Here is a 57,671-nt window from a genome sequence, read left to right as displayed (position 1 = left end):
TCGTCATCGCGCGGGACTACATTTCCTCTGGCCTGCGCGAGCGCGCAGCCGAACTGGTTAGCCTCGACCTTGGCCCGCGCACCGACCGCGAGATCGAGCAGCGCTTGCGCCAGGAGATGGAGCAGGAACGCTTCACCAGCATCGACCGGCAGCTGATGCGCATGCGCGACGATGAGGGGCATGTCTCACAAGCCAGCCGAGACACCTTTCGCCAGACGCTGCACCAGGGCCGCCTGCGCAAGCTCGAGCGGATGGGCCTCGCCGAGGAGATGCCTTCGGGTCGCTGGCGCCTGGAGGATGAGCTCGAAGCCACGCTACGCCGCATCGGCGAGCGCGGTGACATTATCAAGACCATCCATCGCGAGCTGACCGGCAAGGGGCTCGTCCGCAGTGCCGCCGACTATCTTATCCACGATCGATCCGACGGGTCGGCCCAAACCGTGGTCGGACGTGTCGTCGGGCGCGGGCTGGCCGACGAAATCACTGACCGCCATTACCTCGTCGTCGACGGCGTGGACGGCAAAAGCCACTATGTTGATATCGGCAAAGGCGAGGCTACCCAACCCACGCTAGAGGGCTGCATAGTGCGGGTCAGGCCGAGGGACGCCGGGCCCAGGCAAGTCGACCGCACAATTGCCGGCATCGCCACGGTCAACGACGGGCGCTACAGCATCGATATCCATCTCAAGCATGACCCCTCGGCCACCGAACGCTTTGCCGAAACGCACGTGCGGCGACTGGAGGCGATCCGCCGTGCGACCGGTGGCGTCGAGCGCGAGCCGGACGGCACATGGACAGTCGCGCCCGACCATCTCAACCGCGTCGCGGATTACGAGCGTCAACGAGCGAGGGCCCAGCCTGTTGTCGTCGACAAGCTCTCATCAATGCCGCTGGAGAGCCAAGTAGGCTTCGACGGCGCCACCTGGATCGACCAGGAGCTGGTATCAGCCCACCCTGAGCCCTTGTGCGACTCTGGCTTCGGTCGCGAAGTACGTCAGGTCCAGGCCCGCCGACAGCAGTGGCTGATCGCGCAAGGTCTTGCCCATGATGCGCAGGATCGGGTCATCTATCGCGCCAACATGCTTTCAATGCTGCGCCAACGAGAGCTGAACCGTGTTGCCAGTCAGCTCTCGGACGAACTCGGGCTCTCGTATTCTGAAGCACAGCATGGCAATCGAATAAACGGTACGCTCCGCCGCTGCGTCGAGCTCGCCGGCGGAAAATACGCTGTCATCGAGAAATCGCGCGAGTTCACGCTGGTGCCCTGGCGGCCGGTGCTTGAGCATCATATCGGCAAGGAGGTGTCTGGCGTGGTGCGAGCCGAGGGGATTTCCTGGACGATCGGACGGCAAAGGAGCGGGCCTGGCGTTTCGTGATCTGGCTAAGAACCTTCTTGTTCGCGCTGAAACTGGTACTCAGTCCAGACGGAGTTCCTCCGCCTGCTAGTTGTCCGGACCATTCATTTGGCGGAGAATTCAGTGTCTGCCAAAAAAGCGACTATGCATCAGGATCCATGATCCTGTGTCCCAAAAGCGTGCCGCCCTGGTTGCGCATCGGCGCCGCTCCCAAATCGGCCACCAGCTAGACTAGAAAGGTGGGCTGGCGCCTCGTGTCAGGGCCAGGGGCTTTTGGCAGCCGCGGTACGGCGAAGCCGGCTATTGTTATTCTGCTCCCGAGATCAGCAGAAGCGGCGGTCGCCCCTGCGGGCAAGCATGCTGTTAGCTCGCGTGAACTGGCAGCCCGTCCCGCTGAGGATCTTGTAACGGGAAAAAGCTCGCTGCGATGCTGAAGATTTCGGTCGTCGGGCGACGACGCGTTCAGCGACCATGCCAGACGAGCTCGGCAGCCTTCTGCCGCGGCATGGTGCCGGCGCGATCAGGCCCCCGAAGGACATCGGGTCGCGCGCTGGGCACCAAGGCAGCTTTGGGCATGAGACCCGATCAATCGCGCCGTGCCGCACGGTCATTGCAGCATGAGGGGTCGAGGTCGGATCAGACCGGGGGAAAACCTGCTTGTCGCGGCAGGAGCCCCGCGCCCCAGCAAGCCGCCTTGCGGATTCCTCCTCTGCCCGCTGCGCAGACGGGGGAGATCCCTCCGCCCCGTTGCACTTCGTTGCTCGCCGCTATGCAGAGGACAGGCGACCTGAATCCGTGCTCAAGCCGATCTGGCGGCAGAGGCGGTCGGGCTGAACATGGGACCCGTGATGGACATAATTGCCACGCGAATCCTCATGCTCGCCTAACCGGCCGGAACGATTTGCAATCCGGGCAGGCTCAACAAATTAAGGAGTAGCTCGTTCCGTGTCCAAGCCCAGACAAGTCTTCGTTTTCTCACGGGCGCGATACAAAAGGCACAGGCTGGACTTGGCTGCCGGGGGCGGGGCTTGTCGACCGCTCGATTGAAAGTGAGATACGAGGCGGAGAATCACCGATCTGCAGAGCGGAAAGGCGCTCGCCTAACTACCTGTCAGTCACCGTTAGCCGATGGTTTAGACGAAGATAGTCCGTCCATGTCGGCGTGCGGAATGTCTCGGTCCAAAGAGTCGACTTCTGAAGGTCGCGCTGGAGGGTCCAGTTCCGCGCACCGGCGCGGCTCTGAACGCGCCGCCTTTCGCGCATGCAGCTCAGAAATTCCTCGATACTCTCCTCGGGTATCGAGTACTCCACCTTGATCACGATCGGGCCGCTCCTGGGCTTCAAAGGGAGGGCCAGTTCTGGTGGCCTGAAATCGAAGGCCGCTTGATCCGATTCCTCCCATAGCCGCACCGGCAATAGCTTTCCCGCAGCTGCAACCAGCAACATTGCCGCTGCAGCACCTTCCAAAGCCCACGTTAGGGAATAGTACTGTGCGACAGCACCCCAGATATAGCTGCCCGCTGCCATGCCGCCGTAGGTCAGGGCGTAATAGATGGACAGGGTGCGACCAACGACCCACCTTGGGCTTGCCAACTGCACACACACGTCAGTTCCGGTCCAGGTGACAACCCAGCCTGCGCCACCGATTGCAAGCGCGATCGCCGCCACAGCCACCGACGATGTGAGAGCCATCAAAAGGCAGCACGTTGCGCAAGCAACCGATGCGAGCGTGATCAAACGGTTCTGGGACGTGATGCGTCTCAAGTGGCTGTTGCCAATGCCGGCGATGAAGGCCCCTGTGCCGAAGCCGGCCAACAGGACGCCGTAAACAATGGGCCCTCCCGCCAGCTGGTCGCGAACCAGGAGGGGGAGCAGAGCAAGGATCGAGATGCTTGACAGCCCGAACAGGGTTGCACGCACAATCGCCACTCTGATCTCCGAGGATATTGCCGTGAATCGCATGCCATCATGAATGGCCGTCGTCATCCGCTCGCGCGGAAGAGGCGAAGAGCGAACTTGCCACTTCGAGCGCAGGACAGCGCCCAACGGGACCAGGTCGCTCAGCGCAGCGAAAGCGAAAGCCGTAAGGGGGCCCAGCAAAGCCAAGATTACACCGCCCAGCGCCGGTCCTATGCTCCGAACCACGTTGTACCCCACCGACATCAGCGTCACTGCAGCGGGTATGTGGCGCCTTTCCAGGATATCGCCGACCGACGCGTGCCAGGCTGGATCGTTCAAGGCAAAGCCGCATCCGGCCAAGAAACTCAGTCCCAAGATCAGCCATGGACTGACAAAGCCCAGTCCAACAGAGAGTGGCAGCGCCGTGGATGCCAGTGCAATCAGGCAATGTCCGGCAAGCATCACGCCGCGGCGGCTGAAGCTGTCTGCAATGGCTCCAGCAAGGATCGACAAGAAGAAAGCGGGCAGGGTCGATGCAGCCTGTACGAGCGCGACCATCAGATCGGAGGCTGAAATCGTGGCCATGAGCCAGCTTATAGCCACGCTCTGCACCAGCCAGCCAAGGCTGGATATCTGCGTGGCTGTCCAGATAGAACGAAAGACCGGGTTTTGAAGAGGGATCAGTGTGTTTGCCGCAAAGCGCGGAGGATCTTGACGCCGCATCACTTCTCACCTCCACTGGGTGTCGTTCTTCCGCTCATTTGCTTACAGCGGTGCGCTCTGTGCACAGACTGCGTCACAACGAAGTTCCGAGATCGCGCTCGCAACAAGGACAATGTGACATCCATGGTGCTGATGCGTTGAGGTACCAACCTGGCCGTTAGCTGATGGGTCCCGCAGCCCGCTGGGTGCGGTCAGTTCTGCCCTGCGACTCTTGGCTTTGGACGGTGCTAGCGCCCCGATGGCCGGCTTGTCAAACTGCCGTAGTGCCAGCACATCCATCCCATCTGTTGACCGCGATCTCCGACGAGGTCGAGCAGCAGTAGGTCAACGGCAAATCTGGGTATTTCCGCTATCCGGTCGAGCGCGTGGCCCTCGTCCGGAAACCCGAAGACGTTCATCACCCAGGCGACCACACGCCCGAGACGATGCGACACGGCGGTAGCGGTTCACCAGAGGACGTGCGTTCTACTCAGCAGGAACATTGTTCTGCCGATCGTCGGCTGCGCCAGCCGTCACGTAAAGCGGCGCCAGAGTTCTTGCACCCGTCATTGGACTCCCGCTTTGTAGGTTTCGCCTAGGGCCTGCATCAGGTCATCGATAATGTCCTGAGGATGTTCAAGCCCTACAGAAATTCGCAGCAATCCGCCTGGCGCTTTGGACTTCGCACCTTCAACGGATGCGCGATGCTCTATCAGAGAATGCGTCCCGCCAAGGCTTGTCGCCCGGACAACAATCTTCAGGCGGCCGGCCACGGCCATTGCAGCATCGGCTCCGCCCTCGACGATAAAGGATAGCATCGCTCCGTAATGGCTCATTTGCCGCGTAGCAAGATCGTGTCCCGGATCAGTTTGCAAACCAGGAAAGAGGACTTTTTCGACGCGCGGATGAGACGCCAGGGCCTCGGCCACTTTCTGGGCGCCTTCGCAATGGGCGCGCATGCGGACCGGCAATGTCTGCAGGCCCCGCAACGCCAGCCACAGTCGAAGGGCGCTGCGACGCTGCCCTTGTGTTTCTGGACCATCCGCAATGGGCGACCGAGGGGTGACGCGTTTGGGACAATGACGACACCGGCCATCAGATCCGAGTGGCCGCCAATGTACTTTGTCGCCGAGTGCATCACCGCGTCTGCTCCGATTTCGAGTGGCAGTTGAAGCACTGGGGTGGCCCACGTATTGTCCACCACCGCCAAGGCGTCTGCCTCGTGCGCGATTGCGCAGATGGCCGCAATGTCGACAACGCGGATCATCGGGTTTGACGGCGTCTCGACCCAGACGAGGCCAGTCCGCTTCGATGTCACCGCGGCGCGCAAAGCGTCCAAATCGCGCATGTCGACGGGGGCAAAGTCGAAGCGAGACCCAATGTCGGTCTCTTCGATCAGCGAACGAATGCCGAAATACATGTCATCCGGCAGAACGATCCGACCCGCCGACGGATGGCTCTCGAAAACTGCAGCGATTGCGGCCATGCCCGAAGCGAAGGCGATGCCGTCTTCCCCTCCCTCAAGCGTCGCCATGGCCGCCTCGAACGCATTGCGTGTCGGATTTCCATCCCTTGTGTATTCGAAGCCGGACGGAAATGACCCGTCGGCGCCTCGTTCGAACGTCGTGCTGGTGTGCAGCGGCATGGATACGGCCCCCGTGGACGCGTCGACACCTCGGCCGCAGTGGATCGCCTTCGTCTCAAAACGCATCGGTTATTTCCTTCCTAACGGGCAGTTGCAATTTCGCGCCGGTCATTATACTGACCGCAATACGTGAGCCGAGGACCCAAGTCAATATAATGACCGATGTTACAACAGCGTTTGATGCCGAGCAGGCGCTTGGGCAAGCGATAGCGGCCCGGATCCGAGACCTGAGGCGTGACCAAAACCTGACCCTGGATCGCCTGGCTAAACTAAGTGGCCTATCGAAGGGAACTGTGGTCGCGCTGGAGCAGGGTAGGGCGAACCCCACTATCGGCATACTGTGTCGGCTGGCGGCGGCGTTTTCGCTCTCGGTGGCCGATTTGTTGAACGAGCACCCTTCCACGGTGCGCCTTCCCATCGAGCGGACAGAGACCAGGAGGCTTTGGACGAGCGCCAAGGGAAGCTCTGCGCAACTGCATTCGTCGACCTCGGGACGCACGATGTTCGAACTGTGGAGCTGGGTCATGATGCCGGGCGACGCGTTTTCCGCGGATGCTCATAGTCCGGATACGCGCGAGCTGATCTCGGTCAGTCAGGGTGCCCTGAGCGTTGTGGTAGGTGCCCATGTGGTAATTTTAAGCGAAGGCGAGAGTGCGCGGCTTGTCACTGACCAACCGCACTCATATGCGGCGGCATCTGATGTGCCCGCCCACTTCACGATGGCGGTGCTTGAGCGTGGTGGACACCGAGATCCGGGGCACTCGTCGACGGCAGCGAAGATTCAGGGGCCCGTTCCGTAAGATTTCGCCGATCACTAACAGCCGCCATTCACGACAGGAGATTTAGCGTTGTACGTTCCGCCCCATTTTGCCGTCCCCGATCAGAACGCCCTGTTCGAGCTTATCGAGAGACACCCGCTCGGTATCCTGGTCACCCACAGCAAAGGCATCCTCGACGCGAACCACGTCCCCTTTGAGCTCGACCGCTCGAAGGGAGACAAGGGCGTCCTCAATTGCCATGTTGCCCGCAAGAATCCAGTCTGGGAGGAAGTCGCCAATGGCGATGAGGTTCTCGTAATCTTCCGTGCGGCCGACGCTTACATCTCGCCGAACTGGTATCCAAGCAAGCATGAATTCCACAAGCAGGTGCCGACGTGGAACTATCTCGTCGTCCATGCCCACGGACGCATCACTGTCCGGGATGATGAGCGGTATGTGCGCCGCAACGTGGCGAAGCTCACTCATATGCAAGAAACCTCGCAGCCGGTCCCATGGAAGATGGGCGACGCGCCGAGGGACTTCATCGACACGATGGTCAAGGCAATCGTCGCCCTGGAGATCGAGATCACCGGCCTGGTTGGAAAATCAAAACTCAGCCAGAACAAAGAGGTGCGCGACATTCAGAACCCTGGTGAAATGCTGCGTGCCCAAGGGGCCATTGCGATGGGAGAAGCGATGCTCGCGGCTGCGGCGGCCAAATCCCAATAGCATGTGTCTTGTCCCGACAAAGCCGCTGGTGCCGGCTTCCGACGGGTCACCTAGCCCGCCTTGAAGCACGGCAATAGCTTTTGACGGCCTGAAGCGACGCTGTGGCCACCGTTGTGATACTTTTCCACGCGCCTGGTCAGCGGCAGGATTGCTCCGTCGTGACCGACGGGTTCGTTTCAGGCGCCTGCGCCCCCTCGTATGTCGGCGACCAGCCGCGCAGCGGTTTTGAATGAGGCGCAATCGCACGCGTTTCGAAGCCACGTACCTGGGGCGGCAAGCTCGACCATGCGCTCGACGCAGCTCCAAGTGCGGCGCCGTCAACGATCTTCTTGAACCTGCGGAACTTGCCCGAAAGCACTTCTCTTACGGGAGATGATTGGCTTTGTCGCCGAACCGACTGATGGAGATGGTGGCGGCGCCGCCGTAGCGATCAGACCCGCCTTGCAGCGCAATGGCTACCCAGGCGCGACTGGGAGATCCGGGCGGGACTGTGGAGCTGCGGAGACGGAGCGGATCGGCATGGAGCCGTGACCGCTTGCGATCTGGCTCTGGAACGAGTTAAGGAAGCGCGGACTTCCGATCGTGTCAAGCGCCGCCCTCTCGATGATGCCGGACAAATCGGGCCGCCACGAGCGGCGGGCCTTGCTCAGATCGGACGGACCGGATGGTTTAAGCAGGTTCGCATCAAGAGCCACGGCACCTGTGTCGTGCGGGTGCTGCTGTCGGCACGTGACCTTCTCGTCAGCCTAGTAGGCAAAATCGAGTAGAGAACGCTAGCACACGACCCATTCAATAGCATTCCTAAGCATACTGACCAGGGCGACCTCGACCCCCCTAATCACAGCGGTGAGCTCGCAGGCGGGGTCGATGAACACTATTGATTGGCCGAGCTTGAGCGGCATCTCTATCACATTGATAGCCTATTAGGCTGGTCCGGCGTTTGATCGGACCCATGATCCATCCGAGCAGCTTGGGAGGGATGCAGCCGAACCAGGCGCTGCTCCCACAGTCTTCGCAGGTCCTCCATCGGAGCTTCATGCTCAGCCTGATCCGGCGCAATTATATTGAGGTGTTCGCTTAACACGGCTTCGCCCTCAATCCGCATCAGCAGATTAAACAGGTCGTTTGAAATTCGCACACTGTCAATGCCGAAGTGGTTCGGAATAATCTCGCAGACAGTCTCCTGATGATCTCGCGCTGTGTAAGCACGGGTTTGATGGAGGGAGACTGAGGGAGGCAATGAAATCGCAAGCGCAGTCCAATCCTGCAGCGTTGCAGCCCGTTTTTTTACCAGGAAGGGCCCGACCACAAGTCCATCCAGCTCTGTCGTCAAAAATGTGGCAATCGCGTCTGCAACCGTATCCACGATCGGTTCAGCATTGTTGTTAAAGGACGTATTGAGCAGAATTGGAGTGCCTGTCCGCTTCTTGAACGCATCGATGACCTCCCAGTAAGCGGGGTTGGCATCGCGCGATACTGTTTGCAGCCGAGCCGTACCGTCGACGTGCGTAATGGCACCCAACAAGGCGCGCTTTGAGTCACGCACGCGAACGACGAAATTCATGAATGGAAATTCGTGCTTACCGTCCGGGAGGTCGAAAAATTCGCTCGCATCCTCTTCCAGCACAGATGGTGCGAAAGGCCTATAGCCTTCGCGCTTCTTGACCATGGCATTGATCCGGTCCTTGTTTGCAGCGGGCCGAGGGTCGGCAAGAATGCTGCGGTTGCCCAGCGCACGTGGCCCAAACTCCGAACGACCCTGCACCCAGCCGATCACGGCGCCGTTGGCGATCCAGTCGGCTGCACTGCTCGCTACGTCGTCAGAGCGTTCAACCTCGAGATGTCCGGCCCATGCATTCAGTTCCTGTTCCACGGCGCGGTCGCTCCCGAGATCAGGACCCCAATAGACCTCCTGCAGTCGCTCACGCGGCGCGGGGCGGCCCATCTCGTTAGAGACTATCAGCGCAGCTCCCAATGCGCAGCCAGCGTCGTGAGACGCGGGTTGCACGAAGATGTCTTCGAAAAGCCCTGAATACAGCAGCTTGCCGTTCATCGTGCAGTTGTGGGCTACCCCTCCCGCCAGACACAACCGCTTCATGCCGGTGGCCTCACGGTGGTGCCGGAGAATGTGGAACACGATCCGCTCAAGCGCTTCCTGCAGTGACGCACTCACATCTCGATGCTGCTGGGTGAAAGGCATTCCCTTTCGCCTGATCTCGATGTTGCGGAGCAACGCCGGACCGATGCGGTCGAGGTGAACACGGTAGCCACCGTTGGCGGAGAGCTCGTAGAACTGCTCGAAGAGCTCGCGATAGGGAGCGGGGTCGCCATAGGGCGCGAGTCCCATTACCTTATACTCGTCGAACAGGCCGTAGCCGAGACAGCGGATCGTCTCGAGATAAAACAGCCCAAGAGAATTGTCCTCCGGGAAAGCCTCGATTTGCGTAATTTCTGTGCCAGACCCTACCGCCACAAGGCCCGACAGGAAATCACCACAGCCATCAATCGCTAGAATGAGACTTTGTTCGAAGCCCGACATTGCAAAGGCGCTCACGGCGTGCGCCTGATGATGACCTACGAATGAAATACGTGAACTGTCCAACTTAGTGTCGAACTCACGCGCTAACAGGTTCTGCACCAACATTTTAGCATCCAACGGAATGGAGAGAATGTCCGGTTGGGAAGCGGACATACCTTCAAGCATGGCGTTGGCGTAGGTCTCGCTGGCGTAGACCGCGACACGATCAATGTCGCTGAGCTGAACCCCGGCCGTCGAAAGACAGTATTGAATCGAACCACTTGGCAGCTTGTTCGAGTGCTTGATTCGATTGAGGCGTTCCTCTTCTACGGCGGCTATCACCTTTCCGTCTCGGACGAGCACCGCGGCGCCATCGTGCATAAAGGCGTTCGGACGCTCGAATCGGTTTTCATGGACTTGGTCAAGTCCGCCGCTGATTCCTAGACACAGCATTTCTTTCTCCAAATAGTAACGGGGAAGCCAAATTGGCCTACCTCGACTGTTTCCAACTAAATAGGCCATGTTGTCGCCTGCAGCTGCGACAGCCCGTCAGGCATCAGCGGCATCGAAGAAAGCCTCATAAACGATCAATGAGATGTTTCGACTGTGACACCTACGGTGCCATCACGCCGAGAGCTTGGCTGGATCATCCAATCCTGAGCGGCTGCTGACATGTATCCGGCGCTGTCGTTTTCATCGGCAGAACCAACTTGCGATGCCGCCTGTTCTTGGGAAGGGCGGCCGTCGACGAATAACAGTACCGCCCCCTTGAACTGGCCCGATTTCATTCTCCGAAGCGACCATGGTCGCACCGCCCGACATTGTCGGCCAGTTGCAACTCACTTTCTCGGCACGACCTCCACTGCACGTCAGGGCGCATCGAAGATTTTCTCCTTTGGCTTATTCCTAAGGCAGCTTTCGTCACGCGATAGAGCAGCGTGTGATTGGTGCGTGAGGCTCTTTTTTTGTCCATGCACGATTCCGGAAGAGTGATGAAATCGATTGTTTTGATCAAAGTCATCCACGCTATGAATAACAGCCGCAGCACATGCGTTTCAAAGCGCTTCAGGCTTCCCGGATGGCTACTCCGATGTGAAGCGCATGGCATTCCAAGCGCTCTGTCAACTAAACGATGAGTATCGGCGTCGACCCTCATTGCCTTCGTCTTCGCGACTCCGTGACAGCGGCTGGCATTGTGTTTGTAGGGCATCGGGCGAAGATCATGTCGATCGGCCATCTCGCCTGCCTATCGGCAAACCCTTGAACAATGATCCACGCCCAGCGCGATTGTGATCACGAGCGCCTCTGAGCTCGGGAGGTTCGGTTTTCTGAGGGTTCCTGGGTCTCCGAAGCGATGGAGGTAGCTAGCCTTCCTGGTGCTATACGGTTGTGCTCTTCATGGAGTGGACGCATTTGCGTCTCGAAAGCGGTTCTTCAGTGGAACCGGCGCCAAGGCCCGTCTGTGGTCGTTCAGAACACGGGGTGCCGTCTCCAAACCGGATATTGGAGCGGGCAGCCGCCGGAATTTGACCCATGGAGATGAGCGCCTGTCAGGAGGCGTTCGAAAACGGCGCGATCTTCATCGCGGCTGTTTCATGGTGTCATTCCTGACATGTTCTTTATAATCGGCAGCTTGCGGATAGTCTTGCCCGTCGCCGCCCGTAGCGCGTTGGCGACGGCCGGGCCGATCGGCGGCACACCTGGCTCACCAACTCCCGTGGGCGGCTCCTCGGACGGCACAATGTGCACCTCGACTCGCGGCATCTGCTCGATCCTGAGCGGTGTATAGGTATCGTAGTTCTCTTGGCCTACGACACCGCCCTTCAGGGTCAGCTCCTCCTGGAGGATCGCGCCTAGCCCGAAGCCGGTACCGCCCTCCATCTGAGCGCGAATCTGGTCAGGATTTATCGCGGTGCCGCAATCTACCGCGCAGACGACGCGGTCGACCTTGAAACCATTTTCATCGTTGAGGGTGATCTCCACCACATCGGCGACATAGGTCGAGAGGCTTTCATGCAGGGCCACGCCGCGGAAACGGCCTTCCGGCAGAGGCTTGTCCCAGCCTGCCTTCTCAGCAGCCACTTTAAGCACGGCGGCATGCCGTGGATGGTGACCGAGCATTGACAAGCGGAAGTCGACCGGATCACGGTTCGCAGCGGCGGCGAGCTCATCGATCAGGGTTTCCACCGCGTAAGCGGTGTGGGTGGAGCCTACCGAACGCCACCACAGCACCGGGATGTTCACGTCCGTGGTGGTCAGCTCGACCTTCAGGTTCGGGATCGCATAGGGCAGGTTGGTGGCGCCCTCTACGGAGGTTGGATCGATGCCGTTCTTCATCATCGCCGCAGAGGTCGAACCGCCCAAGACCGATTGGCCCACGATGTGGTCATGGAGAGCGACGACATTGCCCTTCTTGTCGAGCCCCGCCTTGACTGCGTGCACATAGGCCGGCCGGTACCGCCCACCCCGCATGTCATTCTCGCGGGTCCACTGCACCTTCACTGGCTTGCCGCGTCCCAGTGCACGCGCTGTGGAAACAGCTTCGATAATGACATCTGCATCCAAGACCGCGCGGCGGCCGAAACTGCCGCCGGTCTTCATCACGTGCAGCCTCACCTTGTCCGGCGTGGTGCCGCCTACCTGAGCGGCAGCCGCCTGATAAAGGTCGGGCATCTGGTGTCCGCCCCAGACGTCGATGGTGCCGTCTTCGTTGATTCGGGCGGCCGCGTTGAGTGGCTCGATGGAAGCATGGACAAGATAGGGGAATTCGTAGTGCCCCTCGATGATTTTCTCAGCACTGGCGAACGCTGCGGGAGTGTTACCGTCGTCGCGCGCGGTGGCCGCGCCCAGATCGTCTGCTGCCTTGTTGTATTCGGCCATGATCTCGGCCGTGCCGCGCCCTTCGGCCTTCTCCTCGTTCCAGGTCACCTCCACGAGGTCGCGGCCCTTGAGCGCCGTCCAGGTGTCCCTGCCAACCACGGCAATGCCTCGCGGCGTCTGGACGACATCGACAATGCCGTCGAGTGCCTTGGCCTTGGTTGCGTCGAAGCTCTCGATCTCGGCGCCGAACTTCGGCGGATGGATCATAACGGCCGTCTGGAGTCCCTCCATCATGAGGTCGATCGTGTAGGTCTGCGCGCCGTTGGTCTTGCCGGCGGAATCGTAGCGCTTGAGGCTGTCCGATCCGATCTGGGCCCACTTGTCGCGCGGCTTTAGCGGCACGTCGTCGGGAACCGGCATTCCCGCTGCGGCTTCAGCCAGGTCACCGTAGCGCGCCTGCATCCCTGAGGCGTGCGACACGACCCCGGAAGCGACTTTGATCTCGCCGGCTGGCACATCCCACCGCTGCGCCGCGGCCGCCACCAGCAAGGCCCGTGCGGCAGCACCCGCCTTGCGGTAGCGTTCCCACGACGAACTCATCGACGTGGAGCCACCAGTTGCCTGTGCGGCCCCGCCCCAGGCGAGATTGCCGTAGAGCGCGGTATTGCCATATCCGCCGACCACGTCCACCTGCGCCCAGTCGCCGTCGAGCTCTTCCATAACCAGGGTGGCGATGCCGAAATAGGAGCCTTGTCCCATCTCGAACTGCGAGGAGTAGATGATGATTCGGTTCTCCTTTGTGATCTCGACATAGGTCTGGAAGGGGTTCGCCTGAACCTTTGCAGTAGTCGTTTGTGCGATGTCGGACGCCGCCAGCACTAGCCGGTAGCCCACGGCGAGGCCAGCGGTGGTGACGCCCGCGCCGACGAGGAACCGGCGGCGCGTGGGCCGCACGGAGTTATGCTTCGAGAGAAACTGCGACATGCCTCAAGTCTCCAGCCGGTTGGCGGTCTCGTGGATGGCCGCGCGGATGCGATGATAGGTGGCGCAGCGGCAGAGATTGCCGCTCATCGCCGAATCAATATCATCGTCCGACGGCTTAGGCGTCTCTGTAAGGAGGGCCACGGCCGACATGATCTGGCCAGACTGGCAATAGCCGCATTGAGGTACGTCGAACTCGGCCCACACGGCCTGGACCGTTTCGCTTATCTTGCCCGACACACCCTCAATGGTGGTGATCGAGGCTCCTTCGATGTCGCCGACTGCGGTCTGGCACGAGCGCGTCGGCATGCCGTTAACGTGAACCGTGCAAGCGCCGCACTGGGCAAGCCCGCAACCGAATTTCGTTCCCGTGAGTCCGATGACGTCACGGACCGCCCAGAGCAGCGGCATCTCTGGATCGACGTCGAGTGTTCGCACCTCGCCATTGAGGGTAAAAGCGACCATTGCTTGCTCTCCTTGTCCTGAGCTGGCTATCTCGTTGAGCCTCCGCCCGCCTGGCAACCGAGCTCTTGTTGCTGAGGCCTAGCCGACCACACCCTAGGAACGCGCAGCTCAAGCAACAAGCCGCTAGGTTGGCGAGTTACGAGATCGTGAAGTGGGTCGTGTCGAAAGGCTGGAGGCAACTGAATGTCATTTTTTGGGCGGACAGGCCGCTTTAGACTGGGTTACACGAGACTGGACATTCGGGTCGTCGCGAACATCGACCGCTGGTCGGCCGCGTCCGGCAGGGCCCTGATTGGCTACACGAAATGAAATGGGACGACTATCGATGGGGGCCTACCTCGACCCGCAACCTCCACGACTGGACCCTCAGGTTTCCGGCTATCGTCCCGGGCGGTGGCCGAGCTCGGCGCCTCGGACGCGATAATAGACGGTGATGCGTTCGTCGTTGACCAGAAGGCTTGTCGCGCATTCCCAGTCTTCAGCGGGCTCTTGGGCGCGGCGGGAGACGTCAGGACCATGCTTGCCGGCTTCGACCTGCTCAAGATCGATGGCGAGGGTCTTCGCGATCGGCCACTCGTCGATCGGCGCAAACCGCTAGTTAACCTGCTGAGACGCCGCCAAACGGCATCGTTCTGAGCGACGAGATCAGCGGCGGCAGCGACATTCTCGCGCAAGTCTCCCAGTTCGGCCTCGACGGCATCGTCTCCAAGCTGCGTGTCAGTCCATATCGATCCGGCCGGCGCCAAGAATGGGTGAGACAAAATGCGTGCTGAGTGATGAGTTCATCGTCATCGGCTGCGAACCCGGCAACAGTTACGGCGGTCGGGAAGCGTGCTCTGGCGAATGTCGAGGACGGAAATCTGGTGTTCGCCGGCGGCATTGGCACCGGCTTCAATGCGCGCACCGGGCCGGAAGTAAAGCGCCGGCTCGATGCCATTCAAATGGATAAACCACCGATTCCTAGTTTGAAGGCGAACGGTGCGGCATGGGCGGAGTGCCCTGCGCAGTCTGTACCTCCGCAGTCGATTGTCGAGTTCGAAGGGGTGTGATTGGCGTCGAGACCGCTCCAGCCATGGCTATCAGCACGCCGAGTGCGTTGTTTTCGATCAGTTCTCGAAATGAGCGGGTAAATACATGCACTTCCTTTCACTTGCCGAACGGGGTTTGCTGTTCACCGGCTGGCATCCGATGGCAAACCTTTCAACGCGGCGGCGATCTGGCGCTTCGCTGCTGGGGGCAGAGGCAGGATGGGACGCGGGGGTTCGGCACTGCAAATGTCGAGTAATTCAGCGAGTGCATAGACGACGCGAAGGCTCGAGAACTCCTTGAAGAGGCTCCAGATCGGGACCAGCGCGGCATTGATCCGTCGCGCTTCGGCCGCATCGCCCTGTTGCGCCGCTGTGACGATCGTCATGCAGACCTCGGGCAGGATGCCCGCGAGGACGCTGTACCATGTGTCGGCGCCGGCGATCATGGCCTCGGCGGCGTTCCAGTCGCCGCTGTAGCCAATCGAGAACCCTTCCGGCAGTGTGCGCCTCTGGGCGGTCAGATGGTTCTTGATCGCATCGCTTTTGTCTGTCGGATTCTTGATGGCGACAATCCCAGCCACCTTTGCCAGGCGGCTGACAAGGGGTGGACTGAAATGGAAATGCGTCGTTCCTGGATTGTCGTAAACGACGATCGGCAGGCCACTTTCGCGCGCCACAGTGGAGAAATGTTCGAACACCTCGTCATCAGTAAGCGGGGTGTAGGAGGCGGCGGCAAGCAAACCCGCAGCTGCTCCAAGGGCCTTGGCGTCTTGCGCGAGCCCCACGGCTTCATCGGTGCGCAGCGCGCCCACACCCACCACGACCGGCATTTGCCCCGCCGTTTGGTCCAAGGTCTCGGAGAGCGCCCGCCGCCGTTGCTCGCGCGACAGATAGATGTATGTGCCGGTGCTGCCGAGAAGACCGATGGAATCGACCTGAGCAATGCCAAGCCGAGCAATCAGCCTGCGCAGGGCAACGCTATCGACGCGGCCGTCACAATTGGTCGGGGTGATGGGGAACGCGGAAAGACCGCTCAGGAATGCCATGGCAAGGCTCCAGATCTATGTGTGAGCGCAGAGGTGGCCGCACGCCAGGTCATTACAAGACGTCCAAAGCCCGCCGCAGATCGGCGATCAGGTCATCAGCGTCTTCAAGCCCCACCGAGAGACGCATGAGATCCTCGCCGACTCCATCGGCCAAATGGGCATCCTTGCGGATCGGCTGCCGAGCACGGGTGAGGCTTGCTGGATGATAGATGAGGCTGTCGGCATCGCCGAGGCTGACGGCGCGAATGATCAGGTTGAGCCGGTCCATCATCCGGCGCGCTCCTTCGTATCCAGCGTGGAGGCCAAAGGCCAACATGCCCGATCCGTTGGACATCTGTTTTCGCGCCGTCACCTGATCAGGGTGCGAGTCGAGGAACGGATAACTCACAAATGCCACCGCCGGGTGCGCTTCCAGCGCCCGAGCCACCGCAAGGGCCGTGGCGCTGTGCCGTTCCATACGCAGCGTCAGCGTCTTGAGACCGCGCAGGATTAGGAAAGCTGACATGGGCGAGAGCGCTGCGCCGGTGATGTAGCGCAGGCCCGTTTCATGCAGCGTACGGAGCGTTTGGGCGTCGCCGAGAAGCGCCCCGCCAAGGGCATCGCCATGACCATTGATGTACTTGGTCAGCGAATGGAGCACGATGTCCGCCCCGTGCTCAAGCGGTCGCTGGAGCGCGGGCGAGGCGAAGGTGCTGTCGACTGCAACCCTTACACCGCGCGCGTGAGCGCGCTCGGCAATTGCCGCTATGTCGAGGATGCGGCTCAGCGGATTCACCGGCGTCTCGAAGAAAACCAGCCGCGTCCGCTCGGTGATCGCAGCATCGAGATTGTGGGGATTTGACAGATCGACCGCGACGACCTTGATGCCGAAGCGGGGGACCGCCTGTTCGACCATGGCAAGCGTGTTCGCATAAAGCGTCTTGTGGACGATGAGTTCATCGCCCTGGGACAGGAGCGACAGGATCAGAGTGCCGAAGGCCGCCATCCCCGAGGCAACAACCAGCCCCGCCTCGGCTCCTTCCAGATTCGCGAGCCGCTGCTCGAGGATCTCGGTCGTGGGATTGTATTCGCGCGCATAGAGCCGTCCACCAAGGGCGGCGGCGGCATCGTTTGCTGCCACGCTTTCGAACCCATAGGTTGACGTCAGGAACACTGGCGGCTGGACGGCATTGGAAAAGCCGGCCGGATCGTAGCCATGATGGATCGCCCGGGTGGCAAATCCGGGGCTGGTGCGGTTGAGCGACCCCGTGGGAGCATCGGTTTCGGATTGATGGGAGCTGGTCATTCGGCCTCTGCGATCTCTCTTGGGGTTCCGAAAGATTGACGGCAACCTGGTCAATGTGAAATATCCAGTTGGCGATGAAAGAGATGGTCCAGTCTTCAAGTGCCGGGTCTGCAGCGCGCTCGCACGCGATGGGTGCACGCCAGATATACGAAGCCCTTCGCGAGCAAATCCTCGGCGGCGTCTACGAAACCGGCAGTCAGTTGCCATCCTCCCGGGCCCTGGCAAATGACCTCGGCGTTTCACGAACCACGGTGACGGTCGCCTATGAGCAACTGGCTGCGGAGGGTTTCATCGAAGTCCGTCAAGGCGCACGACCTCGCGTTGCGTCTTCGTTGATGGGTCATGGGACGGGGCGCACTCACGCGCAACGGGTCGGCCCGATCCACCTGTCCGCATATGGCGAGCGGCTGCGCGCGACGTCACCCTGGCCAGATTATCTGCCGACTGGGCTGAAGGTCGAGTTCCGCTATGGCGACCTCGCGCCGTCGGATTTCCCTTCATTGGTCTGGAAACGCGCGATGAACGAGGCGATGGGGCAGCGCCCGCTGCGTCTTGCCTATGACGATCCTCGCGGCTCGCGCCGGCTCCGCCAGGCGCTTCAGGGATATCTCTGGCGCGCCCGGACCCTGAGCTGCGACCTCGACCAGATCATCATCGTCAGCGGTTCGCAGCAGGGCCTTGATCTGTGCGCGCGCCTGCTTCTCGATCCCGCCGACCGCTTCGTCATCGAGGATCCGTGCTACAGGATGGCGCGTCAGGTCTTTGCCAGTACGGATGCCTCACCCATCCCGGTCATCGTCGACGAAGACGGGATGAGGACCGAGTTGCTGGCGGGGATCGAAGCACGACTGGCTTATGTGACGCCATCGCATCAGTTTCCGCTGGGCGGCGTCATGCCGATCGCGCGCCGCCATCAGCTTCTGGAATGGGCGCGGCACAACAACGCCTATGTGATCGAGGACGACTACGACAGCGAATATCGCTACGACATCAATCCGGTCCCTCCGCTGCACAGTCTCGAGGACCACGGGGCTGTCATCTATCTCGGCACGATATCCAAGACGCTCTCGCCAATGCTGCGCATCGGCTACCTCGTCGTCCCACCCGAATTGCAGGAGGTCTTCGCAACCGCCAAACAATTCGCAGACCGGCATTCGCCGGTCGCTGAACAGGAAGCGCTGGCATCGTTGATCGAGAGCGGCGGCTACGAAAGCCATGTGCGCCGTGTGCGCAGGCTGAACGGCGAGCGTCGGGAAACGTTGTTGGGTGCCTTGCAGCACAGCTTCGGGGATCGCATCACTGTCCAGGGAGCTGATGCGGGACTGCACGTCGCCGTTTGGTTCAATGACCTGCCACGATCGCGGGAAACGGCCTTGGTCGAATCCGCCCGCGACGCTGGCCTGGGGCTACACTTGATCTCGCCGCTCTACGAACGGCCATCGGACGAAGGCCGCACCGATCGCGTCGGACTTGTCATGGGCTATGCCGCCTTGAGCATTCGGCAGATCGGGAAGGGCGTTGAGGTCCTGCGAGAGGTTGTCAAGCAGGTGCAAGACGCGATGCCGGCGCGGAACAACTGAGACGGGGCGACGCCGAAAGCTGGCGCTGAAAACGGTCCGAGGGCCCCCCGTATTTCTTTCCAAACAGCCAACTGGACCGGGAAAATGCCATGCAACTGGCGCTGTTGATCAGGCCAGTTATGCAGCAGGTTTCCACGAGACGAATTTCCGAGAGCGATGATGACCTGGCGAGGAAAGCTGCTTCACGTCCATATCGCGCCTGCCGCCTCCTATGAAATGGAGGAGCTGGCCCAGGCGCAGCTTATTGCCGGCCAAGGCATTGTCGGAGACCGCTACTACCTGGGGACGGGGACCTATTCCGCGCGTCCTGACGTTCGCGAAGTGACGCTGATCGAAGCTGAAGTCTTGGACGCCATCGCGCAGGGCGAACCCAGAATTCCGGGCTTCAAGGCCAAGCTCGCACCCGAAGATCACCGGCGCAATCTGACGACACGAGGCGTTCCGCTTAGCCATCTTGTCGGCAAACGCTTCCGGGTCGGGGAAACGATTCTCAGGGCCGCCCGGATGAATGTGCCGTGCAAGTATATCGAGGAGTTGCTCGGGTTTCCGGGTCTCTACGAGGGGCTTCTGAACCGCTCCGGCCTGAACTGCACAATCGAGGTCGGGGGCGTGATCCGCCCCGGTGATCTGATCTTGCCCATCGACGAGTGAAACGCCATGGCCTCGCCGCGCATCATCATGAAGCTGACCGTGACCGCCGCCCGCAAGGAGCCGGGCGACGTGCTGGTCATCGACCTGAAACACCCACGCAAACCTGTGCTGCCGGCGTTCGAAGCGGGTTCTCACGTCGACGTCCATCTGCCTGAAGGGAAGGTGCGTCAGTATTCACTTTGCGGCGACCCGACCGAGCTTGGCCGCTACACCATCGCGGTGAAGCGCGAGAATGACGGCCGTGGCGGCTCGGCGTGGATCCACGAAACCATTGCCGTCGGCTCCACACTGCCTGTCTCCGCGCCACGCAACCATTTTGCGCTCAAGCCAGGCGAGGGGCCGACTTTGCTGCTGGCAGGGGGAATCGGGATCACCCCGATTCTGGCCATGGCGCGCGCGCTCACCCGGCAGGCCAAGCCCTTCGAGTTGCACTATTTCACCCGCAGCCGGGCGCTCACGCCACTCTTGGCGGCGATCGGGAGCGATCTTCCTGGCGGGAATGTGCGGATCCATTTCGACGACGAGCCTCAGACCCGGCAGAACATCGCCGCGCTGCTGGCGAACCGTTCGGACGACGCGCAGACATACTACTGCGGACCGCCTGGCTTCATGGCGGTTGTGGGGCGCGCGGCTCAACACTGGCCCAAGGGTACTGTTCATTTCGAAACTTTCCAGCCTCCCGAGTTTGATGGCGCGCCACCGGAACCATTCGTCATAGAACTGGCTGAGGGCAGGGTGGTTGAGGTTTCGGCTGAGACCACGGCACTGGCCGCCTTGCGTGCGGCCGGTGTGCCGTTGATGGCCTCGTGTGAGAACGGGGTGTGCGGGACCTGCGAATGCGCAATGCTGGCGGGACAGCCGATCCATCGGGATGCCGTCCTGTCCAAGGAGGCACGCGGCCACCGCTTCATCCCCTGCGTGTCGCGCGCGACAGGTGTGTTGAAACTCGATCTTTGACCATTTGGGCGGGGGTCCTGTGAGACCGGCAGCTGATTTGCGGGAAACTGAATGACGAGGAAACTGGAATATCTGCACGAGATCGAGCGCTGCGTCTCCTGGCTCGCAGCCTGGACGATCCACCACGCCAACCACGTCCGCGAGGGCGATGAGATCAAGGTCGGGGGGCATCAGGCCTCGTCCGCGTCGCTGAGTACCATCATGACCGCGCTCTACGGTTCGGTCCTGCGCCCGCAGGATCGGGTGGCGGTCAAACCCCATGCGGCGCCGATCTTCCATGCACTTCAGTATCTGGCGGGCAACCAGACCCACGAAAAGCTCATGAACTTCCGCGGCTACAAGGGCGCGCAGAGCTACCCTTCGCGGACGAAGGATGTCGACGATGTCGACTTCTCGACCGGGTCGGTGGGTCTCGGCGTTGCTCAGACGCTGTTCTCGTCGCTGGTGCAGGACTACGTCTCGGGTCACGGCTGGATGAAGGAGCGTGCCGAGGGCCGAATGGTCAGCCTGATCGGCGACGCCGAGATGGATGAGGGCAACATCTACGAGGCCCTGATCGAAGGCTGGAAGCACGGGCTCAGGAACTGCTGGTGGGTGGTCGACTACAATCGCCAGTCGCTCGACGCCGTGATCCGGGAGGGCCTCTGGCAGCGTTTCGAGCAGATTTTTCGCAACTTCGGCTGGGACGTGATGGTCCTGCGCCACGGGGCTCTGCAAGAGGCTGCCTTTGCCGAGCCGGGGGGCGAGAAGCTGCTCGAGTGGATAGAGCGCTGTCCGAACCAGCTCTATTCGGCGCTGACCTTCCAAGGGGGTGCTGCCTGGCGCAAGCGGCTGCTCGACGAGATCGGAGACCAAGGGCCGGTCACCACTCTGATCGAACGCCGCTCCGACGACGAGTTGCAGGCGTTGATGACGAACCTTGGCGGGCATGACATGCCGAGCCTCCTCGAAGCCTTCGAGGCGGCGTCCAGGCATGACCGTCCCGTCTGCTTCATCTGTTACACCATCAAGGGCTACGGTCTGCCGCTTGCCGGACACAAGGACAACCACGCGGGGCAGATGACGCCCACGCAGATGGAAGACTACCGCCTGCAAATGGGCGTAAAGCGGGGTGAGGAGTGGGACAAATGGGCGGCCGCCACCTTGCCGGAAGCGGAACTTGACGCCTTCTTCGCAAAGGCGCCGTTCTTCAGTGAGGGGCATAGGAGGCTGTCTGCGCCGTCGGTGCCGGTGCCTGAAACCCTTCCGTCACCGGGGCAGCCCGGCAAGCCGCTCTCGACCCAGATGGGGTTCGGCCAGATCCTGAACGACATCGCACGCGAGCGCAGTCTGCTTGCCGACCGCATTGTCACCACCTCGCCCGATGTGACGGTCTCGACCAATCTCGGTGGCTGGGTCAACCGGCGCGGCCTTTTCGCCCGGGAGACCATGGCGGACACCTTCAAGGCCGAACGCATTCCGTCGACCTTTACCTGGGAATTTGGGCCGAAGGGGCAGCACCTCGAGCTCGGGATCGCCGAGTCGAACCTGATGATCATGCTCGGGGCGCTCGGTCTCTCGCACTCGATCAATGGCGTGCGCCTGCTGCCGATCGGGACAGTCTATGATCCCTTCATCTACCGATCGGCCGACCAGCTAAACTACGCCTGCTATCAGGATGCGCGCTTCATGCTGGTCGCAACGCCCTCGGGCGTGACGCTAGCGCCCGAGGGCGGAGCACACCAGTCGATCGGCACCCCATTGATCGGCATGGCGCAGGATGGGCTTTGCGCCTTCGAACCGGCCTTCGTCGACGAACTGTCCGTGATCATGCGCTTTGCCTTCGATTACATGCAACGTAATGGCGAGGGGGATCCGGATGAGACGACGTGGCTGCGTGATCAGACCGGAGGATCGGTCTATCTTCGCCTGTCAACCCGGCCGCTCGAGCAGCCGCTGCGCGACATGAACCCGGCGCTCGCGCGGGACATCGTCAATGGCGCCTATTGGCTGCGTCCGCCTGGGCCCAACGCGAGTGTCGACATTGCTTATCAAGGCGTCGTCGCGCCGGAGGCGATTGCCGCGACGGGTCTTCTGGCGGAGGACCGGCGCGATGTCGGGCTGCTCGCGATCACCTCCGCGGACCGGCTTAATGCGGGCTGGCAGGCGGCGGAACGTGCCCGGCAGCGTGGCGCGATCGGCGCCCTGAGTCATATCGAGCGGCTGCTCGCGCCGCTATCGCGTGACTGCGGCATCGTCACCGTGATCGACGGCCACCCGGCGACGCTCGCGTGGCTCGGTGGGGTTAACGGGCATCGCGTGAAGGCGCTCGGGGTCGAGCAGTTCGGCCAGACGGGGACTATTGCGGACCTATACCGTCACCACGGCCTGGACACCAACGCCATCGTACATGCGGCGCAGGCGGTCAGTGCGGGACCGGCTGTTCGCTACCGGAAGGCGCTGCCTTGACCATGAGCTACCGGATGCTCCATGGCTGGTACGGATCGGCTGTTTCCACGGGCGTTCCGGTTCGCTTCAAAGCGGACAGGGGCCGGGACACTGTGGACGTTCTGATCGCGCTTGAGTAGCTTGTGCGACCCCGAGGGTCACCTGGAATACGGGAGGCGGCTTTTATTTAGCCTTGCGTCCAATTACGAATTCGATTCAATCCAGTCCGGAGCAAAAGCTCCGCGTCCTCCCGATTTTTGGCTTCGACGTAGCACCGCATTTCCGGGGCATTTCCGGATGGTCGCAAATGCAAGACACGCTTATCCGCGAGAGTGATACGAAGTCCGTCAATATCGCTAACCTTGCTTACCACTCCAATCGACCCGACGAAGGCGGCGATGTTAGTTTCCGCTGTACGAAGGTATGTCATGAGGCGAGTGCTGCTTTCGACGGAAAAATTTTCCAAGCGATCCGCCGCCGCCGCCGGCAATTGAAAGGAACTGCCAATCTCCGACAGTGGCTGCCCACTTGTATTAACAAGGGAAAGTGCCGCCAGGATGGGGAGAAAACTGTCGCGTGTAGGTAGCGCTGGCAGTTTAGTTCCGTTCGGGTCAAAGTCCGTGCCGGTCAACAAACCACCGTTTGCTTCGAAACCAACCACGCGCTCGTGACCCGACGCAACCAAATCGAGCATGGCAGCAATAACAAATGGCGATCCAACCTTGGTACGCACGACTTTAAAAGAACCTGCGGTCTCGATACCAGAGTTTGATGTGACCGGCGTGACGACTGCCTTCGCTTGCAGGAAGTTCGCCGTAATCAGGCCTAACAAATCACCGCGAAGGGGGTCTCCGTGGTCGTCAGCTACCAGTGGGCGGTCACCATCGCCATCTGCCGAGACGACCGCATCAAGCCGATGCTCTTTGGCCCAGAGCTTGAACTGTTGAGCAGTCTCGTCAGAGACCGCTTCAGTGTCGACAGGAATGAAAACTTCCGAACGTCCCAGGGTTACGACCGTCGCACAGTGATATGAGAGAATGTCAACCAAGAGATCGCGCGCGACTGTGCTGTGCTGATATAGGCCCACCGTTAAGCCCTTTAGAGCATTAATCTCCATAAGCTTTCGATTGCGCGCCATGAACAAGGCCTTGCATTCGGCCTCCCGGTGCTGCCGACGTGCAACAGCACCTTCAAGGACGTATCCGCGCTTCTCCAACTGCAAGGCGATGCGCGTTATCTCCCGCTCATCACCTTTGTCGATCTCACCGTCGGGTCGATAGAATTTTATTCCATTACGGTCGGCCGGAATGTGCGAGCCTGTGATCATCAAACAACCACTCTTACGCGCCTGAGCATACAGTGCCAGGGCAGGGGTGGGGACTGCGCCGCAATCGACCACGATGAAGCCGAGCGCGGACAGCGCCGCCGCACAGACCGCGGCGATGGCCGGACTCGAGGCGCGAAAGTCGCGCCCTATGAGTATCTCGTCGCCAATTCTGGCCAGGCCGGATTCCAACAGGAATGTCGCGAATGCCGTTGCATATAGGGCAGAGGCGGCTCCTGCCAATTCTGTCGCTAGGCCCCGTAATCCACTTGTTCCGAAATTCATACCTAGTCCGACGTTGCTGACCGTGTTTTTACTCAAACCTTGGCCTGTTCGGAATGCCTACCGACAAATGCCTGCGATAAAAACAGAAGTACATTTCGTTACCATTGACGGGTTCGGTTCTCGACGGCTACGCTTTTGTGAGGATTGATGCGGTCGGCGTCAGCAAGGGCAGCGCACCGTGACATTCACGGCGACGATTCGGGCGGATGGCGCTGAGGTCCGGCAGGGCCTCCTCGCCGCTGCCTCACATGAATGCTCGCCAATCGAGTTGTCTCCGTCCCAATTCATGCTCTGGGTCGCAAAAGCGCCACAGGCCTGAGATGCAGCAAATCCTCATTGTCTATCGCCGTTCGGTGTAGCTGCCGTTCAGAAATGCATGATAGGCACTCTCGATGCCTTCCATGAGACTGATCTTTGCCGCCCATCCCAAAGTGCGCAGCTTGTCGACGCTCATCAGCTTTCGCGGTGTGCCGTCGGGTTTAGAGTTATCATGCACGATCTCCCCAGTAAATCCGACTACACCGCAGATCATTCTGGTCAGCTCTAGGATCGTGATGTCCCGTCCGTAGCCGAGATTGACGTGGTCATGGCCAGAGTAGTTCTTCAGAAGGAAGACTAATGCGTCGGCGCAGTCGTCCACGTGCATGAATTCCCGGCGTGGTGTGCCCGTGCCCCAGATGGTGATTTGCTTATCACTTATGAGCTTAGCTTCATGCGCTTTCCGGATCAGCGCTGGAATGACGTGGCCTGACTGCAAGTCATAATTGTCACCTGGCCCGTAGAGATTCGTCGGCATAGCCGAGATGTAGTCGCGGCCATATTGCTGACGATAGGCTTGAGCCAGTTTGATGCCGGTGATCTTGGCGACGGCGTACCATTCGTTGGTTCGCTCTAGTGGCCCGGTCAAGAGCGCGTTCTCAGGAATCGGCTGGGGTGCCATCTTCGGATAGATGCAAGACGAGCCGAGGAAGAGGACGCGGTCGACATTGTTATCGTGGGCTGCCGCGAAGATATTGGACTCGATCACCAGATTGTCGTAAAGAAAGTCGACCGGATAGGTAGAGTTCGCGAGAATACCGCCTACCTTTGCCGCCGCCATGACAATAGCGTCCGGTTTCGTCACTGCCACGAAGTTCTCGACCTCAGTCTGTCGCTTGAGATCTAGCTCTTCCCGAGGGGCGGCCACAACTTTGCAGTCTTCAGACGCGAGGCGGCGTACAACAGCGCTGCCTACCATACCTTTGTGGCCCGCGACCCACACGGTTTTTCCCTTCAGATCATACATTACGCTTCCTTCATTATTACCGATGTCTGCATGACCTTTAGGTCTTCCCGGACCATTTCCGCGGCAAGCTCGCGCACGGATGTCTCATGCACCCAACCGAGCTTCTCCTTCGCCTTGGTAGCGTCACCCAGGAGAAGATCGACTTCCGTGGGGCGGAAGTAGCGTGGGTCTACTTGGACTAGGCATCTGCCGGTCTCTACATCATAGCCCTTTTCGTCGACTCCCTGGCCACGCCATTCGATCTCGACGCCGACATCTTCGAAGACCCACTCGACGAATTGGCGGACAGGGGTCGTTTTACCCGTAGCCAGCACGTAATCATCCGGTTGATCCTGCTGCATCATCATCCACATACCTCGCACGTACTCACGCGCATGGCCCCAATCGCGTTGAGCATCGAGATTGCCGAGATAAAGCTTGTCCTGCTTGCCCAGGTAGATAGCAGCGGCAGCGCGTGTGATCTTGCGCGTCACAAAAGTTTCGCCACGAAGGGGGCTTTCGTGATTAAAAAGAATGCCGTTGGAAGCGTGCATACCATAGCCCTCGCGATAATTGACGACCATCCAGTAGGCGTAGAGCTTGGCGGCGGCGTAAGGGCTGCGCGGATAAAAGGGCGTCGTTTCGTTCTGCGGTACGGACTGCACGAGGCCGTATAGCTCTGAAGTCGAGGCTTGATAGAAGCGGGTCTTGTCCGTCAGACCGAGGAGGCGAATCGCCTCAAGAAGTCGCAATGTACCGATACCGTCCGCGTTCGCTGTGTACTCAGGTGTTTCGAACGACACCTGGACATGGCTCTGAGCAGCCAAGTTGTAAATTTCATCTGGCTGAGATTCCTGAACCACGCGGATGAGGTTAGTCGAATCAGTGAGATCACCGTAATGCAAGACTAGGCGCGGATCGGATTCGTGCGGGTCTTGGTAGAGGTCTTCGATACGACCCGTGTTGAAGGAAGAGGAACGTCGCTTAATCCCATGAACGACGTAGCCTTTTTTGAGAAGAAGACGGGCAAGATAGGCACCATCCTGTCCAGTTATGCCCGTAATAAGAGCAACTTTCCTGCTATCACCCATTCTATTCCTGCTCTATTAAAGTTTAAAGTTTCGGCTTCGGCTCGCCACGCCGACACAATGTGCGGCCCGCCCCGTGCTCTATGGAGCACTTCGACAGATGCGGCGCGCGGCTCGTCATTGACAGTCCGCCAGCCGAGCACACCTGCTCTTGCTTGGAGTCACAGCAAAATAGAGTTGCGCCGCTAACCTGACGGATTCGTACATGCGGTCAGAGTGCCGCTCAGCTCACGCCGTGAGCGACTGTACTCCAAGCACCTTGCAGCTGATTTGCTCATCTATCAGCGAGTGAGGACGCCTTTCTTTCTTGCTTCAGCGTCTTCTAATGGGAATTGTTTGGATCAGTGAAATCGATTGTTTGGATAAAGTGCATCCACAGAATGGATGGTCTGACCGAGCAGCGAGAGCGCATCGCCGGCCCGGAGTCGGAGGCGCGAGCTTCCGTTCGGGGCGAGGACAAAGTTCGTGGCCCCGAGCCCTCACCACAGCATCCGGCACAGGTCGTGCAGAACTTTGGGAGCCGACTGCAGATTCTGTCGATCAGCTGGCTCCAGGCGCGTCGAGCCGTCGACCTCATCTCGCCCGGTACCGGTTGCTGTATGCAGCCTTGCACCTTGGCGTACGGCGTCGACGGAATGATTTGCTTCGGCAGGCAGTGTCGCAGCGTTTCCCGGCTGTTTCGGCTCTATTGGCCGGGCCCGCGTCAGCCGAGCCCTTCACCATGGCATCCAACACATGGATGGCCGGCATCCACTCAATAGATTTTACATATGCCGCGGAGGCCCAGTAGAGAAGGCTGAACCGGAAGCGAGGGCATCGGCTTCAAGCTGTGCGAGCGTCACGGGATTAGTGGGCAGTGCTGAGTGAGCTCTTCTGCCCTATGGCCCGGCCTCTGCCAAGCGCCCGGCGTCAGGGTCTACGTGTCGACTAAGGATACCAAACCGGGCAACCTCCTCTCTGAACGAGATTTCCGAAAATGCATGTTAGTGGATTGGAAAAGCGCCGGTTCGTCGTCTCTCGGAGGCGTACGGGGTTCGGTGATTGTCTGTGGTCATTGGCGGCCGCTTGGCGCTACGCGCAGCGGTCGGGACGAACTCTAGTCATCGACTGGCGGGGGGCCTGCTACCTCGACCAACCCTTCACAAATGCGTTTCCGGTGTTCTTCCAGCCGATCAATGACATCGCTGGCGTGCCGGCTATTTCCGACGACCGGATCAACGACGTTTCCTTCCCTGGTCCATTCTTCCCGGAGTGGTGGAACAGGCCGGCGATCGAGTGCCTTTACCGGCCAGATGAGCAGATTTTCCAAGAGCGCGATGAGTTGGGCGAGCTCTTTCAGGCCGAACACGATGTCGAAGCGAACACAGTAGTGTGTGACGCTTGTCTGATGTGGCGGTGCGATGAGGATGCAGAGCGGCAGGTGTTCCAGAGTGTCCAGCCTCGGCCAGAAATTCAAGCCCGCATAGATGCCATTTATCAGGAATGTTTTGAGGGGCACAGCATCATCGGAATTCATGTTCGGCACGGTAACGGTGAAGACATCATGGAGCATGCGCCCTACTGGGCCGATCCGGAGCTCGCCGTTCGGCAAGTGTGCGCTGCAATTGACAAGGCTAAGGCGTTACCGCACCCCAGGCCTGTGCGGCTGTTCTTATGCACGGACAGCGCGCGGATGCTGGATCTTCTGTCGGCCAGGTTTCCCGATCTGCTCACTGTCCCGAAGCACTTCGGATCCAATCAAGGTGGCCCCTTACACACTGCAGCACTCGGGATTGACGGCGGAATTTCCGCCCTCGTTGAGATGTATCTTCTCGGGCGCTGCGATACCGTAATTCGGTTTCCCCCGACGAGCGCCTTTACACGATATGCACGCCTTTTCGCACCACGGGTAATTGAATTCGATCTGAAAGAGCCAAGTCGTTTGACTTTGATAGAAGGCAGCCAAGTCTCTGATCTCAGTTAAGACCCGCCACCTGCGCAATTCGGCAGACGCAACCAACAGGCATAATTGAATGCGCATTTCTCACCGACGCCAGTGGAGGCGTCGTACATTACCGATAGCGTCATCATCTGACGCCGCCTGCAACGCGCCAGAACTTCGCTGTTACGCGGGGGCCGCAGACAAGCCAGAGCGACGGCGATCGTGACGCTGACGCTCGAAAGAACGCGGGCGATCACTCCAGAGACGAAATTGAGGTTGGTTATGAAAGTGATTCCCGTGATCATCAGCGGCGGAGCCGGATCGCGGCTATGGCCCGCCTCAAGGCAATCGCACCCCAAACCTTTCCTCAAAGTAGCGGATGGATATTCTCTCATTCAGCACACTGTGCTGCGCGCCGCTTCGATAGAAGGTGTCGTGGAACTCGTCGCTGTGACATCCGGGGAACACCTCTTCCTGACCAAGGACGAATTTGACGAGCTGGATTCCGTGGTCCTGCCACGCACCTTTCTGCTCGAGCCCGAAGGCCGGGATACGGCCGCCGCCGTGGCTGCAGCCGCGATCCATGCGAGGGCAACGCAAGGCCCTGACGCGATCCTGTGCGTCTTCCCGGCCGACCACCTGATTAGCAACCTGCCTGCGTTTCTAGACGCCATGGGCCTGGCCATGGAACATGCGAAGCTCGGGCGGATCGCCACATTGGGCATCACCCCAACCAGACCGGACACAGCATTCGGCTACATCGAAGCAGATGGTGAGAACGTCGTCCGTTTCGTTGAAAAACCGGATCTGGATACAGCCAAAGCCTATGTAGCGTCTCAACGCTTCTTCTGGAACGCCGGCATCTTCTGCTTCAGTGCGCAAACCATGCTCGACGAGATGGTTTTGCATTGTCCCGAGGTGCTCCAGGCCGTCGCCGACAGCTACGAGAACGGCCGCGCCAGTCAATGCCAAGGCTTTGCCAAAATCGAACTCGCGCCTGAGCATTTCGGTTCCGCGCCGCGAATCTCGCTCGACCACGCTGTCATGGAGAAGACTAACAAACTTGCCGTGATTCCCTGCGACATGGATTGGAACGACATCGGATCTTGGAACGCAATGGCCGATTTGATCGCCCCCGACGAAAGCGGGAACAGGATACGCGGCGATGTGCACATGGTCGACACGACCGGCTCCTATGTGAGCTCCGACAAGCGCGTCATCGGCACGGTGGGCGTAAGCGATCTGGTGATCGTGGATTCCCCGGACGCTTTGCTTGTCACATCCCGCGACCGCGTTCAGGACGTTAAGAAGCTCTTCGAGGGCCTCAAGGCTTCGGGACATGAAGCTCATCTGGTCCATAGCACGGTACACCGGCCCTGGGGTTCCTATACGGTTCTGGAGGAAGGCGAGCGCTTCAAGATCAAACGCATCGAGGTGAAGCCCGGTCGCCAGTTGAGCCTGCAGATGCACTATCATCGCTCGGAGCACTGGGTCGTGGTCAGCGGCTCCGCCAAGATCGTCAATGGCGAGCAGGAGTTGTTCCTGAGGACAAACGAATCTACTTACATCCCCTGCGGCCATAAGCATCGGCTCGAGAACCCAGGCAGAATTGACCTGGTGATCATTGAAGTGCAGAGCGGCGATTATCTCGCCGAGGATGATATCGTTCGCTTCGACGACGAATATGGTCGAACGTAGATAACAGTACAAAAAGTTAAACGACGAGGCGTCGCTCAAGGATCTCTGTCGTGGGTTCTGGGCCTGACATTGGCAAGCAGCGGGCCGAGGGTGTCATGGTATCCGCCCCGCACTCTCATGAGGCACTCGATCGTGGTCGAAAACATCGGTGAGCGCTTGACAGCGCGCCGTCCACGGTAACGAAGACTTCAGATCTTTCTTAGGCGGACCCGTTGCTCAGCTGTTCAACGGCACAGCCGTATTTCAGCCTGTAGGCGGCAACGAAATCCTCATCGCTGCAGATGCAGCGGCCGCTGGAATCTTTGGCTTTCGGATCATGGAGGTGAGAACCAAGGGCGCGCAGTAGATTCACGCGAGTGCTGGTCGTCGGACTCATTGGAAAACCCCCACTATCCTTGACCAGGTCTGCGGCAAGCATGATCCCGGCAAGCGCTGATTGAAAGGCCATCGGAACCTCGGTTCGAACGAGACGACTTCCATCGCTAAGCTGGAACACCAGGCCGCCGCAGATAACCTGCTGATAAAAGGAACGGAGGGGCTGGCCAACAAACGCGGCGAGCGGCTCAAACGGCACAGCCATTGCCGTAGCCACCCGAGCTACGAAACTCATTAGGGACTCCGGTATTGGTCTGCAGGAGCGTTTTTACCTACTCGTGTGCTTCCGGCATTCCGAGTTCCTCCGCGACCAGTTGGTGTTCGTCCTTGGATTTCCCGGTCGGCATGTACATGCAGCAAAGGCAAGCCTGGCCGTCATCGAAACCATGCCGCGAGATGCCTAGATCTTGCTCCTGAGTCCAGGCGTTCGCGATCCATCGGGGCAGAGCACCTTGGACAGCTAGACGGTCGGCGGCGGTGTCAAGCGCCACACCCACTCGGTCGAATACCCAATCGCCCCGGCGCGCAACATATTCTGCCCACTTCATAGGGTGCGCCTCGACTTCAAGGGCGGTGGACCGAAGGGCGTTGGTCGCGAGGGCCGCCTTAGAGAGACCGACCTCCGCCTGACCTGCCAACACGTAGCGCTGCAGGTTTGAGAGTTCGATAGCTTCGTGATCAACTACATGCAGGCGCCCCGACAGACCGGATTGCCTCGCCAGCGCCCAGAGCGAGCCATCCCTATCGCGCCGAGCCCAACGAGGTGCGTTTCGCCAAGGTCGACAGGGAAATTTAAGGGGCTGGAATCGCCGGCGTTGCTCTTGTTGTAGGTGCATAAAGAGAGGTCGATGTTCTCGTCCAGCTCGGCGCCGGTCAGCTGGGAAGCAAAGATGGTTCGAAAGACGTTGGTCGCGGCGAAGCAGCTTGCGGCGCCAGCTCCATAGGGCAGCAAGCTCGAGCCTGAGCCCACCGGGTCCGTACGCGACAGCTTTGCCGCCCAACCCTGGGATCCCATGAAAAACATTGGGCACCGAAGTGATGGGTGCACCGCGCCTGCAGCTACACAGACCGTCGCATACTTGCCGGAACGCCGGATGCTGATTTTTGGATTGATCGACTTTGCCAAGCGCTCGAGCGCTTGGGCTTGAGAGCTCGCGGCCATATCCAGGGGGAGTATGGCCAGACCGGATACAGTCTGGCAAGCAACCTGACCGTAAGGTCAAGCGTCGCCTGGCCCTCTGCACACGAAGCGGCTTGGCTGTCGAAGGCCACAGCCACAACCTGCTTTTCGAGGGCTGCTTTGAAGTCGCATAGATGAAAGTCGGCCAGCACCTGAGAAGCTGCCGTGGCGGCGCGGTCAATGAAGTTAGCGAGTGCCATCGTTCAACCCGTTATCGTGATCATCCGCCTTAGTGCCGCGGATGGGAACTCATCCCAGTTCGCCTTCGCGTCAAGTCGATAGGCGGCGACCGCTCGGGCTATTACGGCCGCACCCTTGTGACGCGCGTCGGCAAGCTCGAGCTGCGTTCCGCAAGACCGTGCCGGGCGCTTCTCCACCGAGCTGTTCGAGCGCTACCAGCGTTCCGAGCGGGCCTTGGTGGCGACGCCTGGCCGAGATGTTCGTGCAGGGCGTGTCGACCCGCAAGGTGAAGGCGATCACGGAAGAACTGTGCGGCCATGCCTTCTCGGCTTCGTCGATCTCGGCCATCAACAAGCGGCTGGACGAGAGCCTCGCTGCCTTTGCCAGGCGCCCCCTTCAAGAGCCGTTTCCTTACCTCATCCTAGATGCGCGCTACGAGAAGGTGCGTGAAGCCGGTGTTGTCATGAGCCAGGCGGTGCTGATCGCGGTCGGTATCGACTGGGACGGAAGGCGCCAGATCCTGGCCGTGGAGATGGCCAATCGCGAGAGCCGCTCGGCCTGGAGGGACTTCCTCGTCGGCCTCAAGGCGCGCGGCCTCAAGGGCATCGAGTTGGTTGTGTCCGACGATCACGCCGGCCTGGTGGCAGCGATCGGCGAGGTGATCCCCGAAGCCGCCTGGCAACGCTGCTACGTGCACTTCCTCAGGAACGCGCTCGATCATCTGCCCAGGAAGCACGGCGACGACTGCCTGCAGGAATTGCGCTGGCTCTACGACCGGCGCGATCTCGCAGAGGCCAGGGCTGATCTTGCCGCATGGCTTGCCAAATGGTCGGCCCGCTATCCGCGTCTGACAGGCGGGGCCGAGGATGCCATCGAACAAACCCTGACCTTCTTCAGGCTGCCGAGACAACACCACAAGCATCTCAAATCCACCAACATGCTGGAGCGGCTCAACGAGGAAATCCGCCGGCGCACCTATGTCGTGCGCATCTTCCCCAATACCGAAAGCTGCCTGCGCCTGGTCAGGGCCCTTGGCCGTCGAGATCAATGAAAACTGGATGGAGGCCAACCGATACATCAACATGGACGACCTGCGCGAGCACAAAAAGCTCGCTCTGCGCCAAGCCGCATGACCAGCATCATGGCCGCCCCATTTTGCAGAACTTGACGCACACAACCCTAGAGCATGCGGATGGCCGACTGACATGCAAAGATCTCCATGAGTCGCCGGGCGGATTGCACAAGAGGATGATGCCTACTCGCTCAGTTGCTCCTAGACCTGCCGGTCGCGAGCGGCAGTCCGGATGCGCGGCGTGTCGATCCCGAACGCCTCGTCGTGTGCGCGGGCGATGTTGAAAGGCAAACAGCTCAGCTGGATGTCCTAGAACCGCTAATGCCTTGGCGCTACTCCGAGGCTCATGAATCTTAAGGCTGTGAGCTACTCCGCGGCCAGCTCTCGGCGGCGCTTCTCAGCCAGGAGGCTGCCGATAGTGGCGCCCTTGGCCCCACCAACCTTCCTTGCATCCTCTAGCATACGGCGCATACCAGAAAATTTCTCTGGCTGACTGCGGCGATAGAGAACAGGGTATTCCCGAAGCCCAGTCCCAGGTGCTTCCAGATGGTTGCGTGTGTTCTTGCAGCCAGGCTTCAACCTCTTCGGGCGAAGCAACATTTATTGCCTTAGGTTCATATCGCAGTTTGCCGTCTGGTCCGCGGCTTTTGACGACAATGGTCTGCCAGATGCCGGAGTAGCCACCGAAAAGCTCGCTCTGACCTGGCACCTCCCGGACACGCCGGCGGGCAACTTCGTTTACAATCTTGGTCAACGCGATGGTTTCGAGTTCTGACTGTGCGGTTGAAATGATCGCAGCATAATCTTTTCGCAGCGCTTCGATCAAAGTTTTTGTGCTGATATCACCGCCTTTGGCGGCGGACTTGATAATCGTGACTATGGTTGTTCGAACCTTCAACAAGGACATCAACAACCTCCTTTGCTGAAATTGCCAACAGCCTTTTCGACGGCACCAGCCACCACCTCGTCGACATTTTTTGATGTCATGCGAATGGCTTGGGGCCGGACCTGATCGATCACAGCCGTTACATGCTGGCCTGCGGCTAATCGAAAGATCGCGTTTGTGTCGCGCTCTGGACCAAGTGGAATGGCATGGTCCAACTCGGTGATGATTAGCAGATCGTACCGTGTGGCATGGGCAGCGACAATTGTCTGCAATTCTGAAAGTCGTTCCCGACTGATCCTGCGGGATGAAACCTCCAGAGCCGCCGTGAGGTAGCCCAAGGCGTCCGGCACCGGACGATCGACCAGTACGACGTCGCTCGAAAGCAACGCCTCGGCCTCCTGCCGCATCCCTTCGGCGATGATCCACAACGTGCTTTCATATGTGTGATCGCTAAGGATAGGAAGGCCTGCATCGCGTGCCTTGGTAGCGAGATCACCGATCTGGCCTACGCTCAAGCCGCGACCTTCGAGTGTTTCGGCTACTCTGGAGACAAAAGTAGATTTGCCGGTTGAATGTGTCCCAGCGATTCCGATCATGAAGGCAGGCTTTTTCACAACAGCACCCCTTGGCGTTTGTTGAGAATATCGGCCTCCATTAAAGCCGTCATTCTTGAGTTGGCAGGAATGCTTGAGACAAGTTCGATGAACAGAAGCGCGGTGGCCACGGTATCGAAGGCTGCCGAGTGATGGCGTCCTCCGGTAAGTCGCTCCGCTTCTTCCGAAATGTTCAGAGCCTGACTGAGATTCTCGAGCCCATAGGATGTCATCCCTGGACGAGTGGCCTTCGCCAACCGAAGCGTGTCGATTGCCATTGAAGGCTTCCAGTCGGGAATCGATCTGGAAATGGTTTCGAGCTCCACGCGAACGTTGTGGCCAATGATTCTCTGTCCATCCGTCCAAGTCATTATCTCGCCGGCGATATCGTCAATCGAAGGCGCCTCAGCAACGTCGTCTTGCGTAATGCCGTGGATCCGCGTTGCAGCGGGTGCTATTGGTCCATTCGGTTGCACGCGCCATTCCCACCGCCGCGCACCGATTTTGAGCTCGCTGATTGGCGTGATGGCAAGCTCAACGATTTCAGGTGGAGTGGCTCCGCTCCCTTCGACATCCATCACGAAAAAAGTCTCGTGCTCTATTCCCATCCGACTTCCGCTCTGCCGTGTCTGCCATGGTGATGCGGCTGCGCTCGATCATGGACCTGATAATTCAGTGCATGCTGCATAAAGTACCGCTGCTGCTCCTGGCTACCGAGAACTTCGATGTTCCGTTCGCTGATGCGAATATCGGAAGTGTCCAAACCGACAGAGGCCGCAAGGGCTGTGACAGTTTCGGGATCTGGCCTCGCGTGATGCCGTGCGCATATCGCCAATTGTCGGGCCGGACAAATATCGCAAACTTCGCGAATCCCGAAATGGCCATTATAGTCCGCGATACCATGGGCGAACGCGACTGCACACGAGGTCTTTCGGAACAAGGGCCGCATCCCGAACGCGGCGATTATTTTCAGCTCCAGTTCTCGCGGTAAGATCTTGCGGCGTGCAATGGTGTCATACATTTCGGGCACGCCTGCGGCCTCAAAGTGGGCCTTTATCTGTGCCCTATAGAAAAGGCCGGTGAAGGCGGTGGCATCTGCCATTTCGGCTAGCTCATTTGCGCGGCGCAGATGCCGATCGGTATCGTTGAGTCCCGCTATCAACGGTCTCCAATAGAGGACCGACTTAGTCCGTCTTTTATGGCTGGCAAGAGTGGACAATGATTGCTCTGCGATTGCGCTGTCAACGGGTTCTATGCGCTGGTCATCAATACCGGACCAAGTGATCAGCACAGTAACGCGCAGATTGGATAGACGTTCAAGTCGAGCGACATCGTCCGATCCGATATGCCAACGCGTGATTACTAGCATTGGGTTCGACAGCCCCTTGGCATCCAACACCTCGAGGCAGGCGAAGAGGTGGTCTTTGACGCCGGGCAGAAAGGGGTCGGTCGCTCTGTTGAATATCTGAAGCGGCGTGGTGTTGGCCCGAAAGGCCCAGTGGGTCACCAAGGTTTCGACGGCATTGTCGTCCGACATAACCAAGTGGGGTTTTTTCATGTCATAATTGTCGAATAGATGGCGCACGCAATAGCCGCAGTCGAGAGGGCATCCTACAACGTGATTCAGGCTCAAACCTGATTTTCTGTAGTCGACGACATCCCTCAAGACTGCCGGCAAATTTTTGCCGGCCATACGAAGTTCAACCAATCACCCCTCCCCCGAAATGTCGACGAATCCGCCGAATAGAGAGAGCGTAGCTTGGTCTGTCATCGGAAAGCAACATTCCGCTCGCACTAAGAGCAGAAATGTCTAGCATGGAGTGAGTACTTACGGCCTTTTCGGTCCTTTCCCTACCGTCCGTGAGTTAAGGTGCCCGCTGCGAGGAGAACTGGCGAAGACGTGCAGGCCGATGTCCAGGTTGGGGGGCCATGGGAAAGCCAGCACCTGAGATCAGATCAACGCTGGCCCTGCCTGCCTAAGAGAGGTGGTTGGGCGCTACCGGAGAATCCCAGTCATCGAGCACCCGCACGAGCTGCCTCGATTGATAAAGGGCGAAGCATGTCAGTGCGGACCACTGCAGCGGCTACCGCCGCGGAGCCGAACGGTTGCCTATGGGAAGATTGTCGCGTTAACCGAATCCTGATCGGTTACCGATAAGGCCAAACTTCCATCTGTGAACTTTTTTGCAGGGCGCCGCATGGTGCGCGCTCTATGCCACGACAGTCTTGCTGCGCCATGTCATGGCACAGCAAGACCTGTGAATAGTAGGATAGTTTGTAGTCTCGGCGTTTACTTTGTCACATCAGCTTGCCACCAAGGAGATGCGTGAATGTCAAGGGGCGATGCCAAGCAGCGCGGGCAGTGAAAAAGGTTCGCGGCAACCTCAACCCCGGTAGACGACTGGTCGCAATGCAAGCAAAACCAGATGTCGCTTACCTCATGACCTAGGGGGTGCTCGGCACGTCCGGCGCCGTCTGGTACGGTTGATCGACGCGGCCAGTCTGAGGCGATTCGCGCGTGAACCAGCCTGCGCCAACCCGAAGCTATTTCGAGCGCGGCCTTTCGGAAGTTTGTGTCGTCAATCGGGTTCGCTTTGAGCCTCCGATCTGTTACTCGAAAACGAGCAGGAGCTAAGGGAGCCTCGGGTAAGGTCACCTCCCAACCTCGTCCCCACATGCGGACATCGTCCGACTGCGTGCTCACCCGATAGCTGTGCCCTTGCAGTTCGCCCTCGAACTTATCAGGGCCAAGCACGCTCCAAGGATCAGTATCTATGGAAATCAGCGGATTTTCGGCAAGCACCAGCGCTCGAGCGATAGCCAGATCCGCCTCAGACGGACGCCATCCCTTCCTTTCTGCATTTGTCAGGGCGTTCCAATGTGGGCAGCCCAATGCGTCCGCAATCAGTTCCAACGCGCCTATGTGTTTTATTCGCCTAGCGCGGGCAATGTTTCGCGCAGCGGTCTTCAGTTGTTTCAGTTGATCGCAATTGCTCATGATCCATTCCTATCGTGGTAACGGATCCAACATGTGCCCACTGCTGACAGACCCGTCCCGGGAGGGAATGGTTGGTTTGATCTCAGCGACAGCGCACTGCGAGGCTTTGCATGGTGGGCACACTGGCCTGTGCGGGAGGCCGTCACCAAATTGCCTTCAGCCACAAAAAACGTCAAGTCATTTACCGAAGCTTGGAACGGTTGCCGCCGAATGAGCCAGGGCTGCCTTGCGTTACATACTCGGCATGGCGTCAATTGTTAAAGGGCCCGAAAGCAGGCGTTCGGGGCAACGCCAGTCGAACTGTGACAGACAAGGGTCGTCACCGAATCTTAGACGAATGAGATGGCCGTTCGATCGGCATCATCGAGACTTCGAACTCTCTGACACTCCCATGATCAGCGTCTCGTCGCTGAACCACTGCGCCAGGAGATCGCGGCCCTCCCGTCACCATCGGCGCAGCTTGCTATTTCTTCGGGGCAATGGCGCTTTTCGGGAAAAGCTCCGGAAATAGCATCAAGGCGATACGGCCAGTGACCGTCTCTGGTCCATCCTGAAGCTCCTGCTCGGCTTTGGCAAACTTCTCCCTCACACTCGTTCGCTCCAGCAATTCTCCCTCGCCCGTGGAGACGACCACTTTTCGCATAACTCTGGCAAAGCCGTGCCGGCGCGAGCCCGCCAGAAATGTGTTGATCACCTCCACCAGATTGCGCTGTCTCGAACCGATGGGCAGTTTGAGGACGAAGGAGAGCACGCAATTGAGGAGGGATTCGAAATCTGCCTCGCTCAATGCGGTGCCATTGACGCCCTCGAGATTTAATTTTCCGGCCAGCTCATCGAGCAAGTGGATACGATCCGGATAACGCGTGCCGTTCTCTGATGTGGCAGCCAGCCATCGTGACCGGAAATCTTCGTGCCAGGGCGGACGCGGCGCAACGGCGAACGGCAGTCCCGTTGCGGGCCAGGTTAATTCCGTAAGTCGAATGACCTTCGACTCCCACCCGGCTCCGCCTTCCCAAAAGGCACGCACGCGTGCCCCTCCGTCCGCCATTGAGGCGGCTAGAACTTCCTCGTCGAACGAAAAGAGGTTCTTGTTGTGGGAGTAGAATATATCCTCGAAGGCCGTGAGCATCCGGGATCGTTCCACCGGCAGGAAGTTCCATGTCAGCCAAATCAGGTGCCGGCCTTCGCGCTCGTAAAAGTTCTCCCGCGCGTCGATAATCGGCATCTGCGTCGTCGCCAGTTGCACTTCGACAGCGATAGGCTTACCGGCGTATATGGCGCGAACGTCGGGGCGACGGCGCCCGTCTCCCGTGACGAGATATTCGTCGATCACCACCGAACCCACTTCCGTAAGCGGATCGGCCTTCATCAGCTCTGCGATCGTGTTCTTGATCTTCAGGTGAAGCGGGCTTTCCTGCGCACCTTGGAACTGGCTCGCATTCACCTCGTCAAGGGATGAAGGATCGCCCGTCCACCAAGGACAATCTCTCGGCGCTCCTTTCCTATGACGCCAATAGGGCAGGCGTGTTCGCGGCTCCCGCGGAGCATAGACCGCATAGCCGCAATTCTCGCAAACGAAGACATTTGTCTTCTCGTTGCGCGCGCGCGTCGCGGTCCTGCGTATCTCATGATAGCGGTCGGGGTCGGCGGCCATCAGCTCATCGGAGGAGATTGTCTGCATGGTGCGAAGATCGACGACCCGCTTTAACGTCCGCTGATAGCGCGCCACAAGCTTCCCGTGACCGTTCATACCAAAAGCTCATCCTCGCTCGCGGGGTCGGCAGGTTTCGCTTTGCGCTCTTTCCAGAACTTGTTGTAGTCGGGTCCCCTCGAATCTGGTGGAATGCGGGGCTCGTGAATCTGGATCGGCATAGGGGCAGGCAGGTCAGGTCCTACAATGATGGCCTCGCCAGGAGCGAGCGTCGGGATAAACATGGCGGCGTTCTTGTCTAGATCGCCGCAGGACCGTTCGACAGCCTGCCGATCCTCATCGTTGGTCAGGCGATGCACGATCAGCGTTCCGAGCTGACTTAAGACATCGTGCGGAATGTCCCTCGGGCGCTGTGTCGCCATGATCGATGTCAGCCCGTATTTACGGCCTTCCTTGGCGATAATGCCAAAAGATTCCAGCCGCACGCTTGCGTACTCATCTCCTACGGTCCGCCCGAGGAACTGATGCGCTTCATCGAGCGCCACGATGACGGGCCGCGTTCGGAACGATCCCTTTCTCGCTTCGCCGAGAAGATACCGGCCGATGACGTTGAGAAGGATTTCTCGAGTGTTGTGCTCGAAATGTACGGAGCGGAAGGAGATGCGGATAATGTCATCCGCATCGTTCTCAAAAAAGTCGGTAAGAACTTTCACCAGCGATTGGCCTGCCGTGCCGAAGAGGCAGGATAACTGATGCGTGGTGATCAGCGTTCTGATGCGGGCCACAAGCGTCTCGCAATGCGCAACCGAACTGTCCGGACCACCCCAGTTGTCGGTATTGTTCCCCGTTGACCAGACGCATTCCGCCGTAACCTGTTCGGCGAGACTTGTTATCCGGAAGTCGCAGAACGGCGAATTTATCGCGTCCCGGTGCGCGTCGAGCGCATTGAAAAATGGAGCGCGGGGTCGATTGGTCTTTTCAACCGTCCCCCGCGTGCTGAAAACTACGCCTTCCGGCGCGATTCCCCCGCACACCCGCAAAAGCTTCAGGCTTCGCATAGCCTCCCTGAGTTTGGGGCCTTGCGATTGTCCAGACGGACGGAAGAGGGCAAACAAATCCTCTTCCGTCGTCTGCGTGTAGGGAAAATGAACCGGCTGGGTGCCTTCTTCATCGTTGAAAGCATAGTGCTTCGTGACGGACGGCAAGCTTGCGAATTCTCCCGTCGGATCAAAGAGAATGCACTTTCCGCCGGCTGCCTTGATCTGATCGAGGATGGCGGCAATTGTCCAGCTCTTGCCGCCGCCCGTGGCCCCGAAGACACCGCAATGCCGTCCGAACAGTTTTTCGGGCGGCAATTTCAGATGGATGCCGCCGCCGGCGCTTAGCAAGCCAAGATCGATCGACAACTGATCGCTTCCCGAAAGCGAGTTAGCGGCGAGGTCACCGAACAATTTTGGTTGCGCGAGATAAACGGCATCGCCAATGCGAGGATGCGCTCGTAAGCCGCGAACAAGCTTCTGGTTTTTCTGATCGACAGATGCGAGCAGTTGAATTCGACCGACGGGATGAGGTTCCGGCGGGCTTCCCATCGCGGGTTCCACGCTCAGCCGCTCATTGTCCGGGAGCTTGACTTCGATGATGCGCCCCAGAAGCTTGATGCTCTCGCAGTCGATGAAAACGAAGTCACCGACAGCGCCTCGCGCGAGCGCGCGTCGTTCCGGGCGGGCCGTCGCCTGCGGAAGATTGGCCTGTGCAATCGAGGCACCCACAACGGTAATGGTTCCGACATAGCGATCGGGATCGACAAGGCTTTGCATGATCACGACCCGGCCGGGTTATTCAGGATCTTGAGGCGCTCCATATGCCGCTCTCGCTCGGTCTGAGCAACGAGATCGGGGAGGGCTTGCGCGAGATCATCAAAGCGGCCGTTCAGAAGTGAGAGCCTTTGATCACCTATGTCGACGAGGCGCTTGAAAGTTCCAAAAGACGCGCTCGCACCGGGACGTGCGAGTGTATCGGCCGGTAGGATATGCGCTTTGGTCTCGAGCTCGCCGTCGGCGATGTATGCAAGGTCGCAGACGATGACGCGCAGGCTCATATTTGCCTCCACAGCGGCAAGTATGGGCTTGGTTATATGATCGTCATTGAACCCGAAACCGGAGATGATGACGGCCGTATCGGGCTCTCGCAAAGCGCTTTGCAGGGCTCCCATCATATCAAGAAAAGGCGTTTCGAACGCCTCCTGGTATTTGCTGTCGCGTGGGTAGATCAACGCCGCCGGGCCGTCGTCATCGCTTCTGGAGCGGACAAGCTCCGCACCTTTGCGCCGCCAATCTATGGAGCCGTGCAATTTGTGAAGGTGGAAAACATTTTCGATGTAATCCGGGCTATCCCTGCCGGCATCTCGCCTGACGATGTCGTGGACGAAATGACCACGATCATAGACCTGTGGCAAAGAGTGGGAGAAGCCGTCGATCATCGTAAAACGGAGCGCGCGAGCGGCGTACTCGAAGGCTAGATCATAGTTGGTCGTGAATATGCGGGTGCGCGGCTTGCGCACGCCCCGCCGGGCGATTTTTCGGATGATCGCTTGATGGGCGCTCAGGTCGGTGGCCTCGTCAACGAAATCGACGCTCAGGGCGATCGTCTTTTCTGCAAGCCCGATAAATTCGGCAACGTCTTTCGCTTTTTCCACGCCGAAGAGTTCGAGATAAATTTTGCAGTGGGATAGAAATTTCTCAATATTCTTCGCTGCAACCACCGCCTTGGCATTCGGCATAAGAGCGGCGATCTTGTTGACCGTCTCCTGCGTTGCCGCTGTGACGACCCCGTCCCACAGATTGAGCATGCTTGGGGCTTGCTTTGCGCCCTGGGCTGCATTCCTCGCGCAAAAAGACGATCCGGCACCGGTGAGCAGAACAAGGTTCGATGCGTTCAGGGCAGAGGTAAGCAGATCCTCGATAGCGCGGCTGCTGCCGCGATCTACAACTTCCCCCTTGTCGCTCTTCACGTCGTCATGCGAGCGCCAGCCTTCGCCGCGCGCGTAAAGACGGATGTTGCTGGCGGCTGCCAGCTTTGTTTTCCAGTAGCTCATAGTTCCTCCCACAGACAAACCATACAAGCATCGCCGTCGTAGGAGAACCAATTTCCCCGCGTTGTTTTCTTCGGAACAATCTCGCCCTGGCTTCTGCGAAAGCAGCCGGCATACGTTGCCGCATCGACGATACATTAGCGTTTACTTAATCAAGAAGACTCGCTTTTCCTGTCCCATTTTATGATCCCTTGAAACGAATGGCGGCCGTGTAGCGGCCGCCCTTCGTACCCCTCCTACGTCGGCGACCCTTGTGTTCATGCTTTGATCTGATATCCTTCCTTAACCCGCTCAGAATAATATTCTTCAATATCTTCGAAGGGGATCGAGTTTTGCTTGTAGAGAATCTTTCTATCGGCCGAGTCGTTATGCATGAGGTATTCCAGAGGAAAGACGGGCCCAATGTAGTGCCGCCATCCTACGGCAAGGATCTCGAAGTACTGGATGCCAAGGCTCTCAGCCATTTTGGGATGCGTATCACTGACGCGCTCTCCGCACAGTCCAAGAGCATAGAGATGCAGATAGTGAAGACCGATGACGCGAGCGTGGTTGGGACTGCTCGACGTCTTGTTCTCGCAACCGACACCGACTTCCCCAGCATCTCCAATCACATGGCCGATGCCCTCGCTGACGCACAGAAATCACGAGGGATTCCCGGTGGAATGCTTCTAGTCTTCGATGGGAAAGTCGGTGGCGACGGAAAGCCCTTCTTAGGGGTGATTAAAGCGGAGATGCAGTCCGGCTTTCAACGCCGACTGGCTGCGGCAAAAATTGTGACCGAATTCCTCGAGAACATCTTCCTGACGCCAGCCACGAGACTTTACAAGCTTGCTCTGTTCATCTCTGAAGATGCCGCTGTCGCGGCGAGCACAAATTGGCGATGCTTCGTATTTGACAGCAATATCACCGCCGCCCGCCGAGAGAACGCGGCCGTATATTTCTACGACGGCTTTCTTGGCTGCGCCTTTCCTGAGAGCGGGAAATACGAAACCGCGAAGTTCTTCGACCTCACGAAGGAATTCGTTCGCACCTTGGTAAATGACCGAGATCTCCGAAGGGACCTGGGCGACGCGCTGTTCGCCTTCGTCAAGGTAGATCAGGCACCCACGTTCACCTCGCAACAGTTCGGCGACACGTATCTGCCACCCGAATTGCGCGACCCGTTTAACAAGTTCCTCGAAGCCAAGAAATTCCCGACCAATAGAGCCGTGGTTCGGGACATCAGCGAGATGGGTGGAAGGTTGCGGCGCCGGAAGTACAAGTTCGGTCCAGACATCGAGTTCTCTGCGTCCCCGGACGCGATACGGAATGGCACCGTGACATTCGAGGATGTGCCGGCAGGCGATGTTTCCGAAGGCGAGGCTGCAAGCTGGACCAGGATCACGGTCCGCAGGCCAGTCACCGAACAGCTATGACGACCGAGTTCGAGATCCTGCGGCGCTGGGAGGCGGAGCAGCAATACTACGATGCCTGGGGCAGGTTCATCATCCACGCGGTCATCGATGGGCTCTCGACCCAGGTGAAAGCGCCGGACCTGTTCTTGCGCCTTCCGGTTAAGCATAGGCTGAAGGAGAGCAAGTCGCTTATCCAGAAGGCTCTCTATCGCGGCAAGGGCTATGCAAGTCCGTATGACGACATCGAGGACAAGGTGGGCATCCGCTTCGTCGTGCTCACTTCCGACGAAATACCCATCGTCGAGAAGGCGATCACCGAATCCGGCGACGGATACTGGTTCTGGGAAAAGGCCCGGGACTTCGCTGAGGAGCGAGCTCGCAAGCCTTGGGAGTTCGGGTACCAGTCGGTCCACTACGTGGTTCGGGCAAAAGCGGGGGTCGTCTTCGAGGGCGTCCCTATGCCGCTGGACATTCCGTGCGAGATCCAGGTCCGCACGCTGCTGCAGCATGCCTTCAGCGAAGTCACCCACGACACAATCTACAAACCAAGCGTCAAATCGACCCCTGAGATGATGCGGGCTGCGGCAAAGGCGATGGCGTTAATCGAAGCGACTGACGACTACTTCCGCCAAGTCGGCAACCTCATCGACGCATCGGTCAAGAGCGTCAAGGCACTGATCGACGCCTTGTCCGTGTACTACGGAGACAAGGTGGGCATGGACGCGACTGTCACCACTCTCGACGGTGAGTTGATCGAAGCGTACCTCCCACTGGCCGGCGAGAGCTCAATTGAAGACATCCTCCTATGGCTGAACACCAAGGATTTCATCATGGAGCGCATCAAGGGCCGGCGACAGGACCAGACCCTGTTCGCCTTGCCCTCGATCTTGTTGCTCTATTTCGTGGTGGGCAATTTTCCGAGCATCGCCACCTCGCCGGGTTTATTTACCGATGAGGAACTCGGGCCGATATACTCCGACCTTGGGTTGGCCCTTCCGCTGTAGGCCAGAAGGCAGTCCAAGGCGTCGAAGCTCAAGTCCAAACGAGGTTGCCTTGCGAAAAAACGTCGCTCAGCCCGGGAATCTGCGCTGGGGCAGCGGCTGATCAGCGCGCGTTTCCCCTGAGAGACGCGACTGAAGGAGTTGTGTCGACAGAAGTTCGCCAAGCGTGACGTCGACGGGCGGCCACTATCTTGGTTCTCGAATTTGACGGCGAGTAACGCAATGAGGTCGCTCCAGAACGGCAGCTTATCGCAAATCCTAGCCCGAAGCCCGCTAGGCCGGTAACGGCCCAAAACAAGTCATTCGCTCGTCGCCTTCGCGATGACACTTCTTGGCGCCCCAGTCTGCCAAGCCTGCAACGTTCACTGCATCGCACGGGCGCGTATATTGGGTATCTTCGATATTCTGAAACGTCACGTCATGCTGCTTCCATCTACTACCAAACAGTGGAGGCTGTGCCCGTGACACCGACGAAGCTCCTTGTCGGCCAGATAGTCGTTGTGTTCGCCATCGTCATCGTTGGCGTATGGGCGGCAACGCAATGGTGCGCCCACATGCTGGAGTATCAGCCGCAGCTTGGCGCGCCATGGTTTGCCGCGGCCTGGCCAATCTACAAGCCGTGGAAACTGTTCGAATGGTGGTTTCAATTCGACGCCTATGCGCCTGAGGTCTTCGACAAGGCCGGCATGCTTGCCGGAGCCAGCGGATTCTTGGGGTGTGCGGCCGCAATAGCTGGCTCCCTCTGGCGCGCGCGGCAGAGGGGGTTGGTCACCACCTACGGTTCCTCACGATGGGCCGCGGCTCGGGAAATCGAGAAGGCAGGCCTGTTTGAGCCGGCCGGCGTTTTCCTTGGCAAACTGAAGGATCACTATCTGCGACATGACGGGCCGGAACATGTCATGGCCTTTGCGCCGACACGTTCGGGCAAGGGCGTGGGATTGGTCGTTCCAACGCTTCTTTCCTGGACCGGCTCGGCCGTCATTCACGACATCAAAGGCGAGAACTGGCAGCTGACTTCCGGCTGGCGGTCGAAGTTCTCTTTCTGCCTCCTGTTCAATCCGACCGACTCGAGATCGGCGCGCTATAACCCGCTGCTGGAAGTGCGCAGGGGTTCAGATGAGGTCCGCGACGTTCAGAACATCGCGGACATTCTCGTCGATCCGGAAGGCGCGCTGGAGCGGCGGAATCATTGGGAGAAGACTAGTCATTCACTCTTGGTCGGGGCCATCTTGCACGTGCTCTACGCGGAAGAAGAAAAGACGCTCGCGCGCGTCGCCACTTTCCTGTCGGATCCGCAACGCTCGTTTGCCGCGACACTGCTGCGGATGATGACCACCAACCACCTCGGCACGGCGGACACACCTCGGGTCCATCCCGTCGTGGCCTCGGCGGCTCGCGAGGTGCTGAACAAGTCAGAGAACGAGCGTTCTGGCGTTCTCTCGACCGCAATGTCATTTCTCGGGCTCTATCGTGATCCGACGGTTGCCTCGGCAACATCGGCCTGCGACTGGCGCATTGCCGATCTCATGGATGCGGAACGACCGATGTCGCTCTATCTAGTGGTGCCGCCATCGGATATCTCGCGCACCAAGCCACTGGTGCGACTGGTGCTCAATCAGATCGGCAGGCGACTGACGGAGCGGCTGGAAGGTGACCCGAAGAAAAGCCGCAAGTACCAACTGCTCATGATGCTAGACGAATTTCCGGCTCTTGGTCGCCTCGACTTCTTCGAGACCGCGCTCGCCTTCATGGCGGGTTACGGCATCCGCGCGTATCTGATCGCGCAATCCTTGAACCAGATCTCCAAAGCCTATGGCGAGAACAACGCCATTCTCGACAATTGCCATGTGCGCATTGCCTTTTCCTCCAACGACGAGCGCACGGCCAAACGCATATCGGATGCGCTCGGTACGGCGACGGAACTCAGGTCCATGCGCAACTACGCCGGCCACCGGCTGGCGCCCTGGCTTTCGCACGTCATGGTCAGTCGCCAGGAGACTGCTCGCCCGCTGCTGACGCCTGGCGAAGTGATGCAGTTGCCGCAAGCTGATGAATTAATCCTTGTTTCGGGGTTGCCGCCGATCCGCGCCCAGAAGTTGCGCTATTACCAGGATCCGAATTTCACCGAACGGGTGCTGCCGGCGCCGGTGTTGCGGGAGGGTCTGTACGCGGACTGTCCTGCGTCGCGCCCCGACGATTGGAGCGGACAAGTCCGCAGTGTTGACCGCCGTCTGGCTGCCGATGACGAAAACGCCGGCGCGGCAATCGAAGAAGGGAGCGGCGTGCAACAGCAGCGTCATCCCGGCCTGCCTGAAGAACACGTCGTCGTCTCTCGGGAGCCTGATCAGGATGACCTCTTCAATCTGTCGGACGATGACGCCGAGGCACCCGCAGACAAGCGCGTCATGGACCGGGTTTCTACCGCGGCGAGCGCCTACGGCCTCAACGAGGGAAGGGGCGACGACAAGGACATCATCCCCGGCTTCTGAACGCTTTCCGCAACTGAGGCGTATCTCGGCGTAGATAACGCCCATAAGCGATTTTGCGGATCTCGGCGATGTTCGTTCGCACCGCCGGCGCATCAGCGCCGGCCAGTCGGAACGAGACGTATGAAGCCCCATCGCATTCGCCACCAGTTTCTGCTCGAACCCGAATTGAGCGAGAAGCTGGAAACCCTCAGCCGCAACCCGTCGACCACGAAATCGGCAATCGTCGCGAAAGCGGTCGAGGCCTTCATCGAACGGCGTGGTGAAAACGAGCTCGACCAGCGCTACGGCAAGCGGCTGGACCGTCTTTCCCGCGATCTCGACCATGTCAGGCGCGACGCCGAAATAACTCTGGAGAGCCTGGCGCTCTTAATCCGCTTTTCAATCACGCTTCATGCCCACACGCCAATTCCGGATCGGGCGACACAGGCGATCGCCCAAGAGCGCTTTGACAAATTCGTCGAGCAGGTCGGTCGCCAGATAGCCTCCGGAAAGCGCTCTCTTGGTTACGGCAAGGGCAACGGAGGCGAAGGATGAACTCTCATCCCGCAGCGGATCACCGCCGCCGAGCCATGCTGCGCACAGCCATGGGCGCGGCGATCACCGAGGCCCTTTCCGATTCGAAAGTCATCGAGGTGATGGTCAATCCCGACGGCACGCTGAGGCTCGACCGCTTGGGAGAAGGCCGGGTCGATACAGGCGTGCACATGCATCCTTCCGAGGCGGAACGCATCATCCGGCTCGTCGCCTCCCATGTACGCGCCGAGGCGCATGCAGATAGTCCGATTGTCAGTGCCGAATTGCCATCAGGCGAGCGCTTCGAGGGTCTGCTACCGCCGGTCGTGCTGGCGCCATGCTTCGCCATCCGCAAACCGGCGGCAAAACTCTACACGCTGGCCAACTATGTCGCGGATCGCGTCATGCTCCCGCTGCAGGCTGATGCCCTGAGGAAGGCGGTGCGCGAGCGGCGCAACATCCTGGTCGCCGGCGGCACATCGTCGGGCAAAACGACACTTGCCAATGCTCTACTGGCAGAAGTCGCCGAATGCGATGAGCGGGTGATCCTGATTGAGGACACCCGCGAGCTGCAATGCGCGGCCAAGGACTGCGTTGCCATGAGGACGAGGCGGGGCTCCGTCACACTCGCCGATCTCATACGCTCCACCTTACGGCTGAGGCCCGACCGCATCATCGTCGGCGAAGTCAGAGGCGCGGAAGCCCTCGATATGTTGAAGGCATGGAACACCGGACATCCCGGCGGCATTGCCACGGTTCACGCCAATTCGGCACACTCCGCACTCTATCGTATTGAGCAGCTCGCCCAGGAAGCCGTTGTCACCGTTCCCCGCCGGCTGATCGCCGATGCCGTCGACTTGGTCATCTTTATTGCCGGAAGAGGACCCGCGCGCCGCGTTGACGCGATCGCCGAGGTCACAGGTCTCGACGGCAGCGGCGATTACGCCGTCACCCCGCTCACCCTTCCGCAACTCCAGCAGCTTTGAAAGGTCATCTGATGCGCAAGGCACTTTGCATTCTTTCGTTCGCCGCAGTAGCACTTCTTCTCACCGCCCAGGCTCATGCCGCCGGCTCCGGCATGCCTTGGGAACAGCCGCTTCAGCAGATCCTGGAATCGGTGCAGGGGCCGGTGGCCAAGATCGTTGCCGTGATCATCATCATAACCACCGGCCTTACCCTTGCCTTCGGCGACACGGCCGGCGGTTTCCGCCGGCTGATCCAGATCGTCTTTGGCCTGTCGATTGCCTTCGCGGCCTCGAGCTTCTTTCTCTCCTTCTTCTCCTTTGGTGGCGGGGCGCTCGTCTGATGGCCATGGGAGAGAAGCATATCGAAGGGTTCGAGGTGCACGTCCACAGCGCACTGACTGAGCCGATCCTGCTCGGCGGCGCGCCGCGGGCGCTGGCGATCCTCAACGGCACGGTGGCGGCCGCAGTCGGCCTCGGCCTGCAGCAGTGGATTAGCGGTCTGGTGGTTTGGGTGGCCGGACACACGCTCGCGGTTTTTGCCGCACGGCGCGACCCGGACTTTGCCAGCGTGCTTATCCGCCATGTTCGCCAGAAGGGCTGGCTCGAATGCTGAATATTTCCGAATACCGCGGCAAAGCCGACCGGCTTGCCGACCATCTTCCCTGGGCAGCACTGGTTGCGCCTGGGATCGTGCTCAACAAGGACGGCAGCTTTCAGCGGACGTTGCGGTTTCGTGGCCCCGACCTTGAAAGCGCGACGGAAGCTGAGCTCATCGGCGTTTGCGCCCGGGCAAACAATGCGCTGAGGAGGTTGGGCTCTGGCTGGGCGCTGTTCTTCGAGGTCGAGCGCGTTGTAGCGCTGGGCTATCCGAGCTCGATGTTTCCCGACGCCGCGTCTTGGCTCGTCGACGAAGAACGGCGCGGCGCCTTCGAGGGCAAGGTCGCGCATTTCGAGAGCATCTATCATCTGACCTTGGTCTTCATGCCTGGGCCCGATGGCCAAGCGCGCGCGGAGAGTGCTCTCGTCGACTCGCATCACTTGGGAGGGGAAAGAGACTGGCGCCAGGAGCTTGCCCGGTTCCGAGACGAGACTGACCGCGTTCTCGATCTTCTTTCGGGCTTCGTGCCCGAGGTGCGCGCGCTCGACGATGCCGAGACCCTGACGTACCTGCACGGCACGATCTCGACCCGCCGTCATCCCGTTGCCGTGCCTGAAACGCCAATGTATCTCGACGGCGTCCTGGTTGACGCGCCGCTGACTGGCGGCCTAGAGCCGATGCTGGGCGAACAGCATTTGCGCACGCTTACAGTTCTCGGCTTTCCGAACGTCACCCGGCCAGGAATCCTTGATGCGCTCAATAACCAGGATTTCGCCTATCGCTGGGTGACGCGCTTCATTCCACTCGACAAGGCGGAAGCCACGAAGACGCTGACTCGGCTCCGCCGGCAGTGGTTTGCCAAGCGCAAATCGATCGCGGCTATTCTGCGCGAGGTGGTGACCAACGAACCGGTGCCTCTCGTCGACAGCGACGCCGACAACAAGGCGCTCGATGCCGATGCAGCACTGCAGGCATTGGGCGGCGATCATGTCGGCTTCGGCTATCTCACCACAACGGTGACGGTGTGGGATCAGAACCGTAAAGCCGCCGCGGAAAAGCTTCGCGCCGTCGAGCGGATCGTCAACGGGCTCGGCTTCACCACCATTCGCGAAAGCATCAATGCCGTCGAAGCGTGGCTTGGTTCATTGCCGGGTCATGTCTACGCTAACGTTCGCCAGCCGCTCGTTCACACGCTTAACCTTGCCCATCTCGTGCCGCTGTCGTCCGTGTGGGCAGGTCCAGCGGAGAACGAGCACCTTGCCGAGGTCACCGGCGATTACGCTCCGCCGCTTCTTTTCGCCGAAACCGGCGGCTCGACGCCGTTTCGGCTTTCGACCCATATCGGCGATGTCGGCCACATGCTGATTGTCGGGCCGACCGGTGCCGGCAAGTCGGTTCTGCTTGCCCTTATCGCCTTGCAGTTCCGGCGCTACGCTGGCGCGCAAATCTATGTCTTCGACAAAGGCAATTCGGCCCGCGCCGCCGCGCTTGCCATGGGCGGCGACCACCATGCGTTGGGTGCGAATGGTGGGCTTGCTTTCCAGCCACTGCGCCACATCGACGACCCGGCCACACAGAGCTGGGCGGCCGAATGGATCGCCGGCCTGATTGCCCACGAGAATGTCACCGTCACCCCGGAGGTGAAGGAGGCAATCTGGTCGGCGCTCACCAGCCTCGCCACCGCGCCGGCGCAGGAACGCACGCTGACTGGCCTGTCGGTCCTGCTTCAGTCCAATGCGCTCAAATCGGCGTTGATGCCCTACACGCTTGACGGTCCATTCGGCCGGCTGCTCGATGCCGATGACGACCGGCTGGCCATCTCGGATGTGCAGTGTTTCGAGACCCAGGAGCTGATGCACAGCCAAGGCGCTGTGCTGCCTGTGCTCACCTATCTGTTCCATCGTCTTGAGGACCGGTTTGACGGGCGGCCGACGCTGCTCATGCTCGACGAGGCCTGGGTCTATCTCGACAACCCGCTCTTTGCCGCCCGCATCCGCGAATGGCTTAAGGTGCTTCGTAAGAAAAACGTCTCCGTCATCTTCGCGACGCAGTCGCTTGCCGACATCGCCGGCTCTTCTATCGCACCCGCAATCATCGAGAGCTGCCCGCAGCGCATTTTTCTCCCCAACGATCGTGCGGTGGAGCCGCAGGCACGGGTAGCCTATGAGCGCTTCGGTCTTAATGAGCGACAGATCGAATTGGTCGCCCGCGCCACGCCGAAGCGCCACTACTATCTGCAGTCGCGCCGCGGCAATCGCCTCTTCGAGCTCGGGCTAGGCTCGATCGCTCTTGCGCTTTGCGGCGCCTCCGACCCGGCCGCCCAGACCCTGATCGACAATATTCTTTCCGAAGAAGGGCAGGGCAGCTTTGCCGCCCGTTTCTTCAGTGCGCGCGGCCTGGATTGGGCTGCCGAGCTTCTCCAGCAATTTCCTCAACCTAACAAGGAGCAATCGTCATGATCGGACGCCGCCTTTTTACTAGCCTGGTCACCGTTTCCCTGATCGCCAAACCGATGGCTGACTACGTCCAGCCGGCCTATGCGCTCATCGTGTTTGACCCGTCCAACTATACGCAGAATGTGCTGTCGGCAGCACGCGCATTGGAGCAGATCAACAACCAAATCCAGTCGCTTCAGAACCAGGCGACCATGCTGCAGAACATGGCGCGCAACCTTCAGCGCCTGGATTTCTCTTCCGTGGGCCAGCTTACCGGCTCGCTCCAACGGATTGACGGTCTGATGACCCAGGCGAGCGGCCTGAGCTTCGATCTCGACAAGCTGCAGGACCAGTGGCGCCAGCAATATCCGGAAAGCTACGACGCCACCATCAAGGTCAGCGATGTGGCGAGCGCCGCGCGCGAGCGCTGGCAGAGCGCCATGCAGGCGTTCCGCCAGACCATGAGCGCGCAGTCGCAGATCGTCGAGAACGTGCAGGCCGATGGCGACCTGCTTACCGATCTCGTCAATCGCAGTCAGGGCGCGGCAGGTGCCCTCGAGGCAAGCCAGGCTACGAATCAGCTGATCGCGCTTTCGACCAAGCAGCAGATGCAGATCCAGACGCTGCTTGCGACCCAGTTCCGGGCCGAGGCCGAGGATGCGGCGCGCAAGGCGCAGTCTGAGGAAGCCGCTCGCGAGACGACGAAGCGTTTCCTGGGCACCGGCACGGCTTATCCCGGCAACTGAGCGGCAGTTCTTCAAGACAACGAGGAAGGCGGCGACATGAACGACCTCGGAGTCATCGATCGCTTCATGGAGACCTTTACCCGCTACATTGACAGTGGGTTCGGTCTGCTTTCGAGCGACGTCGCCTTTCTCACCACCATTCTGATCGGCATTGACATCACGCTCGCGGGCTTGGTCTGGGCGTTCGGCGGCGAGCCCAACATTCTTGGCCGGCTTGTTCGCAAAGTGCTCTATGTCGGCGCCTTCGCCTTCGTCCTGAACAATTTCAAGAACCTCGCCGACATCATCTACCGTTCCTTTGCCGGTCTCGGCATCAACGCATCGCCCGGCAACCTGTCCGCCGACAGTCTCCTGCGGCCAGGCCGCATTGCCGCGGCCGGCTTCGAGGGCGCCTGGCCGCTCCTCAATCAAGCGAGCCAGCTAGTAGGCTTCCCCGAGATCTTCGGTAACGCGCTCACCATCTTCGTGCTGCTTCTGGCCTGGTTCCTGGTCCTCATCGCATTCTTCATTCTTTCCATCCAGCTCTTCATCACCATCCTCGAGTTCAAGCTCACCACGCTGGCCGGCTTCGTCCTGGTGCCCTTCGCGCTCTGGAACCGCTCGGCGTTTCTGGCCGAGCGCGTGCTCGGCAATGTGATTTCGTCGGGCATCAAGGTGATGGTGCTTGCCGTCATCGTCGGCATCGGCTCCACGCTCTTTGGCGAGTTCGCTTCCGCCCTGCAGGGCCAGGAGCCGGACCTGGCGGCGGCCATGTCTCAGGTGCTGGGTGCGCTGGCGCTGCTTGGGCTCGGCATTTTCGGCCCCGGGATTGCCTCGGGTCTTGTTTCCGGCGCGCCGCAGCTTGGCGCCGGCGCGGCACTTGGAACAACGGCGGCCGCAGCTGGATCAACGCTCGTTGCCGGAGGCGCTGCGTTTGCCGGCGCGCGCATGGCAACAGGCGGCGGCCTCGCCGCAGTCCGTGCCGGCGCCGCTATGGGGTCCGCTGCCACCGTCGCTTGGCAGACGGGGCGCGCGACATCGCCCGAGTCCGGGCTGTCCGGGGTAGCTGCTGGGCTGCAGGGGGTTGCGAGTGCCGCTAGCGGCGCCGCGGTGCGGGGAATGCGATCCGCAGCAGAACCATTCCGCCGTAGTGCCGACGCCGGTCGCGATGCCGGCTGGACCGCGACCGGCGGCATGCCGACCAGCTCGATGAGCGGAAGCTCTCCAGTTATAGCTCCCGCGGCCGCGCCTGCCTGGGCAAGGCGTCTGCGTTCCGAACAGACCGCACGCGCCCATCGCAATGCTGCCACTCAGGCGGTGCGCGATGGAGATCGGGGCGGAAGCGGCGCCAATCCCTCCCTCAATGACAAGGAAGACTAGATGCTCTTCAAGCGCCCCGTTCAGCGTTATGGAAAGACGCCCGAACCCGTAACACCCTACCAGAAGGCCAGCCAACTCTGGGATGAGCGCATCGGCGCGGCGCGCGTGCAGGCCAAGAACTGGCGCTTCATGGCCTTTGGCTGCCTGGCTCTGACGACGGGGCTTTCCGGTGGGCTTCTGTGGCAGTCGATGCAGGGCCGCGTCGTGCCTTATGTCGTCGAGGTCGACCGCTTTGGCGAGGCGCACGCGGTCGGGCCGGCAGTCCAAAACTACCAGCCCGACGATGCCCAGATCGCCTGGCATCTCAGCCGCTTCATCCAGAATGTTCGTTCGGTTTCCACCGATGCGGTTCTGGTGCGGCAGAATTGGCTGTCGGCCTACGACTTTGCCACCGACCGAGCGGCGCTCTTCCTCAACGAATATGCCAAGGCGAACGACCCTTTCGGCCAAATCGGCACGCGCAGCGTGTCAGTACAGGTGACCAGCGTGGTCAGGGCTTCCGACAGCTCGTTCCAGGTCAAATGGACCGAGCAGGTGTTCGAGCGCGGCAGCCTCGCCAGCACGAGGCGCTGGATCGGGATCCTCACCATCCTCATCCGCCCGCCTAGGACAACCGAGCAGCTGCGCAAGAACCCGCTCGGCGTCTTCATCAACGCCATCGACTGGTCGCGCGAGCTCGACAGCGCCGCGCCAACCCCCGTTTCCCCTAAGGAGCCCGCCAATGACAAATAGAGCCCCATTGCTTCGTGCTGCCTTGATCCTGTCGGCGTCTGCTGCGGTTCTTTCGGCCTGTGCCTCGAAGCCAGTGCCGCCGCCTCAGATTTCCTATGACCACGAGGACTTCAAACCAGCCGCGATCGAGAAGGCGCCGGAGAAGCCGGTCAAGGTCGTGGAAGTGCCGAAACCGTTACCGTTGCCTGGTCAGTTGATGCCCGCACCCGGCAAGCCCGCCCCAGATAAGCGCTCGCCGGAAGAACAGGTCGCCGATGCCAACAAGGCGGCGACGCAACAACCCACCAAGTTTGGCTATGTCAATGCGGTGCAGGTTTACCCCTTTGCCGACGGCGCGCTCTACCAGCTCTACGCCGCGCCGGAGCGCGTCACCGATATCTCATTGCAGCGGGGCGAGAAGCTGACCTCGGTCTCAGCCGGCGATACGGTCCGTTGGGTGATCGGTGACACCGTTAGTGGCTCAGGCGATGACCAGCGCACTCATGTGCTGGTGAAGCCATTCGCGCCGGGGCTTGCCACCAATCTGGTCATCACGACCGACAGGCGATCCTATCACCTGCAGCTTCAAAGCACTGAGAAAACTGCCATGGCGGCGCTCTCCTGGATTTACAGCGAAGACCAACTCGTGGCGCTTCGGCGGCGCAACGCTCAGGCAGAGGCTGAAATGCCCGCGGCCTCGAACGTAGCACTCGAAAACATCCGCTTCCGCTATTCGATCGCCGGCGACACGCCACCGTGGAGACCGACCCGCGCCTTTGATGATGGCAGCAAGGTCTATATCGAATTCCCGCGCCGTATCGACCAAGGTGAGGCGCCGCCGCTCTTCATCGTCGGAGCCGACGGGGACAACCAGCTCGTCAACTATCGCATGCGCGGCAACTACTACATCGTCGATCGCCTCTTTGCTGCGGCCGAGCTAAGGCTGGGCACCAAACAGCAGCAGGTGGTGCGCATTACGAGAACCGACGGTCGGCAACCGCCGCGGCGGGTTTCGCTGTTTTCGCGTTTTGGCAGGTAAGGGGAGGCTCATGACCGATACTTCCCACCCGAATGCTCCGCCGAAGCTCAATCCCGAACAGCTGCAGCTGCGAGCCTCACCCCGCCGAGCGGTGCGGTTCAGGCGCGGCATAATTGTCGCCATCGCTGCTGTTGGTTCCGGCGCTGTTTTTGGCGTCACGATGATGGCGCTGCAGGGGCCCGCATTGCGCCTGAAGCAGCAGGCCGAAGAGCTTTACAGCACCGACCGCAAGCCGACCGCCGAGGGACTCGAAGCGCTGCCCAAGGACTATTCCGGGATTAAGCCAAAGGCTCCGGTGCTTGGACCGCCGCTGCCCGGAGATCTCGGCCGTCCTATTCTCGAGCACCAGCGCCAGCTTGGCATCGCGCCCGGGCAAGACGTTTCCGCCGAGGCGCAGCGGCTTGCACAGCAAGCGATTGAAGCGCGCGAGTCGCAAGTCCTGTTCCGCATCGAAACCCGACTCCAGCAAACGGAAGCTTTTAGCAATGGGCAGGGCGGACGTTCACCTTTCGAGACGGCGCCTCCGCAGCCAGATACCGAAGGCGCGCGAGCTTCCGTCGCCCCGGCCGAGGGCGACCAGAACAACCAACAGCGCAAGCTCGATTTTATCGATCAACGGAACACCAGCGGGATCTACAATCCGCATGCGCGGCAGACGCCGGCCTCGCCGTATCAGATCATGGCCGGCAGCGTGATTGCGGCAAGCCTGATCACCGGCATCAATTCCGACTTGCCCGGCCTCGTTGTCGCGCAGGTTACCGAGAATGTGCGCGACAGCGTCACCGGCAGCACCCTGCTCATCCCGCAGGGCTCACGGCTGATCGGCACCTACGATAGTGTTGTAGCCTTTGGCCAAAGGCGCGCTCTGTTGGTGTGGCAACGCATTGTGATGCCGGACGGCTCATCGATCGAAATCGACAATCTGCCCGTGACCGACGCGGCCGGCTATGCCGGGCTCGAGGACAAGGTGGATTTCCATACTTGGCAGCTGATCAAGGGCGTCGCGGTGGCCACATTGCTGGGGGTTGGTACCGAGTTGAGCTTTGGGGAAAATGAAAGCGACTTGGTGAAGGCAATTCGTGAATCCACCCAGCAGAACGTCAGTCAAGCCGGCCAACGGATCACTGAAAAGAACCTGAACATCCAACCCACGATCACCGTCCGCCCTGGTTGGCCGTTGCGCGTCATCGTGCACAAGGACCTCGTGTTGCGGCCATACACGGGGTGAACAGGAGGACTTTCATGGCTAACCTGAAACTCGGAAAACTTCCGGACCGGACGCCTTCGAAGATCACCATCACTGTTGGCGCCGACTTGAGCCAAGCACTCAACGACTATGCCGCACTTTACCGTCAGACCTATGGCGAGTCCGAAACCGTGGCTGAGCTGATTCCCTTTATGCTGGTCGGGTTCCTGGAAGGCGACCGGGCGTTTGCCAAGGCCAGAAAGGAAGGACTGCCGGGCGCCGGCGCGTCGGAGAAACCACGAAGGCAATCATCTTCAACATTAGACAGCACTTAGCGTGGGCGGTTCGGCTTGTCCGAGTAGAGATACAGCTGATGAATTGCAGCACCAGGAAGTTTCCTGAGCGCAAAAGCTGCTGTCTTTGACGCAGACCCTGATACTGATCCGCTCTAATGGCCTCGCCGGAGGTGACTCGCCAGAGACGCGTGTTTGAGCTGCGAGAAAACCGCGACCCAAAAGCGATAGTCGCGCTCGCGCCCATCAAAACGCGCCGTCAATGCGCAATGGGCCGCGGCGGTCACCGCGTCCGGCCCATAGATATCGAGAGCGGTTTTGGCCGCCTCATCCGGGTCTGCAAAATCCCAAAGCGTTAGGCTGCCACGTTCCAGTGCATCGGTGCCGATATGATCACGGTAATTCCCTGGCACGCCAAAGATCTCTACTGCTCTCAGGCTTTCGCCTTGCGTTTCGCGGTAGCTTTCTTGGCCGGAGCAGCCTTCCTTCC

At 59.9% G+C, this 57,671-nt stretch carries 42 protein-coding genes and 6 pseudogenes (2 of these 48 running past the window's edge); 25 read left to right on the top strand and 23 right to left on the bottom strand.

Translation table 11 applies throughout. The annotated features are described in order from the left end of the window. On the top strand, positions 1–1,376 hold the 3' portion of the coding sequence (gene rlxS, locus NKI38_RS02585; RefSeq protein WP_352654526.1) for a relaxase/mobilization nuclease RlxS. It extends 595 nt beyond the left edge of the window; the window shows 1,376 of its 1,971 coding nt (coding positions 596–1,971); its start codon lies off the left edge, out of view; it ends in the stop codon at positions 1,374–1,376. Positions 1,377–2,330: 954 nt separating this feature from the next. On the opposite strand, the pseudogene NKI38_RS02580 reads toward rlxS, so the two are convergent. After that, a pseudogene (locus NKI38_RS02580) lies at positions 2,331–3,977 on the bottom strand (MFS transporter). 545 nt (positions 3,978–4,522) lie between these two features. Next, positions 4,523–5,601: pseudogene (locus NKI38_RS02575) on the bottom strand (trans-sulfuration enzyme family protein). A 155-nt stretch (positions 5,602–5,756) separates the two neighbouring features. Here NKI38_RS02575 and NKI38_RS02570 point away from each other — a divergent pair. Beyond that, positions 5,757–6,401 carry a helix-turn-helix domain-containing protein gene (locus NKI38_RS02570; RefSeq protein WP_352654525.1) on the top strand — a complete coding sequence of 215 codons (645 nt, stop codon included), beginning with the start codon at positions 5,757–5,759 and terminating at the stop codon, positions 6,399–6,401. 48 nt (positions 6,402–6,449) lie between these two features. Further along, the gene (locus tag NKI38_RS02565; protein WP_023729033.1) at positions 6,450–7,088 is read left to right on the top strand and encodes an FMN-binding negative transcriptional regulator; all 639 of its coding nucleotides are present in this window, start codon (positions 6,450–6,452) and stop codon (positions 7,086–7,088) included. Positions 7,089–7,995: 907 nt separating this feature from the next. On the opposite strand, the gene NKI38_RS02560 is transcribed toward NKI38_RS02565, so the two are convergent. The 3 genes from NKI38_RS02560 to NKI38_RS02550 all read right to left on the bottom strand — a co-directional run bounded on the left by NKI38_RS02560 (position 7,996) and on the right by NKI38_RS02550 (position 13,872). Beyond that, positions 7,996–10,059 carry a carbamoyltransferase family protein gene (locus tag NKI38_RS02560; protein WP_352654523.1) on the bottom strand — a complete coding sequence of 688 codons (2,064 nt, stop codon included), beginning with the start codon at positions 10,057–10,059 and terminating at the stop codon, positions 7,996–7,998. A gap of 1,140 nt (positions 10,060–11,199) precedes the next feature. After that, entirely contained in the window at positions 11,200–13,410 is a 2,211-nt protein-coding gene (locus NKI38_RS02555; protein WP_352654521.1) for a xanthine dehydrogenase family protein molybdopterin-binding subunit, read from the bottom strand. A 3-nt stretch (positions 13,411–13,413) separates the two neighbouring features. After that, a complete protein-coding gene (locus NKI38_RS02550) occupies positions 13,414–13,872 on the bottom strand; it encodes a (2Fe-2S)-binding protein (RefSeq protein WP_352654520.1) in 459 nt (152 codons plus the stop codon). A gap of 776 nt (positions 13,873–14,648) precedes the next feature. Here NKI38_RS02550 and NKI38_RS02545 point away from each other — a divergent pair. Continuing rightward, positions 14,649–14,921, top strand: a complete 273-nt coding sequence (locus tag NKI38_RS02545; RefSeq protein ID WP_352654518.1) for an ATP dependent DNA ligase — start codon at positions 14,649–14,651, stop codon at positions 14,919–14,921. Between the two features lie 122 nt (positions 14,922–15,043). On the opposite strand, the gene NKI38_RS02540 is transcribed toward NKI38_RS02545, so the two are convergent. Together NKI38_RS02540 and NKI38_RS02535 are read right to left on the bottom strand one after the other, a co-directional pair. Beyond that, positions 15,044–15,946 carry a dihydrodipicolinate synthase family protein gene (locus tag NKI38_RS02540; protein ID WP_352654517.1) on the bottom strand — a complete coding sequence of 301 codons (903 nt, stop codon included), beginning with the start codon at positions 15,944–15,946 and terminating at the stop codon, positions 15,044–15,046. 52 nt (positions 15,947–15,998) lie between these two features. Beyond that, positions 15,999–17,231 carry a trans-sulfuration enzyme family protein gene (locus NKI38_RS02535; protein WP_352546075.1) on the bottom strand — a complete coding sequence of 411 codons (1,233 nt, stop codon included), beginning with the start codon at positions 17,229–17,231 and terminating at the stop codon, positions 15,999–16,001. Positions 17,232–17,305: 74 nt separating this feature from the next. Between NKI38_RS02535 and pdxR the strand changes: the two genes are divergently transcribed. The 4 genes from pdxR to NKI38_RS02515 all read left to right on the top strand — a co-directional run bounded on the left by pdxR (position 17,306) and on the right by NKI38_RS02515 (position 22,867). Beyond that, complete coding sequence (gene pdxR / locus NKI38_RS02530) at positions 17,306–18,811, top strand: MocR-like pyridoxine biosynthesis transcription factor PdxR (protein WP_352654567.1); 1,506 nt, start codon at positions 17,306–17,308, stop codon at positions 18,809–18,811. Between the two features lie 159 nt (positions 18,812–18,970). After that, complete coding sequence (locus NKI38_RS02525) at positions 18,971–19,462, top strand: MOSC domain-containing protein (protein ID WP_352654566.1); 492 nt, start codon at positions 18,971–18,973, stop codon at positions 19,460–19,462. Positions 19,463–19,468: 6 nt separating this feature from the next. Further along, positions 19,469–20,419 carry a PDR/VanB family oxidoreductase gene (locus NKI38_RS02520; protein ID WP_352553819.1) on the top strand — a complete coding sequence of 317 codons (951 nt, stop codon included), beginning with the start codon at positions 19,469–19,471 and terminating at the stop codon, positions 20,417–20,419. Between the two features lie 51 nt (positions 20,420–20,470). Further along, positions 20,471–22,867 carry a transketolase gene (locus NKI38_RS02515; RefSeq protein WP_352654515.1) on the top strand — a complete coding sequence of 799 codons (2,397 nt, stop codon included), beginning with the start codon at positions 20,471–20,473 and terminating at the stop codon, positions 22,865–22,867. A 166-nt stretch (positions 22,868–23,033) separates the two neighbouring features. Here NKI38_RS02515 and NKI38_RS02510 read toward each other — a convergent pair whose 3' ends face one another. From NKI38_RS02510 to gmd, 3 genes are all read right to left on the bottom strand, one after another. Then, positions 23,034–24,455, bottom strand: a complete 1,422-nt coding sequence (locus NKI38_RS02510; RefSeq protein WP_352654513.1) for a phosphomannomutase — start codon at positions 24,453–24,455, stop codon at positions 23,034–23,036. Between the two features lie 340 nt (positions 24,456–24,795). After that, entirely contained in the window at positions 24,796–25,740 is a 945-nt protein-coding gene (gene fcl / locus NKI38_RS02505) for a GDP-L-fucose synthase (protein ID WP_352654511.1), read from the bottom strand. After that, positions 25,740–26,810 (bottom strand): GDP-mannose 4,6-dehydratase, encoded by a 1,071-nt coding sequence (gene gmd, locus NKI38_RS02500; RefSeq protein ID WP_023783754.1) that lies wholly within the window; start codon positions 26,808–26,810, stop codon positions 25,740–25,742. The genes fcl and gmd overlap by 1 nt, the downstream gene beginning before the upstream one ends. 973 nt (positions 26,811–27,783) lie before the next feature. Here gmd and NKI38_RS02495 point away from each other — a divergent pair. Together NKI38_RS02495 and NKI38_RS02490 are read left to right on the top strand one after the other, a co-directional pair. Further along, positions 27,784–28,770, top strand: a complete 987-nt coding sequence (locus NKI38_RS02495; protein ID WP_352654509.1) for a nodulation protein NodZ — start codon at positions 27,784–27,786, stop codon at positions 28,768–28,770. Positions 28,771–29,010: 240 nt separating this feature from the next. Then, positions 29,011–30,426 carry a mannose-1-phosphate guanylyltransferase/mannose-6-phosphate isomerase gene (locus NKI38_RS02490; protein WP_352611487.1) on the top strand — a complete coding sequence of 472 codons (1,416 nt, stop codon included), beginning with the start codon at positions 29,011–29,013 and terminating at the stop codon, positions 30,424–30,426. Between the two features lie 199 nt (positions 30,427–30,625). Here NKI38_RS02490 and NKI38_RS02485 read toward each other — a convergent pair whose 3' ends face one another. The 4 genes and pseudogenes from NKI38_RS02485 to NKI38_RS02470 form a co-directional block, all read right to left on the bottom strand. Further along, entirely contained in the window at positions 30,626–31,036 is a 411-nt protein-coding gene (locus NKI38_RS02485; protein WP_352654508.1) for a hypothetical protein, read from the bottom strand. Between the two features lie 37 nt (positions 31,037–31,073). Continuing rightward, positions 31,074–31,349, bottom strand: coding sequence for a hypothetical protein (locus NKI38_RS02480; protein WP_352654575.1), 276 nt, complete (start codon positions 31,347–31,349; stop codon positions 31,074–31,076). A 45-nt stretch (positions 31,350–31,394) separates the two neighbouring features. Then, positions 31,395–31,442 (bottom strand): annotated as a pseudogene (locus tag NKI38_RS02475) (hypothetical protein); the annotation flags it as partial. A 41-nt stretch (positions 31,443–31,483) separates the two neighbouring features. After that, positions 31,484–32,181 (bottom strand): annotated as a pseudogene (locus NKI38_RS02470) (E2 ligase fold family C protein). An 84-nt stretch (positions 32,182–32,265) separates the two neighbouring features. Between NKI38_RS02470 and NKI38_RS02465 the strand changes: the two are divergent. Next, positions 32,266–33,294: pseudogene (locus NKI38_RS02465) on the top strand (IS256 family transposase); the annotation flags it as partial. A 336-nt stretch (positions 33,295–33,630) separates the two neighbouring features. Here NKI38_RS02465 and NKI38_RS02460 read toward each other — a convergent pair. The 7 genes from NKI38_RS02460 to NKI38_RS02430 all read right to left on the bottom strand — a co-directional run bounded on the left by NKI38_RS02460 (position 33,631) and on the right by NKI38_RS02430 (position 42,455). Further along, a complete protein-coding gene (locus tag NKI38_RS02460; RefSeq protein WP_352654506.1) occupies positions 33,631–34,140 on the bottom strand; it encodes a hypothetical protein in 510 nt (169 codons plus the stop codon). Next, positions 34,140–34,733, bottom strand: coding sequence for an AAA family ATPase (locus NKI38_RS02455; RefSeq protein ID WP_352654504.1), 594 nt, complete (start codon positions 34,731–34,733; stop codon positions 34,140–34,142). The genes NKI38_RS02460 and NKI38_RS02455 overlap by 1 nt, the downstream gene beginning before the upstream one ends. After that, positions 34,730–35,290, bottom strand: coding sequence for a 3'-5' exonuclease (locus NKI38_RS02450; protein ID WP_352654564.1), 561 nt, complete (start codon positions 35,288–35,290; stop codon positions 34,730–34,732). The genes NKI38_RS02455 and NKI38_RS02450 overlap by 4 nt, the downstream gene beginning before the upstream one ends. A 20-nt stretch (positions 35,291–35,310) precedes the next feature. Continuing rightward, positions 35,311–36,420, bottom strand: coding sequence for a radical SAM protein (locus NKI38_RS02445; protein ID WP_352654502.1), 1,110 nt, complete (start codon positions 36,418–36,420; stop codon positions 35,311–35,313). Positions 36,421–38,173: 1,753 nt separating this feature from the next. Beyond that, positions 38,174–39,460, bottom strand: coding sequence for a DUF6035 family protein (locus tag NKI38_RS02440; RefSeq protein ID WP_352654500.1), 1,287 nt, complete (start codon positions 39,458–39,460; stop codon positions 38,174–38,176). After that, positions 39,457–41,178 carry an ATP-binding protein gene (locus NKI38_RS02435; protein ID WP_352654498.1) on the bottom strand — a complete coding sequence of 574 codons (1,722 nt, stop codon included), beginning with the start codon at positions 41,176–41,178 and terminating at the stop codon, positions 39,457–39,459. The genes NKI38_RS02440 and NKI38_RS02435 overlap by 4 nt, the downstream gene beginning before the upstream one ends. A 2-nt stretch (positions 41,179–41,180) precedes the next feature. Continuing rightward, entirely contained in the window at positions 41,181–42,455 is a 1,275-nt protein-coding gene (locus NKI38_RS02430; protein WP_352654496.1) for an SIR2 family protein, read from the bottom strand. A gap of 365 nt (positions 42,456–42,820) precedes the next feature. On the opposite strand from NKI38_RS02430, the gene NKI38_RS02425 reads away from it, so the two are divergent. From NKI38_RS02425 to NKI38_RS02360, 14 genes are all read left to right on the top strand, one after another. Next, a complete protein-coding gene (locus NKI38_RS02425) occupies positions 42,821–43,867 on the top strand; it encodes a nucleoid-associated protein (protein WP_352654494.1) in 1,047 nt (348 codons plus the stop codon). Continuing rightward, positions 43,864–44,850 (top strand): GTP pyrophosphokinase, encoded by a 987-nt coding sequence (locus NKI38_RS02420; RefSeq protein ID WP_352654492.1) that lies wholly within the window; start codon positions 43,864–43,866, stop codon positions 44,848–44,850. Before NKI38_RS02425 ends, NKI38_RS02420 begins: the two co-directional genes overlap by 4 nt. A gap of 458 nt (positions 44,851–45,308) precedes the next feature. Beyond that, entirely contained in the window at positions 45,309–47,336 is a 2,028-nt protein-coding gene (locus tag NKI38_RS02415; RefSeq protein ID WP_352654490.1) for a conjugal transfer protein TraG, read from the top strand. 120 nt (positions 47,337–47,456) lie between these two features. Then, the gene (locus NKI38_RS02410; RefSeq protein ID WP_352654488.1) at positions 47,457–47,870 is read left to right on the top strand and encodes a CopG family transcriptional regulator; all 414 of its coding nucleotides are present in this window, start codon (positions 47,457–47,459) and stop codon (positions 47,868–47,870) included. Beyond that, positions 47,867–48,835: a P-type conjugative transfer ATPase TrbB gene (gene trbB / locus NKI38_RS02405; protein WP_352654486.1), complete on the top strand. Its 969-nt coding sequence runs from the start codon at positions 47,867–47,869 to the stop codon at positions 48,833–48,835. Before NKI38_RS02410 ends, trbB begins: the two co-directional genes overlap by 4 nt. Before the next feature lie 11 nt (positions 48,836–48,846). After that, on the top strand, positions 48,847–49,155 hold the full coding sequence (locus tag NKI38_RS02400; RefSeq protein WP_352654484.1) for a TrbC/VirB2 family type IV secretion system protein: 309 nt from the start codon (positions 48,847–48,849) through the stop codon (positions 49,153–49,155). Continuing rightward, on the top strand, positions 49,155–49,427 hold the full coding sequence (locus tag NKI38_RS02395; RefSeq protein ID WP_352654482.1) for a VirB3 family type IV secretion system protein: 273 nt from the start codon (positions 49,155–49,157) through the stop codon (positions 49,425–49,427). Before NKI38_RS02400 ends, NKI38_RS02395 begins: the two co-directional genes overlap by 1 nt. Continuing rightward, complete coding sequence (trbE, locus tag NKI38_RS02390) at positions 49,421–51,871, top strand: conjugal transfer protein TrbE (protein ID WP_352654481.1); 2,451 nt, start codon at positions 49,421–49,423, stop codon at positions 51,869–51,871. The genes NKI38_RS02395 and trbE overlap by 7 nt, the downstream gene beginning before the upstream one ends. Next, the gene (trbJ, locus tag NKI38_RS02385; protein ID WP_023669263.1) at positions 51,868–52,593 is read left to right on the top strand and encodes a P-type conjugative transfer protein TrbJ; all 726 of its coding nucleotides are present in this window, start codon (positions 51,868–51,870) and stop codon (positions 52,591–52,593) included. The genes trbE and trbJ overlap by 4 nt, the downstream gene beginning before the upstream one ends. A 36-nt stretch (positions 52,594–52,629) precedes the next feature. Then, complete coding sequence (gene trbL, locus NKI38_RS02380; RefSeq protein WP_352654480.1) at positions 52,630–53,952, top strand: P-type conjugative transfer protein TrbL; 1,323 nt, start codon at positions 52,630–52,632, stop codon at positions 53,950–53,952. Continuing rightward, the gene (gene trbF / locus NKI38_RS02375; protein ID WP_352654478.1) at positions 53,953–54,684 is read left to right on the top strand and encodes a conjugal transfer protein TrbF; all 732 of its coding nucleotides are present in this window, start codon (positions 53,953–53,955) and stop codon (positions 54,682–54,684) included. After that, positions 54,674–55,702 carry a P-type conjugative transfer protein TrbG gene (gene trbG / locus NKI38_RS02370; RefSeq protein ID WP_352654476.1) on the top strand — a complete coding sequence of 343 codons (1,029 nt, stop codon included), beginning with the start codon at positions 54,674–54,676 and terminating at the stop codon, positions 55,700–55,702. Before trbF ends, trbG begins: the two co-directional genes overlap by 11 nt. A gap of 10 nt (positions 55,703–55,712) precedes the next feature. After that, positions 55,713–56,930, top strand: a complete 1,218-nt coding sequence (locus tag NKI38_RS02365; RefSeq protein ID WP_352654474.1) for a TraB/TrbI/VirB10 family type IV secretion system protein — start codon at positions 55,713–55,715, stop codon at positions 56,928–56,930. A 14-nt stretch (positions 56,931–56,944) separates the two neighbouring features. Further along, complete coding sequence (locus tag NKI38_RS02360) at positions 56,945–57,223, top strand: DUF2274 domain-containing protein (RefSeq protein ID WP_352654473.1); 279 nt, start codon at positions 56,945–56,947, stop codon at positions 57,221–57,223. Between the two features lie 113 nt (positions 57,224–57,336). On the opposite strand, the gene NKI38_RS02355 is transcribed toward NKI38_RS02360, so the two are convergent. Continuing rightward, positions 57,337–57,594, bottom strand: coding sequence for a Y4oE-related protein (locus tag NKI38_RS02355; protein WP_352654472.1), 258 nt, complete (start codon positions 57,592–57,594; stop codon positions 57,337–57,339). Between the two features lie 20 nt (positions 57,595–57,614). After that, positions 57,615–57,671: pseudogene (locus NKI38_RS02350) on the bottom strand (Ros/MucR family transcriptional regulator); its annotated part runs 210 nt beyond the window's last position; the annotation flags it as partial.

Source organism: Mesorhizobium sp. M0621, assembly GCF_040320745.1.
Taxonomy (GTDB): domain Bacteria; phylum Pseudomonadota; class Alphaproteobacteria; order Rhizobiales; family Rhizobiaceae; genus Mesorhizobium.
This window is presented reverse-complemented; position numbering and strand designations above follow the sequence as displayed.

Bases quoted from the DNA above. Each gene is read 5' to 3' on its own strand.
- NKI38_RS02365 (WP_352654474.1), top strand. From the start codon at position 55,713: ATGACCGATACTTCCCACCCGAATGCTCCGCCGAAGCTCAATCCCGAA.
- NKI38_RS02420 (WP_352654492.1), top strand. From the start codon at position 43,864: ATGACGACCGAGTTCGAGATCCTGCGGCGCTGGGAGGCGGAGCAGCAA.
- pdxR (WP_352654567.1), top strand. From the start codon at position 17,306: ATGAAAGAGATGGTCCAGTCTTCAAGTGCCGGGTCTGCAGCGCGCTCG.
- NKI38_RS02525 (WP_352654566.1), top strand. From the start codon at position 18,971: ATGACCTGGCGAGGAAAGCTGCTTCACGTCCATATCGCGCCTGCCGCC.
- NKI38_RS02545 (WP_352654518.1), top strand. From the start codon at position 14,649: ATGAGTTCATCGTCATCGGCTGCGAACCCGGCAACAGTTACGGCGGTC.
- NKI38_RS02425 (WP_352654494.1), top strand. From the start codon at position 42,821: ATGCATGAGGTATTCCAGAGGAAAGACGGGCCCAATGTAGTGCCGCCA.
- NKI38_RS02460 (WP_352654506.1), bottom strand. From the start codon at position 34,140: ATGTCCTTGTTGAAGGTTCGAACAACCATAGTCACGATTATCAAGTCC.
- NKI38_RS02510 (WP_352654513.1), bottom strand. From the start codon at position 24,455: ATGAATTTCGGAACAAGTGGATTACGGGGCCTAGCGACAGAATTGGCA.
- NKI38_RS02550 (WP_352654520.1), bottom strand. From the start codon at position 13,872: ATGGTCGCTTTTACCCTCAATGGCGAGGTGCGAACACTCGACGTCGAT.
- NKI38_RS02490 (WP_352611487.1), top strand. From the start codon at position 29,011: ATGAAAGTGATTCCCGTGATCATCAGCGGCGGAGCCGGATCGCGGCTA.
- trbJ (WP_023669263.1), top strand. From the start codon at position 51,868: ATGATCGGACGCCGCCTTTTTACTAGCCTGGTCACCGTTTCCCTGATC.
- NKI38_RS02495 (WP_352654509.1), top strand. From the start codon at position 27,784: ATGCATGTTAGTGGATTGGAAAAGCGCCGGTTCGTCGTCTCTCGGAGG.
- trbG (WP_352654476.1), top strand. From the start codon at position 54,674: ATGACAAATAGAGCCCCATTGCTTCGTGCTGCCTTGATCCTGTCGGCG.
- NKI38_RS02480 (WP_352654575.1), bottom strand. From the start codon at position 31,349: ATGAAGTGGGCAGAATATGTTGCGCGCCGGGGCGATTGGGTATTCGAC.
- trbB (WP_352654486.1), top strand. From the start codon at position 47,867: ATGAACTCTCATCCCGCAGCGGATCACCGCCGCCGAGCCATGCTGCGC.
- trbF (WP_352654478.1), top strand. From the start codon at position 53,953: ATGCTCTTCAAGCGCCCCGTTCAGCGTTATGGAAAGACGCCCGAACCC.
- trbL (WP_352654480.1), top strand. From the start codon at position 52,630: ATGAACGACCTCGGAGTCATCGATCGCTTCATGGAGACCTTTACCCGC.
- NKI38_RS02430 (WP_352654496.1), bottom strand. From the start codon at position 42,455: ATGAGCTACTGGAAAACAAAGCTGGCAGCCGCCAGCAACATCCGTCTT.
- NKI38_RS02440 (WP_352654500.1), bottom strand. From the start codon at position 39,460: ATGAACGGTCACGGGAAGCTTGTGGCGCGCTATCAGCGGACGTTAAAG.
- gmd (WP_023783754.1), bottom strand. From the start codon at position 26,810: ATGGGTGATAGCAGGAAAGTTGCTCTTATTACGGGCATAACTGGACAG.
- fcl (WP_352654511.1), bottom strand. From the start codon at position 25,740: ATGTATGATCTGAAGGGAAAAACCGTGTGGGTCGCGGGCCACAAAGGT.
- trbE (WP_352654481.1), top strand. From the start codon at position 49,421: ATGCTGAATATTTCCGAATACCGCGGCAAAGCCGACCGGCTTGCCGAC.
- NKI38_RS02570 (WP_352654525.1), top strand. From the start codon at position 5,757: ATGACCGATGTTACAACAGCGTTTGATGCCGAGCAGGCGCTTGGGCAA.
- NKI38_RS02400 (WP_352654484.1), top strand. From the start codon at position 48,847: ATGCGCAAGGCACTTTGCATTCTTTCGTTCGCCGCAGTAGCACTTCTT.
- NKI38_RS02560 (WP_352654523.1), bottom strand. From the start codon at position 10,059: ATGCTGTGTCTAGGAATCAGCGGCGGACTTGACCAAGTCCATGAAAAC.
- NKI38_RS02410 (WP_352654488.1), top strand. From the start codon at position 47,457: ATGAAGCCCCATCGCATTCGCCACCAGTTTCTGCTCGAACCCGAATTG.
- NKI38_RS02540 (WP_352654517.1), bottom strand. From the start codon at position 15,946: ATGGCATTCCTGAGCGGTCTTTCCGCGTTCCCCATCACCCCGACCAAT.
- NKI38_RS02360 (WP_352654473.1), top strand. From the start codon at position 56,945: ATGGCTAACCTGAAACTCGGAAAACTTCCGGACCGGACGCCTTCGAAG.
- NKI38_RS02520 (WP_352553819.1), top strand. From the start codon at position 19,469: ATGGCCTCGCCGCGCATCATCATGAAGCTGACCGTGACCGCCGCCCGC.
- NKI38_RS02435 (WP_352654498.1), bottom strand. From the start codon at position 41,178: ATGCAAAGCCTTGTCGATCCCGATCGCTATGTCGGAACCATTACCGTT.
- NKI38_RS02515 (WP_352654515.1), top strand. From the start codon at position 20,471: ATGACGAGGAAACTGGAATATCTGCACGAGATCGAGCGCTGCGTCTCC.
- NKI38_RS02535 (WP_352546075.1), bottom strand. From the start codon at position 17,231: ATGACCAGCTCCCATCAATCCGAAACCGATGCTCCCACGGGGTCGCTC.
- NKI38_RS02395 (WP_352654482.1), top strand. From the start codon at position 49,155: ATGGCCATGGGAGAGAAGCATATCGAAGGGTTCGAGGTGCACGTCCAC.
- NKI38_RS02485 (WP_352654508.1), bottom strand. From the start codon at position 31,036: ATGAGTTTCGTAGCTCGGGTGGCTACGGCAATGGCTGTGCCGTTTGAG.
- NKI38_RS02450 (WP_352654564.1), bottom strand. From the start codon at position 35,290: ATGGATGTCGAAGGGAGCGGAGCCACTCCACCTGAAATCGTTGAGCTT.
- NKI38_RS02555 (WP_352654521.1), bottom strand. From the start codon at position 13,410: ATGTCGCAGTTTCTCTCGAAGCATAACTCCGTGCGGCCCACGCGCCGC.